The organism is Streptomyces sp. HUAS YS2 (genome assembly GCF_033343995.1).
GTDB classification, from domain to species: domain Bacteria; phylum Actinomycetota; class Actinomycetes; order Streptomycetales; family Streptomycetaceae; genus Streptomyces; species Streptomyces solicathayae.
Genome location: NZ_CP137573.1, coordinates 2,667,166 through 2,724,836, shown reverse-complemented (window position 1 = coordinate 2,724,836; position 57,671 = coordinate 2,667,166). Strand labels below are relative to the sequence as shown.

Below are 57,671 nucleotides of genomic sequence, written 5' to 3'. Positions count from 1 at the left end.
CGATCGGTCCCGTGCCGGCCGGTCCCGTGCCGGCCGGTCCCGCCGTCCCGGCGCCGAACGCACCGGAAGGGCCGTTCGTGACCGTCGGCTCTGAGGTGCCGCCCGGAACGGGCGTCACGGGACCACCGGGTGTCCCCGGACCCCCGGGTGTCCCGGGACCGCCTGGTGTCCCCGCGCCGGCCGGCGTCCCCTTCGGTGCCGTCGGCGGCCAGGTCGTCCCCGGCGTGCCCAGGAGGCCGCCGAGCTGGCTGGTGATCTCGGCGAGGCCCTCGCGCACGCCGGCCGGCCAGTCGCCCCGGCCGAAGCGGTCCTGGACCTGGTCCTGGACCTGCTTGGCGATCCGCTGGAACTCCTTCGCCTGGCGGCGCGCCGACTGCGCCTCCTCCCGGGCCTGTCGCGCCTGCTCGCGGAACGACGTACCGCCGCGCCGGTTCTCGCCGGCCGCCGCCCGCATCTCACGGCGCAGCTTGCCCGCCGCGCCGCGCACGTCGTCGCGGATCTCGGCGGCCAGCTCGGAGACCGAGTCGCGGATCTCCTGCTCCAGGTCGTCGAGTTCGCCGACCCGGCCGGCGAGTTCCGCGCGGCCCGCGTCGGTGATCGAGTACACCTTCCGGCCGCCCTCGGTGGCGTGCGTGACGAGCCCCTCGGCCTCCAGCTTGGCCAGGCGCGGGTAGACCGTGCCCGCGGAGGGGGCGTACAGGCCCTGGAAACGCTCCTCCAGGAGGCGGATGACCTCGTAGCCGTGCCGCGGTGCCTCGTCGAGGAGCTTCAGCAGGTAGAGGCGGAGTCGGCCGTGGGCGAAGACGGGCGGCATCTCAGAGCACCTTTCCGGAGGTGGTCTCGGTTTCGGACTCGGTCGCGGGCTCGGGGCGGCGCAGCAGCGCGATCGAGCCGGAGAGGGTGGTCGCCTTCAGCGAGCCGCGGCCCGAGCCGAGCGTGCCGGTGATGCTCTTCGTGCCCCACTGGCCCTCGACCCGCAGGTCCTCGAAGGCGTTGGAGACGGAGCCGCTGGTGGTGTTCGCCTCGACCCGCGCGTCCGCCGGGTGCGACAGCCGGATCGCGACCTCGCCGGAGACGCTGGTGAGCCGGATGTCCGCGGGCGGACCGTCGAGCCGCTGCGGGTCCAGGTCGATGACCAGCGCGCCGCTGATCGTGTCCGCCTTCACGGACGAGCCGGCGCCCTCGACGAGCGTCAGGTCGCCGGAGACCGAGCCGACCCGCAGATCGCCGGTGACGGACTGGGCCTCCAGGCTGCCGGAGACGCTGTCCGCCCGTACCGGACCGGAGAGCTTCACGAGCGTGGTGTCGCCGGAGACGCTCCGTACGTCCGTCCGGCCGCTGATCCCGGAGATCACCGCCTCCGCGGCGACCGTGCCGACCTCGATGTCCGTGCCGGCCGGCACCGCGACCGAGACGACCGCCCGGCGCCGCAGGCCCTTGGACTCGAGCCACTTGTGCAGGCCCTTCCAGTGCAGGTCCTCGTAGCTGATGGTCAGCGTCGCGCCCTCCTGGGTCACGATCAGCGGCGGGCCCTTGATCTCGGAGACCTCCAGGCGCGCGGTCGGCTCGTCCGTGCCCACCACGTTCACCGTGCCGCTGACGATGCGGACCTGCAGCTGCCGCACCGGTTCGGTCAGCGTGAGTTTCCTCGGCTCGGCGACGGACCACTCTGTCATCGTGCTGACCTCCCGTGTCGGGCGACGCAACATATCGCGTCTTCTGAAGAAGACGATATATCGCGGTTGGGTGAAGTCAACCCCACCCGCCTGCCGACGTGCCTCGACATACACCGTCGAACCAGGGCGAATTGCCCTAGCGTGTGAGGCATGAACGCGACATCCGGATCGGCCCCCGTCGGGGCCCTGCTGCTCTGCCGTGCCGAGCCCGCCGCCGTACGGGGCCCGGCCCAGCTGCTGCGCGAGCGGCTGCTGCTCGCCCCGGCCGGGCCCGACTGGAGCGTCCTCGTCCCCGAGGGAAAGCCGTGGCTGGACGGAGCGGAGGCCGTCGACCAGGTCGTGGCGGGCTGGGCAGCGGCGCTGGCCGTCGGCGCCACCTGGCCGGTCCTCGCGCTCTGGTGGGACGCGGACGGGGCCGGCTACACCCTGGCCTCCGGCTTCCGCCGCTCCGTCGGGTACACCTGGCTCGCCGACGGCACCCCGGCCGGCGAGGACGAGGCGATGCGCACGTTCGCGACCCGGCTCGCCCTCGACCCCGTCCTGGACGTCCAGGCCCTGGAGCCCCTCACCCGCCCGGACCGCGACGCCGACGCGCACGCCCGGCTCGTCGGCCTCACCGCCGTCCTCGCCCGTACCGGCCTGGCCCTGCCCGAAGGGCTCACCCCCGGCGACGGCGCCGACCGGCTGCGCGCGGTCGCCGAGGTACGGGGCGCGGAGGAACTCGCCTGGTCAGGTTGGAGGGACGCCGTCCGCGCCGAGCTCGAGGTGGTGGAGAGCAGCCGCGTCGGCTCGTACCTGCGCGGCTCGAAGGCCCGCGCAGTCGTCGCCGCCGAGATCGCGGTCGGGCTCCCGCTCACCGTCTGGGGCATCGCCCGCCGCAGCGGCGGCTGGACCGCGGCGGGCCTCCTGCTCCTGGCCGACGGCGCCATCGGACTGACCCGCAACCTGCTCCGCACCGCCGACGTGCACAGCGGCGAGATGCCCGCCTGACTACTCGTCGTCGTCCTCGTCGTCCAGCCGCGCCAGCCAGGTGGCCAGGCGCTCCACCGGCACCTCGAAGTCGGGGTTCAGATCGACGAAGGTCCTCAGCTGCTCGGCGAGCCACTCGAAGGTGACCTCCTCCTCGCCACGCCGCTTCTCCAGCTCCTCGATGCCACGGTCAGTGAAGTACATGCGACCAGGATAGGCCGGAGGCCCGGCCCCCCTGTCGGGGGTGCCGGGCCTCCGGGCCGTGCGAAGAAGCTTCGGGGCTACGCCTCGAAGACCTCGTTGCACAGCTGCTGCTGCTCCGCCTGGTGACGCTTGGCCGAGCCGACCGCCGGCGAGGAGGAGTGCGGGCGCGAGATGCGCCGCAGCCGCTCCGCCGGGGGCAGGTCCGCGCCGACCGCCAGGTCCAGGTGGTCGATCAGGTTGAGCGCGATGAACGGCCACGCACCCTGGTTCGCCGGCTCCTCCTGCGCCCAGATGTACTTCGCGGCGTTCGGGTACTTGGCGATCTCGGCCTGGAGCTCGGCACCCGGCAGCGGGTACAGGCGCTCCACGCGGATGATCGCGGTGTCCGTGTTGCCGCGCTTCTGCCGCTCGGCCTCCAGGTCGTAGTAGACCTTGCCGGCGCAGAAGACGACCTTGCGGACGTCGGCCGGGTTCACCGAGTCGTCGCCGATCACCGGGCGGAAGCCGCCGGTGGTGAACTCCTCCGCCTTCGAGGCCGCGGCCTTCAGGCGCAGCATCGACTTCGGGGTGAAGACGATCAGCGGCTTGTGGTGCGGGTTGTGCACCTGCCACCGCAGGAGGTGGAAGTAGTTCGACGGCAGGGTCGGCATCGCGACCGTCATGTTGTCCTGCGCGCACATCTGGAGGAAGCGCTCCGGGCGGGCGGACGAGTGGTCCGGGCCCTGGCCCTCGTAGCCGTGCGGCAGCAGCAGCGTGACGCCGGAGGTCTGGCCCCACTTCTGCTCGGCCGAGGAGATGAACTCGTCGACGACGGTCTGCGCGCCGTTGACGAAGTCACCGAACTGGGCCTCCCAGATGACCAGCGCGTCCGGGCGGGCCAGCGAGTAGCCGTACTCGAAGCCCATCGCCGCGTACTCGCTGAGCAGCGAGTCGTAGACGTTGTACCGGGCCTGGTCGTCGGCCAGGTAGAGCAGCGGGGTGTAGTCCTCGCCGGTCTCCTGGTCGACCAGGACCGCGTGGCGCTGGCCGAAGGTGCCGCGGCGGGAGTCCTGGCCGGCGAGCCGGACCGTGGTGCCCTCCATCAGCAGCGAACCGATGGCCAGGGTCTCGCCCATGCCCCAGTCGATCGTGCCGTCCTCGACCGAGGCCGCGCGGCGCTGCATCTGCGGCATCAGGCGCGGGTGGACGGTGATCCGCTCGGGGACGTTCACCTGCGACTCGGCGATCCGCTTCACGACCTCCTGGGAGACCGCGGTGCTCACGGCGACCGGGAACTCGGCGCGGGTGTCAGGGACGTGCACCGGGGCCGGCGCCGAGGTGGCCTCGCGGACCTCCGCGAAGACCTTCTCCAGCTGGCCCTGGAAGTCCTGGAGCGCCTGCTCCGCCTCTTCGAGGGTGATGTCGCCGCGACCGATGAGCGACTCGGTGTACAGCTTGCGCACCGAGCGCTTCTTGTCGATCAGGTTGTACATCTGCGGGTTGGTGAACTGCGGGTTGTCGCCCTCGTTGTGACCGCGGCGGCGGTAGCAGATGAGGTCGATGACGACGTCCTTGTTGAACGCCTGGCGGAACTCGAAGGCGAGCCGCGCGACGCGGACCACGGCCTCCGGGTCGTCGCCGTTCACGTGGAAGATCGGCGCCTCGATCATGCGGGCCACGTCGGTCGCGTACATCGAGGAACGCGAGGACTCCGGGGCGGCGGTGAAGCCGACCTGGTTGTTGATGACGATGTGGACCGTGCCGCCGGTGCGGTAGCCGCGCAGCTGCGACATGTTCAGCGTCTCGGCCACGACGCCCTGGCCCGCGAAGGCCGCGTCGCCGTGCAGGGCGACCGGCAGGACGGTGAAGTCCGTGCCGCCCTTGTTGATGACGTCCTGCTTGGCGCGGACGACACCCTCCAGGACCGGGTCGACCGCCTCCAGGTGCGAGGGGTTGGCGACCAGCGAGACCTTGATCTGCTCGCCGTCCAGGCCGGTGAAGGTGCCCTCGGCGCCCAGGTGGTACTTCACGTCGCCGGAGCCGTGCATCGACTTCGGGTCGAGGTTGCCCTCGAACTCGCGGAAGATCTGCGCGTACGACTTGCCGACGATGTTGGCGAGGACGTTCAGCCGGCCGCGGTGGGCCATGCCGATGACGACCTCGTCCAGGCGCGACTCGGCGGCCGAGTCGATGACCGCGTCGAGCAGCGGGATGACGGACTCGCCGCCCTCCAGCGAGAAGCGCTTCTGACCGACGTACTTGGTCTGCAGGAAGGTCTCGAACGCCTCCGCGGCGTTCAGACGGCGCAGGATCCGCAGCTGCTCCTCGCGCTCCGGCTTGGAGTGCGAGCGCTCGACGCGGTCCTGGATCCACTTGCGCTGCTTCGGGTCCTGGATGTGCATGAACTCGACGCCGGTGGTGCGGCAGTACGAGTCGCGCAGCACGCCGAGGATGTCGCGCAGCTTCATCATCGACTTGCCGGCGAAGCCGCCGACCGCGAACTCGCGCTCCAGGTCCCACAGGGTGAGGCCGTGCTCGGTGATGTCCAGGTCGGGGTGCTTGCGCTGGCGGTACTCCAGCGGGTCGGTGTCGGCCATGACGTGGCCGCGGACCCGGTAGGAGTGGATCAGCTCGAAGACCCGCGCGGCCTTGGTGACGTCGTCGTCGTGCGAGGCGTCGATGTCCTTGAGCCAGCGGACCGGCTCGTAGGGGATGCGCAGGGCCTTGAAGATGTCGTCGTAGAAGCCGTCCTCGCCGAGGAGCAGGTTCGCGACGATGCGCAGGAACTCGCCGGAGGCGGCGCCCTGGATCACCCGGTGGTCGTAGGTCGACGTGAGCGTCATGACCTTCGAGATGCCGAGCTTGTTGAGGGTGTCCTGGCTCGTGCCCTGGAACTCGGCCGGGTAGTCCATCGAGCCGACGCCCATGATGACCGACTGTCCGGGCATCAGACGCGGCACGGAGTGGACCGTGCCGAGGCCGCCGGGGTTGGTCAGCGAGACCGTGACGCCGGTGAAGTCCTCCATCGTCAGCTTGCCGACGCGGGCGCGCTTGACGATGTCCTCGTAGGCCTGCCAGAACTCGAAGAAGTTCAGCGTCTCGGCCTTCTTGATGCCCGCGACGACGAGCTGGCGGTCGCCGTTCGGCTTCACCAGGTCGATGGCCAGACCGAAGTTCACGTGGTCCGGCTTGACCAGCGTCGGCTTGCCGTCCTTCTCCGCGAAGGAGTAGTTCATCGACGGCATGGCCTTGATCGCCTGCACCATCGCGTAGCCGATGAGGTGGGTGAAGGAGATCTTCCCGCCCCGGGCGCGCTTCAGGTGGTTGTTGATCACGATCCGGTTGTCGAAGAGCAGCTTCACCGGGACGGCGCGGACGGACGTGGCCGTCGGCATCTCCAGCGAGAGGTTCATGTTCTTCGCGACGGCGGCGGCGGGACCGCGCAGCGTGACCAGCTCGGGACCGGCCGGGGCCTCGGCCGCCGGAGCGGCCTTGGCGGGCGCCGGAGCGGCCTTGACGGCGGCCGGCGCGGCCGCGGCGGGCTTCGCCGGAGCCGGAGCCGGAGCCGGAGCCGGAGCGGCCGGAGCGGACGCAGCCGGAGCGGCGGCCGGGGTCGGGGCGGCCTGGGCGGGCGCGGCCGGAGCGGCGGGGGCGGCCGGAGCGGCAGGTGCAGCCTGTGCGGGGCTCACCTGCGGCGCGGCGGCGGGAGCCTCCGTCGAGCCGGGCTTGTAGTCGGCGAAGAAGTCCCACCAGGCACGATCGACCGAATTCGGGTCCTGGAGGTACTGCTGGTAGATCTCGTCGACGAGCCACTCATTGGCGCCGAAGGCGGTAGCAGGGTTCTGACCCTGCCCGTCTTGGTCGGTGGAGGTACTCGGGGTACTGGGGGACTGAGACGACACGGCGGTAACCGCCCTCTTCCGCTTCACAAGGTGATGGACAGCGGAAATAAAGGCTACGCCTCCCTGGCCTGGAGGTGCAGGCCGGGCGCTACCAACGTCGCGCAAGTCACACTTGACGGGGTGTTTCGGCGCTGTGAATGGCGGGAAACAAGCGGGGTTCCGCGTCTGTGAGGGTACGAGGAACCGGGGTTACGACCCCCATGGGTTCGCATCCCTGATCACAACCTGGCCACGTCCTGGCCATGTCCCGGCAATCCTCTGCACAGGTACACGCAGAACGTGCTCTTCCGGTTCGAACCTTACGTCAACCCTGCGCCTGAAGGCCGCCCGGAAGGGTGACCCTGATGCGGCACCCGCGTGACGATTCGGCCACGCCGATGCCGCCGCCGTGCAGATCCACCGCCCAGCGCGCGATCGCCAGGCCCAGCCCCGTGCCGCCGTCACTGCCCTTGCCGGCCTGACCGGGCACCACGCCCCGGTTGAAGCGCTCGAAGACCCGGTGCCGCTCCTCCTCCGGGATGCCGGGGCCCTCGTCCTCGACCTCCAGCTCCAGCGAGTCCGACACCGGGCCGCGCCGGGCCCGTACGGTCACCCGGCCGTGCGGCGGGGAGTGCTTCACCGCGTTGTCGATCAGGTTCGCCATCACCTGGTGCAGCCGCTCCACGTCCGCGTGGGCGGTGAGCTCGGGCGGCGACACGTCCAGGTGCAGATGGACGTCCGTGCGGTTGTGCAGCCCGGACGTGGAGGAGAGCCCGCGCTGCGACGCGGCCAGGTTGGCCTCGCGCAGGATGCCCGCGAGGTACGGCCAGACCTCGAAGCGCCGCGCCTTGAGCGTGACGACACCGTTGTCGAGACGTGACAGGTCCAGCAGCGTCTCGACCAGCCGGCCGAGCCGCTCGGTCTGCTTCAGGGCGGAGCGCATGGTCTCCGGATCGGCCTCGGAGACGCCGTCGACCACGTTCTCCAGGACCGCGCGCAGTGCGGCGATGGGCGTCCGCAGCTCGTGCGAGACATTGGCGACCAGCTCCTTGCGGTGCCGGTCCTCCGCCTCCAGGTCGTCCGCCATGCGGTTGATCGTCCCGGCCAGGCCGCCCAGCTCGTCGCGCCGGTCCGCGCCCCGCACCCGGCGGCCGAAGTCGCCGCGCGAGATGGAGCCCGCGACGGTGGTCATCTCGTCCAGCGGGGCCGTCAGGCCGTGCGCGACGAACTGCGTGATCAGCAGCGTCGCGATCATCGCGAAGATCGTGATGTAGCGGAACTCGGTGGACGTCCGGATGGCCACCAGGGCCAGGCCGGAGGTCAGCAGGACCGCCCCGACGACCAGAGCGCCCAGCTTGGTCTTGATCGAGATCACGATCCGGCGCCGGGGGCGCGCGGCGGGACGACCCGGGCGGGTCATGACGCCGGGGTCTCCAGCGCGTACCCGACGCCGTGCACGGTACGGATGCGCTCGGCGCCGATCTTCCGGCGCAGCGCCTTGATGTGGCTGTCCACGGTCCGGGTGCCGGAGGCGTCCGCCCAGTCCCACACCTCGGCGAGCAGCTGCTCGCGGGAGAGCACGGCGCGCGGGGTGTTCGCCAGGCAGACCAGCAGGTCGAACTCGGTCGGGGTCAGGTGGACGTCCTCCGCCTTCACCCGGACCCGGCGCTGCGCGTGGTCGATCTCCAGCTCGCCGAGCCGCAGGATCCCGCTGCGCGGGGTGACCGCCGCCAGCGCGGCCCGCTCGACCCGGCGCAGCAGCACGTGCACCCGGGCGGCCAGCTCCCGCATGGAGAAAGGCTTCGTCATGTAGTCGTCGGCGCCGACGCCGAGCCCGACCAGCATGTCGGTCTCGTCGTCCCGCGCCGTGAGCATCAGGACCGGAACCGGCCGCTGGGCCTGGACCCGGCGGCAGACCTCCAGGCCGTCGAAGCCCGGCAGCATCACGTCCAGGACCATCAGGTCCGGCTGCCACGCCTCGGCCGCGTCCACCGCGGCCGGGCCGTCGGTCGCGGTCTGGACCAGGAAGCCCTCGGCCCGCAGCCGGTTCGCGACCGCCTCGACGATCGTCGCGTCGTCCTCCACGACCAGGACGCGCCGCTGCGCACCGGGGGTGGCCGCCGCACCGTTGTGAGTGGTGTGTGTCTGCTCCATCGCCCCGCCCCTGTCGCGTTCCCGCGTGTTCCGTCGTTCGTGCCGTCGCTGTTTGCGGCCGTGATCCGTACGTTGTCGGTCAGCAGCGTAAAGGCAGTCGCGGCGTCCCGGCTACGCAGGTCGTACGCCGAGGTGCACCACGTCGGGAACGCCTCGGGCAACGCGGATCTCTTCGGTTCTTACCCCGCTGAATCCGGCATTCCGCAACGACTTCTCGAAAGCGGAGGACGGCTGCGCGGACCACACGGCGAGCACGCCGCCGGGTGTCAGTCGATCCTTGCATGCGTCAAGTCCGGCCGGAGAGTAAAGACTTCCGTTGTCCTCGGTGACCGTCCAGTCCGGCCCGTTGTCGATGTCGAGGCAGAGCGCGTCGTACGTCTCCGTGCTCGTGCGCAGGTGAGCGACCAGATCGGTGTGCAGGATCCCGCTGCGCGGATCGGCCAGCGCCCCGGCGGAGAGCTCTGCCAGCGGGCCGGTGCGGTGCCAGTCGATGACGGCGGCCTCGCGCTCGACGACGACGATCCGGCCCCAGCGCGGGTCGGCGGCGGCGTGCGCGAGCGAGAAGCCGACACCGAGACCGCCGATCAGGACCGAGGGCGCGGTACGGCCGGCCGGCAGCGCGTCGCGGGCCGCGTCGATCAGCAGCCGCTCGGAACGTCCGTCGGACGTGTCCATCAGGAACGTGCCGTTGGCGATGATCTCGAAGTGCTCGTCGCGCCGCCGCAGCACGATCTCTCCGTACGGTCCTTCACGGCGGTCGAGGGTGACGGGGCTGGACATGGTCCCTCCGGTACTCGCGTGCACGGTCGGCTCGGCCATCCTCGCCGCACGGCGACGGGCGGGACAAACGATTACCGCCGGATTCGGCCGCGCGGGGCGATCGCCGGCCGGACGTCGTCCTACGCCCCCTCGGCGGCCTGCTCGGCGGTCTCCTCGGTGGGCTGCTCCGCGCAGCCGGCTGGTCGTCACGGGGAGGGAACGCGCCGCGCCCGCCGGAAGGTCGCACTCAGGCGGGCGCGGCGGTGGCGGGATGTCGCACGAGGGGCGCACACGTCGTCCGTGTGCCAGCCGCGTGCGCCCGGCCGCGGAGGTCAGGCCTTCTTGACCACGCCGGACTTCAGCTGCATGTTGCCGAAGCCCTCGATCCGGCAGTCGATGTCGTGGCCGTCGACCCCGTCGACGAGACGGATGTTGCGCACCTTGGTGCCCGCCTTGATGCCGTTCGGGCTGCCCTTGACCTTGAGCGTCTTGATCACGGTCACGGTGTCGCCGTCGGCCAGCACGTTCCCGACCGAGTCGCGGATCACCCCGGCCTCGGCCCCGGCCACCGCTCCCTCGCCGCCGTCCGCCGCGGGCGTCCACTCGTGGCCGCACTCGGGGCAGACCAGCAGGGCGCCCATCTCGTAGGTGAAGGCGCCGGAGCACTCGGGGCACGGGGGGAGGAGGTTCTCGTTCACCCCGAAATTCTAGGCTCCGAGCGGGATCGCTCACAGCGAACAGCCCCCGGGGAACAATCCCCCGCCCACGTGCATTGAGTCGGCATAGCTCAACTTGACTGCCGAAGGGGAGATCATGGCTTCGACGTCCACACCGCTCACTCTGCCTGTGCTGCCGCTCGACGACGAGGTCGTGCTGCCCGGAATGGTGGTGCCCCTGGACCTGTCCGACACCGACGTGCGCGCCGCGGTCGAGGCCGCGCAGGCCGCCGCACGCGCCGGGGGCCGCAAGCCGCAGGTGCTGCTGGTGCCCCGGATCGACGGCACGTACGCCGCCACCGGTGTGCTCGGCACGGTCGAGCAGGTGGGGCGGCTCTCCGACGGCGACCCCGGCGCGCTGATCCGCGGCCGCGGCCGGGTCCGCATCGGCGCGGGGACGACCGGTCCCGGCGCAGCCCTCTGGGTCGAGGGCCTCACGGTCGAGGAGATCGTGCCCGACCCGCTGCCCGGTTCCGTCACGGAGCTGGTGAAGGAGTACAAGGCGCTCGCCACCAGCTGGCTGAAGAAGCGCGGCGCCTGGCAGGTCGTGGACCGGGTCCAGGCCATCGACGACGTGTCCGCCCTGGCCGACAACTCCGGGTACTCGCCCTTCCTGAGCACCGAGCAGAAGGTCGAGCTCCTGGAGACCGCCGACCCGGTCGCCCGGCTGAAGCTCGCCACCGCGCAGCTGCGCGAGCACCTCGCCGAGCAGGACGTCGCCGAGACCATCGCCAAGGACGTCCAGGAGGGCGTCGACAAGCAGCAGCGCGAGTTCCTGCTGCGGCGTCAGCTCGACGCCGTCCGCAAGGAGCTGCGTGAGCTCAACGGCGAGTCCGAGGGCGACGAGTCCGACGACTACCGCACCCGGGTGGAGGCCGCCGACCTGCCCGAGAAGGTACGGGAGGCCGCCCTCAAGGAGGTCGAGAAGCTGGAGCGGTCCAGCGACCAGTCCCCGGAGGGCTCCTGGATCCGCACCTGGCTCGACACCGTCCTCGAACTGCCGTGGAACGAGCGCACCGAGGACCGGTACGACATCCAGGACGCCAAGGCCGTCCTGGACGCCGAGCACGCGGGCCTGGAGGACGTGAAGGAGCGCATCACCGAGTACCTGGCCGTGCGCAAGCGGCGCGCCGAGCGCGGCCTCGGCGTGGTCGGAGGCCGTCGTGGCGGTGCCGTACTGGCCCTCGTCGGCCCGCCCGGCGTCGGCAAGACCTCGCTCGGCGAGTCCGTCGCGCATGCGATGGGGCGCAAGTTCGTCCGCGTCGCGCTCGGCGGCGTACGGGACGAGGCGGAGGTCCGCGGCCACCGGCGTACGTACGTCGGCGCGCTGCCCGGCCGGATCGTCCGGGCGATCAAGGAGGCCGGGTCGATGAACCCGGTGGTCCTGCTCGACGAGATCGACAAGGTCGGCTCCGACTTCCGCGGCGACCCGGCCGCGGCCCTGCTCGAAGTCCTCGACCCGGCGCAGAACCACACCTTCCGCGACCACTACCTGGAGGTCGAGCTCGACCTGAGCGACGTCGTCTTCCTGGCCACCGCGAACGTCCTGGAGGCCATCCCGGAGGCGCTGCTCGACCGCATGGAGCTGGTGCGGCTGGACGGCTACACCGAGGACGAGAAGGTCGTCATCGCCCGCGACCACCTGCTGCCGAGGCAGCTGGAGCGGGCCGGCCTGGAGGAGGGCGAGGTCGTCCTGGAGGACGCGTCGCTGCGCAAGCTGGCCGGCGAGTACACCCGCGAGGCGGGCGTCCGCACCCTGGAGCGGTCGATCGCCCGGCTGCTGCGGAAGGTCGCGGCGCAGCACGAACTCGGCGACCGCGAGCTGCCGTTCACGGTCACCCCGGACGACCTGCGCGCGCTGCTCGGCCGGCCGCACCACGTGCCCGAGTCCGCTCAGGACCCGGCCGAGCGCCGCACCGCGGTGCCCGGCGTCGCGACCGGTCTCGCCGTCACCGGCGCGGGCGGCGACGTCCTCTTCGTCGAGGCGTCGCTGGCCGACCCGGAGACGGGTGCGGCGGGCCTGACCCTGACCGGGCAGCTCGGCGACGTGATGAAGGAGTCCGCGCAGATCGCGCTGAGCTTCCTGCGGAGCCACGGCGCGGAACTGGAGCTGCCCGTCACCGGCCTGAAGGACCGGGGCGTGCACATCCACTTCCCGGCGGGCGCGGTCCCGAAGGACGGCCCGAGCGCCGGCATCACCATGACGACGGCGCTGGCCTCGCTGCTCTCCGGCCGCCTGGTCCGCACCGACGTCGCCATGACCGGCGAGGTCTCGCTGACCGGCCGGGTGCTCCCGATCGGCGGCCTGAAGCAGAAGCTGCTGGCGGCCCACCGCGCGGGCATCACGACGGTCGTGATCCCGAAGCGCAACGAGGCAGACCTGGACGACGTCCCGGCCGAGATCCTGGAGAAGCTGGAGGTCCACCCGGTGACCGACGTCCGGCAGGTGCTGGAGATCGCCCTGTCCCCGGCGGAGGTTCCGGTGGGCGTGGCGGCCTGAGCCGCGTACGCCGGAGCGGGGCGCCCTTCGCGGGGCGCCCCGCTCCGGCATACCGGACGGCCCTCCCGGTGTGCCGCCGCACACCCGGAGGGCCGTCGTTCGCACGGACCGCGTCGGTCAGCCGTTCGCCAGCGCCTGCACGCGGGAGTAGTCGCCGTTGAAGTGGTTGTGGTCGCCGACCGTCGGGCCGGACGAGGTGTACTGCCACATCGTGTAGTAGCCCCAGCCCGCCGGGAGTTCGCCGACGGTGGAGGCGTAGCGCGCGATCCACAGCGGGTTCGTCGTCGCGAAGCCGCCGTAGTTGCCGGTGCACTGCTTCCACCAGCTGGTCGCGGTGTAGATCACGGGGTCGCGGCCCGTCCGGTACTTGTACCGGTTCACGAAGTCGCGGATCCAGGTCACCATCCCGGACTGCGTCTTGCCGTAGCAGGTCGCGCCGTACGGGTTCCACTCGATGTCGAGCGCGCCGGGGAGGGTCTTGCCGTCCCGCGACCAGCCGCCGCCGTTGTTCACGAAGTAGTCCGCCTGCGTCGCGCCCGACGTCGTGTCGGGGGTCGCGAAGTGGTACGAGCCGCGGATCATGCCGACGTTGTAGGAGCCGTTGTACTGCTGCGCGAAGTAGGTGTTCTTGTAGTACGTGCCTTCCGTCGCCTTGACGTAGGCCCACCTGACCCCGCTGTTCCACAGGGTCGACCAGGCGACGTTGCCCTGGTGGCTGGAGACGTCGACGCCCTCGGTCTGGGTGGCGAGGGTCGAGATGCCGCCGGCGGGCTTTCCGCCCCGGCCGTCGTGCTTGACGACGCCCATGCCCATCCAGGCGGTGCCGCGGTCGGGCACCTGGGCGGCGCTCGCCGCGCCGGGCAGGGTCAGGAGGAGGGCCAGGGCCGCGAGTAACGCGGTGACGACGGCGGAGCGGCCGCTGAGGGTCTTTCCGGATCTGTGCACGGGCATTGCGTGCCTCCGAAAGGCTGGGTGGGGGGACGTACGACATGTGCTGGGTGTGGACATGTCATGCAGGACGCTACGCACGTAGACCCCGTCGACGGAAGAGGGCCTGGGTGCTGCCGATGGTCTACGCCTGCGAAATACTGGGGGAGCTGCGGCGATGTCCGCGACTGAAGGAAACTTTCATCGACCGGAAAGCGCGCGAGGGGTGCTGACGTGCACGGAAGCGGTACGGGGAGTGAAGTCGACCCCACGGCCGGGAATGGTGTGGACCAGGAATTCCTGGCGCTGGAAAGGGAATTGGCCGTCTTCCTGCGTCGGGCCCGTGCCTCCTCCGGCGAGATGGCCCGCGAGGTGCACCCCGAACTGGAGCCCGCCGCGTACGGTCTGCTCGTCCGGCTCGACGACGCTGGCCCGCAGCGCGCCACCGAACTCGCCGCGTACTTCGGCGTCGGCAAGGCGACGATGAGCCGCCAGCTCCGCGCCCTGGACGACCTCGGGCTGATCGTCCGCGACCCCGACCCGGCCGACGGGCGGGCCTGGCTCGTCCGGCTCACCGACGAGGGCCGGGACCGCTTCCGCCGGGTCCGCGACGCGCGGCGCGAGCGGTACGTGCGCAAGCTCGCCGACTGGGACCGCGGCGAGGTCGCCGAACTGGCCCGGCTGCTGCACCAGCTGAACACCCGGGCCGAGAACGCCTGACGGCGGCCGGGGCGCGGCGGCGAGTGGCCGCGGGCTACAACTCCGCGTACACCGCCGTCGCGTCGTCGTGCGGCTTGCCGCGCCGCACGACTCCGCCCGCGCCCGCCCTCGTCGCCGCCGCGTCGGCTGCCGTCTCCAGTGCCCGTACCCGGTCCACGAGGCCGCGCGGGCCCTCCGCCGCCAGCAGCGCGAAGCACTCCACCCAGTCGCCCGCGCCGAACCGCTCCACCCAGCGGGCCGCGCCGTCCGTGAGCGCCGCCAGCGCCCGTACCTCCGCGCGCGACACCGTGCCGGTGACCGCCCGCTCCGCCACCGCCGGGTCCGCGGCGGCCGTGAAGAAGCCGCCCTCCCGGTTGCGCAGCCGGTCCGTCGCCTCGTGGGAGCGCAGGATCTCCGGCGGGACGCGGTCCAGCCGGTCGTCCCGTACCGCGCGCACCGCGCCCGCGGGCGACTCCAGGAGCAGCACCGAGTCCGACAGGACCAGGTACTCGACGGTGTCCGCGTCCCAGCGGGCCAGGGCCACCGTCGCCTGCGGCGTACGGACGTGAGAAAGGTCACAGGATTCGCGGTGCGCGTCCGCGGTGCGCCGGATCCCATACGACAGGATCGCGGGCAGTGTCATGTCCCTTCGCGAACCGGACAGTTCGGTCAGAGCGCCCCCGAGCCGGGCGGTGAACCAGGGCACGCCGTGCACACAACCGTCATCTCCGGCCGGCGGGGTCACCCCGTCCAGGACGACCACCGCGCCGCCCCCGCCGGACGCGGGCAGAACTGCGGCCGCCCAGTCCTCGTTGGGGCGTTCGGGGCTGCCGGGGAGGGAGACCAGATCGGTGCGCATGATCCCAGTCTGCATGAGTCCTTCACACCGCCTCCCGAAAGCCGAAATTGGCCTGAACCAGGCCTCGGAGGGGCCGGAAGTCAACGGAACCGGAACGTCCGGGAAGCTGCGGGCGGGCATCCTGCCAAAGCCCGCCCGGAAGATCCAACCGGCGCCCCGAAAGGCACCCCAATTCGCCTCCGGGGGAGTTGTTCGACAACTCGGGAGTGTTGTTCACTCGTTCGGGTGGCGGAGTGGCCGATGCGCGCCCCCTTCCCATAAGCACTGGAATGGTCGGAAGCCGTACCAGGGGTGGGGGCGCTCTGCTGTGTGACCGGTCGTCACCTCTGCTTCATGGGCGGACGAGTCAAGAATGCGAGCACCGGTGCAGAAGAAGCGGCCTGGGAGCAAGAACGGCACGCGCGAGGAGACCCCCGGTGACCCGCAGGCTCCGGACAAGGGCGCCCGGCGGCCCGTTCGCGTCCGCACCCGACTCGTCGGCGGCGTCGCCCTCGTCTCCCTGACCGTCCTCGCGGCCGGAGCCCCGGCCGTCCTCGGCGCCTCCGCCGAACTCAAGGACGCCCAGCAGCTCGTCGACCTCGCCGCCCTCGACCGACAGGCCGTCACCCTCGCGCACTCCCTCGCCGACGAACGCGACGAGGTCGTCGCCTACGTCGCCGCCGGCCGCGACGAACAGCGCGGCCCCGCCAAGAACAAGCGGAAGATCACCCCGGCCCGAGCCGCCCGCGTCGACCGGCAGATCGACGAGATCCGCCCCGACGCCCCGGCCGACCTCCGCCACGACCTCGCCGCCGTCAGCTCCGTACGCCGCTCCGCCCTCACCGGCAAGGGCACCGCCCTGGAGGCGTTCAAGGCGTACACCGACGTCATCACCAAGCTCCAGGCCCTCGCCGACCGGCTCGCCGAGCGCACGCCCCCGGAGATCGCCGAGGCCACCCGCGCCCCCGCCGCCCTCGGCCGCGCCGTCGAACAGGCCTCCGCCACCCGCGCCCTGCTCCTCGCCGACCTCGCCGTGCCCGAGCCGAAGGACGGCGGGTCGCACTTCGACCCGGCCACGGGCACGATGGTCCCGGACGAGAACGAGGACGCCGCCGCGGCCGACCGCGCCCGCACCGCCCTCGGCGCCGCCGCCCAGCAGGCCCGGATCCGCGAACTCACCGCGCTCGCCGACTTCGACCAGGCCGCCAGCGCCGAGGGACGCGACTCGCTCGCCACCAACGTCACCGGCCCCGAGGTCAAGCAGGCCGAGAACTACCTGGCCAAGCTCACCGACGACGCCGAACTGACCCGCTCCGAGCGCCGCACCGACCCGGCCCGCCTGGACGCCGCGCTCTCCGCCCGGATCGAGCAGCTGCGCGGCGTCGAATCCGCCTTCGCCACCGCCCAGGTCCAGCGGCTCGAGACCGTACGGGACGACCAGCTCACCGCCCTCGAACTGCGCATCGGCCTCCTCGGAGGCTGCCTGCTCGTCGCGATCGGTGTCTCCGCCGCCGTCGCCCGCACCCTCACCCAGCCGCTCGCCGTGCTGCGCATCGGGGCCGCCCGGCTCGCCGCAGCCCCCGAGCCGCAGTCGGAGGAGCCGGTCCGCTACACCGGCCGCAACGACGAGTTCGCCCAGGTCGTACGGTCCCTCAACAGCCTGCAGGGCAAGCTCGCCGGCCTCGCCGGACAGGTCGAGCGGCTCGACGGGGACCGCGCCGACCTGGCCGGCGCCCGCGAGGTGCTGGCCGCCGAACTCACCGCCCGGCGCGCCGAACTCCAGGAACAGACCGCCCTGCTCACCGCCGAGCTGGAGCAGCTCCGGCACACCGTCCGGCACACCTTCGTCAACCTCTCGCTGCGCACCCTCGGTCTCGTCGAGCGCCAGCTCGGCGTCATCGAGAAGCTGGAGGAGCGCGAGCAGGACCCGGACCGGCTCGCCACCCTCTTCAAGCTCGACCACATGGCCACCGTCATGCGCCGGCACAGCGAGAACCTGCTCATCCTCGCCGGGCACGAGCACATCCACGGCCACCCCGGCCCGGTCCCGCTGGTCGACGTGCTGCGCGCCGCCGTCAGCGAGATCGAGCGGTACGAGCGGGTCACCATCCAGTCCCTGCCGCCGCACGCCCAGATCGCCGGCTTCGCCGCGGACGACCTCAGCCACCTCGTCGCCGAACTCCTGGAGAACGCCACCGCGTTCTCCCCGCCGGACGCCCAGGTCCAGCTCTCCGGCTGGCTCCTGGAGAGCGGCGAGGTCATGCTCTCCGTCCAGGACGAGGGCATCGGCATGACCGAGGGGCGGCTCGCCGAGCTCAACGCCCGGCTGGCCGAGCCCGACCCGGAGGACTCCGACGCCGACCTGGAGGGCGAGGGCCTGGGCATCCGGGTGACCGCCCTGCTGGCCGCGCGGCTCGGCGTCCGCGTCCAGCTGCGGGAGCAGAAGCAGGGCGGCGTCGCGGCCGTCATCGTGCTGCCGCAGCCGCTGCTGCCGGACGCGCCGCCGGCGGCCGTACCGCCGCCGGTCCCGGTCGCGGGCGGCCCGGCCCCGACGCTCAACCTGCCCGGCTCGGTCGCGGAGGCCAACTCCAACGCGCTGCCGGAGCGCACCCGCGACCCGCTGATCGCGGCGGCCGAGCAGGCCGTCGAGGCGGCGGAGCGGGAGCAGGCGGAGACGCCCGCAGCACCGGAGCCAGAGGCCACGGAGCCGGAGGCGCCCGAGGCGGAGGCCGTGTCGGAGGCGGAGCCGGAGACGGATGCCGAGGCCGGTGTCCCCGAGGAGTCGCGCGCCGAGACCACGCTCCAGGTCCGCCTGCCGCTCGCGCCCGAGGCGGAGCCGGAGTCGGAGTCGGAGTTCGAGCCCGCGTCGGACGCGGAGCCCGAGCCGGAGGCCGTACACGTACCCGCGCCGGCACCGGCCCCCGAGCCGGAGCCCGAGGCGCCCGCGCCCAGCCCGTACGCGATCGGCCCCGACGCGCACGAGCGCGCGGCCGAACCGTACGAGACCGTCGCGGACGCCCCCCGGGTCACCGACAAGGGACTGCCCAAGCGCACCCCGCGGGTACTCCGGCAGGCCGACGCGCCCGTGCCGCGGCAGGCCGGCGGCGTCGACGCCGAGGCCCTGCGGGCCCGGCTCGGCGGGTTCCACCAGGGCGCCAAGGACGGCCGTCGCGACGTCGAGGCCGAGATCGCGCGTACCGAAGAAACAGGCACAGGGGAGTCGGCGGGGGACACAGTCGAGGAGGCACGCAGTTGACTGCGACCGGAACGTTCGGACTGAGCACGGAGGCCCGCAATCTGCAGTGGCTGCTCGGCAACCTCGTCGAGGAGGTGCCAGGGCTCCGCTCCGTCGCCGTCGTCTCGTCCGACGGCCTGCTGCTGCTCTCCTCCGACCCGGCGGTGAACGCCGCCCCGGCCGCCGCTCCCCGGACCGGCGGACCGCGCGGCTCCAGCGCCGACCTCGCCACCATCGTCTCCGGCATCGGCAGCCTCACTGTGGGCGCCGCCCGGCTGATGGACGGCGGCGGGGTCAAGCAGACCATGGTGGCCATGGAGGACGGCAGCGTCTTCGTCATGTCGATCAGCGACGGCTCGCTGCTCGGCGTGCACGCCGCCCCCGACTGCGACATGAGCGTCGTCGCGTACCACATGGCGCTCTTCGTCGGCCGCGCCGGACACGTCCTCACCCCCGAACTCCGCAGCGAGCTGCGCAAATCGATGGAGAGCACCAAGTGACGTCCGCGTCTGTCCCGCATCCCCGGAAGCTGCCGGTCCGAGGCGACGGACGGCGCCCCGCGCGGGTCCGCCCGTACTCCCTGACCGGCGGCCGCACCCGCTTCGGCCACGTCCTGCTGGTCGAGACCTTCGTGGCGGCGCTCGAGGCGCCCGAGCCGCGCAAGGAGCTCACCAGCGGCGGGATCGGCGCCCGGCTCATGCCGGAGCTCCGGGCCATCGTCGAGATCTGCCGGCGGATGCGTACCGTCGCCGAGATCTCGGCCCTCCTGAAGATGCCACTGGGTGTCGTCCGAGTGCTGCTCAGCGACTTGGCCGACCAGGGAAAGATCCGTGTGTACGGGACCGGTCACGGCACCGGCCAGCCCGACCGCGCGCTCCTCGAAAGGGTGCTGAGTGGACTCCGTCGTCTCTGACGTCACCGCCGATCCGGTCCTCACCGGAATACCCGCGCAGCCCGACGGGTCGTCGTCCGAACCGCAGTCCGGTCCGCGGTCCGGTCCGCTCCCGCAGTCCGAGGAGGGTGCCCGGGACTGGCAGCTGGACCACACCCGCGCCCCGATCGCCACGAAGATCGTGGTCGCCGGCGGCTTCGGCGTCGGCAAGACGACGTTCGTCCGGTCCGTCTCCGAGATCACGCCGCTCCAGACCGAGGCGCTGATGACCCAGGCGAGCGAGGAGACCGACGATCTCTCCGCCACGCCCGGCAAGCTGACCACGACCGTCGCGATGGACTTCGGCCGGATCACCCTCGACGACGACCTGGTCCTGTACGTCTTCGGTACGCCGGGCCAGCAGCGGTTCTGGTTCATGTGGGACGACCTGGTGCGCGGCGCGATCGGCGCGGTCGTGCTCGCCGACACCCGCCGGCTCACCGACTGCTTCCCCGCGCTCGACTACTTCGAGAGCTGCGGTCTGCCGTACGTCGTCGCGGTCAACCACTTCGAGGGGACCGAGCTGTTCGAGGCCGAGGACGTCCGGGAGGCCCTGACGATCCCGCCGCACGTGCCCGTGGTCGTCATGGACGCGCGCAAGAGGTACAGCGTCGTCGAGACACTGCTCGCCATGGTCGGGCATGCTCTCGAGGCCACCCCCGAATAGCCGTCACCCCTCCGCACACCACGCACGCTCTAGGAGACTCCGCCATGCGGAAGATACTCATCGTCGGAGCCGGCCAGTCCGGTCTCCAGCTCGCCCTCGGCCTCCAGTCGCAGGGGTACGAGGTCACCCTGATGTCCAACCGCACGGCGGACGAGATCCGGTCCGGCAGGGTCATGTCCACGCAGTGCATGTTCGACACCGCGCTCCAGCACGAGCGCGACCTCGGCATCAACTTCTGGGAGACCCAGGCCCCGCAGATCAAGGGCCTCGGGGTCTCCGTCGCCGGCCCCGAGTCCCAGAGGGTCATCGACTGGGTCGGCAAGCTCGACGGCTACGCCCAGTCCGTCGACCAGCGCGTGAAGATGGCCGGCTGGATGGAGACCTTCGCCCAGCGTGGCGGCCAGCTCGTCATCCACGGCGCGGCCGTCTCCGACCTGGACTACTTCTCCCGCACCTACGACCTGGTGCTGGTCTCGGCAGGCAAGGGCGAGCTGGTCTCCATGTTCGGCCGGGACGCCGAGCGCTCCCCGTACAGCGAGCCGCAGCGCGCGCTGGCCGTCGCGTACGTGCACGGCCTCGGCCCGCGCCCCGAGCACCCCGACTTCGACGCGGTCCGCTGCAACCTGGTGCCCGGCGTCGGCGAGCTGTTCGTGATGCCGACCCTCACCACCTCCGGCCGCGCCGACATCCTCTTCTGGGAGGGCGTTCCCGGCGGCCCGCTCGACGTGTTCAAGGGCGTCAAGGACCCGGCGGAGCACCTGTCGCTCACGCTGGAGCTGATGGAGAAGTTCACGCCCTGGGAGTACGCGCGGGCCACCAAGGTCGAGCTGACCGACGCCAACGGCACCCTGGCCGGCCGCTACGCGCCGACCGTGCGCAACCCGATCGGCCGGCTGCCCGGCGGTGGCCTGGTGCTCGGTGTGGCGGACGTCGTCGTCGCCAACGACCCGATCACCGGCCAGGGCTCCAACTCGGCCTCCAAGTGCGCCGCCGCGTACCTGGCGTCCATCGTCGAGCAGGGCGACAAGCCCTTCGACGAGGAGTGGATGCAGGCCACGTTCGACCGGTACTGGGACACCGCGCAGCACGTCACCAAGTGGACGAACGCGATGCTGGGCGTCCCGCCGGAGCACGTGCTGGGCCTGATCGGCGCGGCCGGCCAGCTCCAGCCGGTCGCCGACCGCTTCGCCAACGGCTTCGACAACCCGGCCGACTTCGAGAACTTCTTCTACGACCCGGCGAAGACCGGCGCGTACCTGGAAGAGGCCGCCGGCGCCTGACGCCCCGGCAGACCGGCCCGGACCCCGTCACGCCGGAGGTCCGGGCGGTCGGCCCTGAGGGCGCGTCAGGGTCGGTTCAGGGTCTCGACAGGGTGATGCCTGATCATCCGGAACGGGAGCGCCGAGAAGATCGACACATGACGAACGAGCCTCGGGGGACCCGCGGGACCGCGCTGACGCGGACCGCCTTCATCGCCGCACCACTGTGCCTGCTCGCCTACGGAGCCATCCGCCTCTCCGACCCGGACCACGGTCCGGGGCCCGCCTGGACGATCAGTCATGTCGCCATGATCGCCGGGGTGCTGCTCTTCGGACCGGTCCTTCTCGGCCTGCTGCGTCTGTCGGAGCCGGCGACCGGTGCGGCACGGCTCAGCGCCCGCGCGGCGACGCTGGTCGGGCTGGCCGGGGTGGCGGCGGTCACGGCTCAAGGAGTCATCGACCTCGTCGTCGGCCTCCGGGCCGACGACCGGGCGGGGATGAACCGGCTCTTCGACGAGATCCAGAGCGTCCCCGCCTTGATGCCCGTGGTGTACACGGTCGTCCCGATCCTGTTCTACGTCGGCCTGCTGTGGCTGACGATCCAGCTCGCCGTCCAGCGCCGCGTCGGTGTCTGGTGTCCCGTGCTGGTGGTGCTCGGTACGGCGACGATGGCGGCCAGTCTGGATCTGATACCCGTCGGCGCGCTCCTGTTCTGCGTGGCCCTGTTCCCGCTGGGCCGCGACGCGGCGACGTCCCGCGCCGCAGCCGGCTCCCGGGCGTAGCACCCGCGCCGCCCCCGTCACTCCCGGTCGAAACCCTCGTCCCCGCCGTCCGTGGCTCCCTCCGGGAGCTCGGGCGGCGTGTACGAGGGGAGCGCCGCACCGCCCGGGTCCGGCCGGACCGCGCCGAGCAGCGGATTCGCCGCGATCGGCGAGACCTTGACCTTGCCGCCGGGGCGCGGGGCCTGCACCACCAGGCCGTCGCCGAGATAGATCGCCACGTGCGTGGCACCGGGGAAGTAGACCACCAGGTCACCCGGGCGCAGCTCGGTCAGCTTCACCTTCGGCAGCGTCGCCCACTGCTCCTGGCTGGTGCGCGGGATCTCCCGTCCCGCGCTCGCCCAGGCCTGAGAGGTCAGCCCGGAGCAGTCGTACGAATCCGGCCCCTCCGCGCCCCAGACGTACGGCTTGCCGATCTGCGAGACCGCGAACCGCAGCGCCTCGTCGCCCTCCCGGGACGGGGCCCGCTCGCCGTCCAGCACCCCGGAGTCGAGCAGTTCGCGCTGCGCGCCCGCCGCGCCCTTGCGCTCCAGCTCGCCGAGCGCGGCCAGCTCCTCGGGCGAGAGCGCGGCGAGCATCCCCGAGACCTCCTTCAGCTTCGCCTCGACGGAGTCCCGCGCCTTCTTCTGCCGCGCGGCGAGCACCTGCTGCCGGTCCAGGGCCTTGCGGGACGCGGAGGCCAGCTCGTCGGCCTTCTTCTCACCGCCCGCGAGCCGGGCGATCGTCGCCGCCCGGTCACGCGCCGCACGGTTCATCAGATGACGCTGGTCCATGGCCTGCTGGGGGTCGGGCGCGAGCAGCAGCCGCAGGTAGCCGGAGAACTCGCTGTTCCCCCGGTACTGCTCGCGGGCCAGCCGCCCGGCCTCGTCCCGGCTGCGGGAGAGCGCGGTGCGCGCGGTGGTGAGCCGGGCGGTGACGGCCTTGGTCTCGGCGGTCTGCAGGGTCAGCGCCTCGGCGGTGGCGTTGTACGTCTCGGTCGCCGCCTCGGCCTGCTGGTAGAGGGCGCGGAGCCGGGTGAGCAGCTGGGCGAGCGAGGAGGGGGCGCCGGGCGTGACGGGGACGGCGTCGGGGAGCTCGGACGCGTCGGCGGTGCCGGGGAGCGCGGGGTCACTCGGATCCGCGTCCACGTCCGTGGCGGTGTCGGTGAGGGGGTCGGTGGCGCCGGCGGCGTCCGCGGGCTCCTGGCCGCCGGTCGTCTCCGGGTTCGGTACGCCCGTCCCGCTCGGGACGTCCTCCGGCCCGACCGGGGTCTCCGTGCCGTCCTCGCCGTCCGACGGATCGGGGACCTCGGGCACTTCCGCCGCGACCGGCGGGTCGCCCGGGTCGTCAGCCGTCGCGGCCGGCGTCGGCGCGAACGCCGTCGCCGCGGCGAGCATCCCCGTGCAGACCGTGCGCAGCAGCTTTCCTGACACGTCATCACCTCCACCGCGATGATGCGGGGGAGGTGATCCGATCACCTCACGAGTGGGCGATTCGGCCCAACGCCCTCACCCGTCCGGTCACACGTCAGTCGACCGGCCGCACCGGCTTCGTCCAGGGCCACTTGAGCCCCTCGCGGCCCTCGGGCACGTACTCGTACGTCCAGCCGCGCTGGATGCCCAGCCGCTTGGTACGCCCGGCGGGTTCGCGCCGGTAGGCGTACACGGTGGGCGGGCCGCCGGCGTCGTCCGGCACCGGGACCTCGTACCACTTGGGCGGGTGGCCGGTCGGGCCGACGAGGACCGGCAGGACCTCGCCGTCCAGGGGGCCGCCGTGAAATCGGGTGTACTCGCTTCGCACGGGACCAGTGTCACCCAGTCGTCTCGTCGGGCGCGTCCGCGAGCAGGTGCGCCGCGTGGCCGACGACGGGTACGACCCGGCGCGCCAGCTTTCCCACCGGCCCCGACGCGGTCTCCCGCGTCAGCAGCTCCTCGACGACCGCCGCGGTCTCCGGGTCCGTCGCCGCGGTCGCCGTGAGCAGCGCGACGAGGTGGTCGACCTGCCAGTCCCTCAGCTCGGCGGCGGCCGGCTGCTTGCCCTGGTCCAGCCAGATCAGCGAGGCCGCCTCGACGGCCGCGATCCAGGTCCGGATCATCATCCGCAGCCGCGCGCCCGGCGCCGGCACCCCCAGGTGCAGCTGGATCTGCTCGGCGGCGGCCCGCCGCACCTCGTCCACGATCGCGGTCGTCCGGGAGGTCTCCACGACGCTGCCGCCGCGCAGCAGGGCGCTGAATCCGGCGTCGTGCTCGTCGACGAAGGTCAGGTAGCGGTCGAGGACGCGGGTGAGCCGCTCGGTCGGCGGGCCGTCGGTCGGCTCGCCGAAGCACTCCTCCAGCCGGTCGGCCGCGGAGCGCAGCGCGGCCTCGTACAGCTGCTGCTTGCCGCCCGGGAAGTACCGGTAGACGAGCGGCCGGGAGACGCCCGCCGCCTCGGCGACGTCGTCGAGCGAGACCTCGTCCGGGGTGCGGTGCGCGAAGAGCGTGAGCGCGGCGCCGAGCAGCTGGGTACGGCGCTCCTCCACGCTGAGCCTGCGGTACGCGGGCGAGGCGGCACTGGTCATGCCACGCAGCGTAACCCGGTCGTACGCCGTTCAGGCGAGGAGTCAGGACGACCTCCGGAGCGCCCGCCCGGTCGTCGCCTGGGCCAGCAGGCCGGACGACCTCCAGAGTGCTCGCCCCGGCCCCCGCAGGAGGCCTATGTCGTCGAGGAAGTCCGTCAGGCGCTTCGCACCGGACTGCATGACCTCGCGGCGGTGGCCGCTCGCGCGGACCTGGGCGACGGCCTCGCGACGGTCCAGGCCCACCTGCTCGTACACCTTCGGGCTGACGAAGCAGACCGAGAACACCCGCGCCGCCTCGCCGCAGCTGAGGCGGGTCAACTCCTGCTCCCAGCGGGGCGCGGTCGCCATCTGGCGGCGCAGCTCCTCGCGGGCGTACCGGACGTGCCGGGCCTCCTCGATCACGTGGATCCGGGTCACGCCGCGCACCAGCGGCTGGACCCGCTCGTCCGGGAAGGTCAGCCGCTGCATCCAGTCGAGGATCTCCTCGCCGAGCAGGGTCGCGGCGAAGGAGCCGGGGGTGGTGGAGACGGTCTTCAGGACGCGGGCGAGGTGGTGGTAGATCCGCGGGACCGGGTAGTCCGGGGCACCGCTCCTGCGGATCATCCGGGCGAACATCATCGAGTGCCGGCACTCGTCGGCGATCTCGGTCAGCGCGTAGCGGACGTGGTTGCTGGTCAGGGACTTGTCGTAGATGTGCCGGACGAGCAGCTGCATCAGGATGATCTCGAACCAGATCCCGAGCGAGGCCAGCGAGGCGGCCTCGTGGCGGGCCAGGTCGAGCCGCTGCTCCTCGCCCATCCGCCGCCACAGGGGCGTGTCGTAGAGGGAGACCAGCTCCGGCGGCCAGAACCACTTTCCGTCCTCGAAGGGGGCGTCCCAGTCGAGTTCCGTCTCCGGGTCGAAGGAGTGCTGACGGGAGGCGTCGAGCAGGCGCTCGGCGAGCTGCTCGCGGTCGCGCAGCGGACCGAGCGCGTCGCGCAGCAGTGTGAAGTCCCGTTCGGTGGATGTCGTCATGACCGTGCGCACCTCGCTGTGCAAGCCGTCGCGTTACCGGGGGTCATCGGTTATGAGACTGCCCGTCAGCAAGTGCGTCAATCCCTCGCGCACGACTTGTTGACTCTGTGTCTACCCGCGTGTGAGCCTGCTCGAAGTCCGCCCCGTGCAAGGTCCGTCCAACGGTGTGAGGAGGCGTCGGTGTCGACGCACGACCTGTACGCGAACGCCCCGGGAGACCAGGTCTGGCAGGTGCCGGCCGCCGGCTCGGCCCGCTTCAACTGGGAATACGATCTGAATTCAGCCGGCCGTGACCGGCTCCTCGCCCTGTACCAGAAGGGCAAGGACAAGCAGTGGGACGGCGCGAAGCGCATCGACTGGGACCTCGAGGTCGACCCGTACGACCCGCTCGGCACCCCCGACGAGGTGCTGACGCTCCACGGCACCCGCCACTGGGCGAAGATGACCGAGAAGGACAAGGGCACCCTGCGCCGGCACTACGCCGCCTGGCAGTTCAGCCAGTTCCTGCACGGCGAGCAGGGCGCGATGATCTGCGCGGCCCGCATCGTGGAGTCGGTGCCGGACCTGGACGCCAAGTTCTACTCGGCCACCCAGACCATGGACGAGGCCCGGCACGCCGAGATCTACGGCCGGTTCCTGCACGAGAAGATCGGGATGCTCTACCCCATCAACGACAACCTGCAGTCGCTGCTCGGCGACACCCTGCGGGACTCCCGCTGGGACATGCCGTACCTCGGCATGCAGGTACTGATCGAGGGTCTGGCGCTCGCCGCGTTCGGCATGATCCGCGACACCACCGACAAGCCGCTGCCCAAGCAGATCCTCGCGTACGTGATGCAGGACGAGGCCCGGCACGTGGCCTTCGGGCGGATGGCGCTGCGGGACTACTACAAGCAGCTCACGGACGCGGAACTGCGCGAACGCGAGGAGTTCGTGATCGAGGGCTGCTACCTGATGCGGGACCGGCTGCGCGGCATCGAGGTCCTGGAGAACTTCGGCATCCCGAAGAAGGAGGCGGAGGAGTACTCGGAGCAGTCCGAGTTCCTGCACCTGTTCCGCAAACTGCTGTTCAGCCGCATCGTGCCCTGCGTGAAGGACATCGGCCTGTGGGGCGAACGCCTCCAGAAGGCCTACCTCGACATGGGCGTCTTCGACCTCGGCGACTCCAGCCTCGACCTCCTGATGACCCAGGACGAGGAGATCGCCGAAGCCCTGGACCGCGAACGCTTCGCGACGGAGGAGCGGGAGCGGGTCGCGGAGGTGACGGGGGCGATCGCGGAGGGGGCGGAGGGGTGATGCGAGGGCTGGCATATGTCCCCGTCAATCTCGCGAACGCCCTTCGCTCGTCAGAGGGGCGCATCGTCGTTCCCCCTGGGTAGCCTGGCTGTGCCAGGCAGACTCCTCCCCCAAGCTCTCAGCTTCGTTCGAGCAGGGGGGACCCCCTTCATGGGAGCAATCATGAGCGCCGCACGCGAGTACGGGCTGGACGACCAGTTCGAGTGGCCCCGCCCGCCGGAAGGCGGCTGGACGGCGGACGACCTGGACCGGCTTCCGAACCTGCCTCCGCACACGGAGCTGATCGACGGGAGCCTTGTCCTGATGAGTCCGCAGACTGCGTTCCACGCGCTGACCATGCGGCTTCTGGAGAACGCGCTGCTGGCGCTCGCGCCGGACAGCGTGAACGTCATCCGAGAGATGAGTGTTCGACTTGATGGCCGTAACAGGCCGGAGCCCGACATTCTGGTGTTCCGGTCGGACGCGTACAGGGGCCCGCACCAAACGTTCTTTCTCCCCGAGGACGTTGTTCTGGCCATCGAGGTCGTCTCCGCCGACTCGGAGGATCGTGACCGTGAGGTCAAGCCCCGCAAGTACGCGGAGGCTGACATTCCGCACTTCTGGCGGGTCGAGGAGAACGTGGGTCTGCCGGTCGTCTACGTCTTCGAGCTGGAGCCTGGTACCAGCTCGTACGTTCCGACCGGCATCTTCCACGACCGGCTCAAGGTCTCCGTACCTTTCCCCATCGACATCGACCTCACGGCCGTGGGTCGGCGCCGCGCCTGAGCGAGGGAAACCCCGTGTCCCTCCCGGCGGTTCTTCGTCAGGATGGGCGCATGACCGCCACCCGTACCGCCGATCGTGAAGCCGCTCGTCGCAGTGTCCAGGGGCTCAGTCTCGGGGACGCCTTCGGGGAGCGGTGGTTTCCGCTCTTCCGTGAACCTGCCCGGGCCGCCCGGGAGATCCGTGACCGGGTCGTGCCGACCGAGGCGGAGTGGCACTGGACCGACGACACGGCCATGGCGCTGGCCGTCCTCCGTGTGCTCGTCGAGCACGGCACGATCGAGCAGGACCGGCTCGCGGCCTGCTTCGCGCTCACTTACGACGCCGACCAGGCGCGCGGCTACGGGCACGGCATGCACATGCTGCTGCCGCCGCTGCTCACCGCGCCCGGCGACTGGCGGACCCTCGCGCCGACCCTCTTCGAGGGCGGCAGCCTGGGCAACGGGGCCGCGATGCGCGTCGCGCCGCTGGGGGCCTGGTTCTCCGCGGATCTCGACCTGGTCGTCGAGCAGGCGCGGCTGTCCGCCGAGGTCACCCACGCCCACCCGGAGGGCATCGCGGGCGCGGTCGCCGTGGCGGTCGCCGCCGCCCTGTCCGTGCGTGGCGGGCTCGGCCTCGCCGAGGTGGCCGCCCGTACCCCGGCCGGAGCCGTCCACGACGGCCTCCTGAAGGCCGCCGACGTGCCCCTCGACACCGCGCCGTGGCGCGCCGCGGACCTGCTCGGCAACGGGCAGCGGATCCGCGCCGACGACACCGTCCCGTTCGCCGTCTGGACGGCGGTCCGGCACGCGGACGACCTCGTCGCCGCGCTCTGGGCGACCGCCGAGGGACTCGGCGACGTCGACACCACCTGCGCGATCACCGGCGGGATCGTCGGTGCGGCGACCGGGGTCGAGGGGGTGCCGGCGGCGTGGCTGCGGCGGCGCGAGTCGCCCGGGGCGAGCTGGGCGTGAGCGCCCGGGTCGCCCGGAGCGCGCGCCCCCACGGGGTCCGATGTCGGCGTGGTGCCGTACGGTTCCCCGCATGAGCACGCCGCCGCAGCCGCCGCCGTACGGTCCCGGTCCCCAGCAGCCCCCCAACCCGTACGCGGGCGGGCCCCAGCAGCCGGGCCCCTACGGCGCCCCCGCGCAGGGCGCGCCGCAGGGCGTTCCGCCTCAGTACCCCGGGCCCGGGCCCGCGCAGGGCGGCTGGGGACAGCCGCCGGCGCCGTACGGCCCGCCGCAGCCCCCGTTCGGCCAGCCGCAGCCGCCGAGGAAGAGCCGGACCGGGCTGGTCCTCGGGATCGTCGGCGGCGTCCTGCTCGTCGGCGTCCTCGTCGTCGTGGGCCTCGCCTTCCTCGGCAGGTCCCTGTTCGCGGCGGCCGAGTCGTCGTTCCCGGAGGCCGAGTACAAGCTCACCGTCCCCAAGACCCTCCTCGCCGGCGAGTACAAGCTGCTCACCGACTCGTCCAAGACGGAGGGCAAGGAGGTCGAGGACACCATCGACCCCACCGTCCGGGACGCCAAGGCCGCCATCGCCCAGTACGAGGGCAAGAACGCCGCGGTCCTCGTCGTCTCGGGCTTCCACGGCCGCCTGTCCGACCCCGAGGGCACCCGCGCGCTCATCCTCAAGGGCGCCGCCGACGACCCGAACACGAAGATCGCCGTGCCCGCCAAGAACTTCACCCCGGCCGGCCACGACATCACGATCAGCTGCCAGGTCGCCCGCTCCACCGAGGGCGGCGTGACCTCCACCCTGCCGATGTGCGCCTGGGGCGACGACAACACCGCCTCCTTCGTCGCCGTCGTCACCGCCGAGACCGCGCTGATGGCCCCCGAGAAGGTCGACCTCGCCGCGATCGCCGAGACCACCGCCAAGGTCCGCGCGGAGATGCGCAAGCCGATCGGCTGACCCGCCGACGCGACGTCAGGGGCGCTGCGGCTCCGCCCGCAGCGCCTCCTCCATGACCGCCTTCGCGATCGGCGCCGCGATCCCGTTCCCGCTGATCTCCGTCCGGCGTGCCTCCGCGTCCTCGACGACCACGGCGACCGCGACCCCCGGCTGCGGTGCGCCGTCCGCCTGCGCGAAGGCGATGAACCAGGCGTACGGCGTCCCCGCGTTGCCCACCCCGTGCTGCGCCGTGCCCGTCTTGCCGCCCACCCGCGCCCCCGGGATCGCCGCGTTCGTGCCGGTCCCCTCCGTCACCACCTCGGTCATCATCTGCTGCAGCCGCAGTGCCGTCCCCGGCCGCATCGCCTGCCGGTAGCTCCGCCGCCCCGTCCGGTCCACCGTCCGACCGCCCCCCGCCGTCGTCCGCTCCACCAGGTACGGGTAGGCGATCTCCCCGTTGTTCGCGACCGCCGCCGCCACCATCGCCATCTGCAGCGGTGTCGCCGTCGTGTCGAACTGCCCGATCGACGACAGCGCCAGCTGGTCCACGCTCATGTCCCGGTCGAAGTTGGACGCGGCCACCCCGGACGGGATCCGCAGCCCCGGGTCGTCGAAGCCGAACCGCTCCGCCGCCTCCACCATCCCGTCCAGCCCGACCCGCACCCCCAGCTCGGCCATCACCGTGTTGCACGACCAGCGGATCGCGTCCGCGAGCGACGCGTCCGCGCAGCCGCTCGCCGCGTTCGGCAGCACCGTCCGGGTCCCCGGCAGGACGTACGGCTCGGGGGTGTCGGTCGCCGCGTCGACGTCCGTCACCACCCCCGCGTCCAGCGCCGCCGCGGCCGTCACGATCTTGAACGTGGAGCCGGGCGGATACGTCTGCCGGATCGCCCGGTTCAGCATCGGCTGGTTCGGCGAGCCGTTCAGCCGCGCCCACGCCTCCTTGACCGGTCTCCCCGTCCCGGACAGCACCCCCGGGTCGTACGAGGGGCTGCTCACCAGCGCCAGGATCCGCCCGCTGGACGGCTCGATCGCGGCGACCGCGCCCCGCTTCCCGCCGAGCCCCCGGTACGCCGCCTCCTGCACGGCCGCCCGGATCGTCGTCACCGCGTCGCCGCCCGGCTCCCGCGCCCGGCTGATGTCGTTCCAGAACGGCAGCGGCGCGAGCATCGGGTCCGTGCCCGCCAGGATCCCGTCCTCCGCGTTCTCCACCAGGGTCGTGCCGTACGTCTGGGACGAGTACCCGGTCACCGGCGCGTACACCGGCCCGCGCTTGTACGTGCGCTCGTAGCGCAGCTGCTCGCCGCTGTCCCGCGAGCCGGTCACCGGCTTGCCGTCCACCAGGATGTTCCCGCGCGGCTGCTCGTAACGGGCGATCGCCACCCGCCGGTTGGCCGGGTTCTCGTCCAGCGCCGCAGCCTCCCACAGCTGCACCCGCGCCGCGTTCACCAGCAGCGCGGCGAGCAGGACGAGCAGCAGCGCGGCCGCCCGCCGGATGTACGGGATCATTCCGCCGCCTCCCCGTCGCTCATCGGGCGTCCGGTACGAGCGGGGCGATCGTGCCCGCCTCCACCGTCTCCGGGCGCGGCATCCGCGCCGAGTCGCTGACCCGGATCAGCAGCGCCACGATGACCCAGTTGGTGACGACCGACGAACCGCCCTGCGCCAGGAACGGCATCGCCATGCCGGTCAGCGGGATCAGCCCGGTCACCCCTCCCGCGATCACGAACACCTGGAGCGCCAGGATCGACGCGAGCCCGATCGCGAGCAGCCGGCCGAAAGGGTCGCGCAGCGCGAGCCCGGCCCGGTAGCCGCGCGCGACGAGCAGCGCGTACAGCAGGAACAGCGCGGTCAGTCCCGCCAGGCCGAGTTCCTCCCCGGCCGTCGCCAGGATGAAGTCCGACTTGGCGGCGAAGCCGATGAGGACGGAGTGGCCGAGCCCGAGCCCGGTGCCGAACATCCCGCCGGCCGCGAAGGCGAACAGCGACTGGGCGAGCTGCCCCGGCCCGTCGCCCGCCTCGATGGACGCGTACGGGTTCAGCCAGTCCTCCACCCTGCTGTGCACGTGCGGTTCGAGGGAGCCGACCGCGAACGCCCCGAGTCCGGCGAGCAGCAGACCGACGGCGATCCAGCCGGTCCGGCCGGTCGCCACGTACAGCATGATCACGAAGAGCCCGAAGAAGAGCAGCGAGGTCCCGAGGTCCCGTTCCAGGATCAGCACCCCGACGCTCAGCAGCCAGATCGCGACGATCGGCCCGAGCACCCGGCCGGTGGGCAGCTGGAGCCGCCAGATCCGGCGGCCGGTGTACGCCAGCGCGTTGCGGTTCGCGGCCAGGTACGCGGCGAAGAACACCGCGAGCAGGATCTTGGCGAACTCCCCGGGCTGGAAGGACAGTCCGCCGATCCGGATCCAGATCTTCGCCCCGTTCACTGCGGGGAAGAAGATCGGCACGATCATCAGCGCGAGCGCGGCGGCCATGGAGAGGTACGCGTACCGCTGCAGCGTGCGGTGGTCGCGCAGCAGCACCACGACGGCGATGAACAGCCCCACGCCCAGGGTCGACCAGACCAGTTGGGTGGTCGCGGCCTGGTCCCGGGGCGTCTCCAGGTCGAGCCGGTAGATCAGTACCAGGCCGAGGCCGTTGAGCAGGACCGCGATCGGCAGCAGCAGCGGGTCGGCGAAGGGCGCGCGGAACCGGACGGCGAGATGGGCGACGAGCGCGAGCAGCCCGAGCCCCGCGCCGTAGCGCGCGGCGTCGGGCGGGACGGCGCCGTTCCGCGCCAGGCCGACGTCCATGTAGCCGAAGACGGACAGCAGCACGGCCCCGACGAGGAGCGAGAGTTCCACGCCGCGGCGCTTCGGGACGCGTACCCCGGGCGGGGGCCGGTCCGTCGTCGTTGCGGTCATGGATCGCAACGTAGCAACCGGTAAGCCTTATGTCCCTTTTGTGTGACGGTGTGCCGTCAGGGCGTGGCGGACCCGAGGGGTGGCGGGGAACCGTTTCTGCCGTGGGTCGTCACGCTCTCCCTCAGGCGTCCCGCTCCATCCGGGCCAGTGCTGCCCGGCACAGCGTCAGCAGCTTCTCGTCCTCCCGCACGTCGTGTCCGCTGTAGCCGCCGGCCACCACGTTGTGACGGCGCCGGCGGGCCAGTTCCGTACGGATCACCGGCTCCGCGCCCGCCGCCGCCGGGCCCATCTCCGCCAGGCACTCCGCGATCCTGACCCTGGTGTGACGGTTCTCCTCCCAGCCGGCGAGCAGTACCGGAAGAGCGGCCTCGGTGTCGCCGGAGACCTGCCACAGCGCCATCGCGCCCTCGACCCGCAGCCACAGGTCCTGCGCGCTCAGGCAGCGGCGCAGCGCGGGCGCGACCGAGGCCGCCGCCGGTCCGATCGCGCCGAGCGCGGCGGCGGCCGAGCGCCGCTCGCCCGTCTCGCGGTCCGTCCCCAGCCAGCGCTCCAGCACCGGCAGGGCGAGCCCGGTCTCGCCGGTCACCGCCCACAGGGCGCGCGCGGCCCCGGTGGCCACCGCGGCCGTGCCGCAGTCCAGGAGCCGGCGCAGGTCCGGCACCGCCTCGTGCGCGGCGGGCCCGAAGGCGGCCAGCGCGCGCAGCGCCGACTCGTGCACCCAGTCCCGCCGGTACGCGGGCGCACCGCGCAGCACCCGCAGCACCTCCGGCACCGCCTGCCCGGCCCGCAGGCCGGTCAGCGCGAAGAGCAGCGGGCCCGCGTGGTCGAACAGGGCGTCGTCCAGTTCCACCTGGCCCAGCCTGCGCCGCAGCACCGGGGCGAGCGGCGCCGCGGCCGGGCCGAGCAACGGCACGGTGTACAGCAGGTCGTCGCACGGCTCGGGCCGTTCCAGCGCCCGGGCCAGCACCGGTACGGCACGGGCGTCGCCCGCCCGGGCCAGCGCGAGCAGCGCCCCGTCGGGACCGATCCGCTCCCGCATCCAGGGCCGCGCCTCGGTGGCCACCCGCGCCGCGAGGGCGTCCGTGGCGGGGCCGGCCAGCTCGAACAGGTCCTTCAGCCAGGAGGCGGCGGCCTCCCGCACCCGCGGCTCGGGGTCGGCGAGCTGCTCGCCGACCAGCCGCACGACCTCCTCGTACCGGCCGCGCCACACCCGGATCAGCCCGCCGCACATCCAGATCGCGTCGGCCCGCTGTCCCCAGTCGGGGCTCTGCAACTGGGCGACGATCAGCGCGATCCGGTCGTCGACCCGGTCGTCGAGCGCGGTGTGCAGGGTGCGGAGCAGCTCGTCGGTCCACGGGGTGGTCCGATCCCGCCGCCGCTCGTCGTCGAACTCCCGTAGGTACCCGAGGAGGGTGGGGTGCGGGGCGGCGCCGTCGGCGCCATCGGCCAGGTCGGCGAGGTCGGCGAGGTCGGAGAGGCCGGTCAGGTCGTCGACATCGGTGAGGTCGCCGAGCGCCTGGAGGTCGGGCAGGTCGGGGAGTTCGGAGTGCTCGGTGTGCTCGGTGTGCTTGGGGAGTTGGGCAGGGTCCGAGGGGTCGTGCGGCCCGGGGGGAGCGGGCTGCCCGGACGGGTCGGGGTGCCCGGAGAGTTCGGGGTGCTCGGTCGGGTCGGTGTGGCCGGACGGTTCGGGGCGCCCGGCGAGGTCGGGGTGCCCGGACAGCTCGGGGTGCCCGGCGAGGTCGGGGTGTGCGGACAGGTCCGCGAGATCGGCCAGATCGGGGTGGTGCTCCGGTAGCCCGGTCGTCGGACCGGAGGTCTCCGGGACGGCTCGGCCGGAGTGTTCGGGGAATCCGGCCGCCGGACCGGCGGGGTCCGCGAGGCCGTAAGGGGCGGTGGGGTCGCCCCACGTGCCGAGCGGGTCGCGGTCGGCGGGCGCCTGGGCGGTCTGCGACCGCCCCTCGCGGCGGACCTCCTCCAGGAGTCCGGTCACCGTCACCACCACGTCCGCCGGCAGCCGGTCCGGCGCGCAGCGCGCGAGCTGTGCGAGCGCCGCGAGGCGCAGTCCGGGCGCGCGCGCCGCCCGGGAGACCAAGGCCAGCCAGTCCACCGTCTCCTCGTGCAGCGACTCGTGCCGCAGCGCGATCCGCCCGACCGCCTCGACCAGCGCGAGCCGGACCTGCGTGTCGTTCTCGACGGTCAGCCGCTCGCGCAGCAGGGTCAGCACCCGCGCCGGTTCCGGATGGAGCGAGGCGAGGGCGCACGGCGCGGCGAGCCGTACCTCCGGGTCGGGGTCGAAGACCAGGCCGAAGAACACCTCCGCGCCGGCGGCGACCCCGGCCGCCGCCATCGCGTAGTTCGCCGCGTCCTCGAACTCGTCCTCGTCCAGGTCGAGTTCGTCGAGCTCGTCGTCGCCGTCGAGATCGATCCCGCCGATGCTGGTGAGCAACTCGACGATGCCGCCCCGGTCCTGGACCTCCGGGTCGGCGACGAGTTCGAGCAGGAAGGGGATGCAGGCGAGCGTGGAGTCGTACACGTCGCCCTGATGGTGCACCGCTCCGTACAGCCCGTCGAGGGCGGTCTCCCGTGCGTCGGGGTCGTCCGAGGCGAGTCCGCGCAGCAGTGCCGGTACGTCGTCGGCCGGGCCGTACGCGTGTCCCAACGAGGCCCAGTCGACCTCATCGATCCCGGCCAACATGCCCCCACCTCCCCATGAGCGCTGTGCTAGGGGGCAAGTGTGCACCACCCGGACGGCAAGGAGGACCCGACGGCGAGCCGTGGTTCCCGGCGGGCCCGCGGGGCGCTCGCTTTGCGCCACGCGGGTGTTCACCGCGGGCGCGTCACTCCGTGGTGCGCAGGCGCAGGACGGTGATCAGGTTGTGCTGCCGGGTGGTTCCCCGGGCCACCTCGGCGGTCAGCTCGGGAGGAACGCGCCGGTACGGGACCTCGCCGACGCCGACGGCGGTCACTGTCGAGTCGTCGTCGGCGAGGTCCTCCGCACCCGCCGCCGGCACGCCCAGCGCCCGGCCCGCCTGGATGCGCAGCGCGGGCGCGAGAGGGCTGGAGAGCGCCGGGGTGTCGTCGTCGGGCACCACCAGGACCAGCGCGGAAGGCCGCTGCGCGGGTCCGGTGTACCCGACGACCACGGCGTCCCGGGTGTCGGTGTGCCGGAGCTTCTCCCACAGTCGCGCGCCGCCCCGGTACGTCGAGTCGAGCCGCTTCACGACCAGGCCCTCGACCCCGGCCTCCGGCAGCGTCTCGTACCAGGTCACGGCCAGCTCCGGGTCCGTCGTCATCGGCACCGGCTGGAGGGGTGGCCCGAGCGGTCCGAGGAGCGCGACGAGCCGTTCGCGCCGTACCTCGTACCGTTTCGCCCGCAGATCCGTGCCGCCCTCCGCGAGGACGTCGAAGGCGGCGTACGAGGCGGGCAGCCGGCGCGCGAGGGCGGGCGCCCGCGCGGGCGTGGCCGCCGCGCGCGCCTGTACTGCGGCGAAGTCGGTGCGTCCCTCCCGCCACACGACGACCTCGCCGTCCAGCACCGTGCCGGCCGGCAACTCCCGTGCCGCCTCCGCCAGATCGGGGAACGCGGCCGTGACGATACGGCCGGATCGCGCCTGCAGCAGCACCTTGTCCCCGGGGTACCGGAGGACCACCATCCGGTGACCGTCGAACTTCGGCTCGTACGCGAGCCCCGCCCCGCGCGGCAGCGACCCCACCGACCGCGCGAGCGCCACCCGCACCGGGGGATCGAGACCGGCGGGGAGCCCGGTGGACCCGGGCCGCCCGGCGGGACTCACGGCAGGCTCCCGCTCGGCACCGGGCTCACGGGCAGGCTCCCCGCGTCGGCGGTCCTCACGGCAGGCTCCCCGCCGCGTCCGGGTCGTTCAGCGGCCCGAGCAGATCCCCGTACCGCTCCAGACGTGGCGCGATGTCGTCCATCAGAAGGACCAGCCGCTCCGGATCCCCGAAGTCCGCCGTCTCCTCGACCTCGTCCCAGGTAACCGGCGCCGATACGGTCGGCCGGGGCTGCGCCCGCAGGGTGTACGGGGTCGCCGTGGTCTTGGCGGCCGCGTTCTGGCTGTGGTCGACGAAGACCTTGCCGCGCCGCAGCGCCTTGGCCATCCGGTGCACGACGTGCGCCGGAAGTTCCGCCTCCGCCTCGACCGCGAGCGCCCGCGCGTACGCCGAGACGCGCTCCGACGGCGTGGGCTCCAGCGGTACGAGCAGATGGAGCCCCTTCGCGCCGGAGGTCTTGGCGTACGCGGTCAGGCCGTCCGCGGCCAGCCGCTCACGCAGCCACAGGGCCACCCCGCAGCACTCCACGATCGTCGCGGGCGGCCCGGGGTCGAGGTCGAGGACGAGCCGGTCGGCGACGGCGGGGGTCTCCATCCGCCATTGGTGGGTGTGGAACTCCACGACGAGGTTCGCCGCCCAGACGAGCGAGGCGAGGTCTTGGATCACCGGCTGCCGGGCCCGCGGGTCCTCGGAGCGGGGTACGGGGGCGGTCGTCACCCAGGCGGGTGTGCCGGGCGGCGGGTTCTTGGTGAAGAAGAGCTGCCCGTCCGGGCCGTCCGGATAGCGCAGGAAGGAGACCGCCCGGTCGCGCAGGTGCGGGAGCATCGCGGCGGCCGTGGTCGCGTAGTAGTGCAGCAGCTCGCCCTTGGTGGTGCCGGTGGCGGGGTGGAGGACCTTGTCCAGATTGCTCAGGGCCAGTCGACGCCCCTCCACCTCTGTGATCGGCGTCATACGATGAGAATCCCACGAATCCGGCAATCCCGTACGAAAGGGATGAAACGTGCGATCCATATGGAACGGCGCCATCTCCTTCGGGCTGGTCAGCATCCCGATCAAGCTCGTGAACGCCACCGAGAGCCGGTCCGTCTCCTTCCGGCAGATCCACACCGAGGACGGCGGCCGGATCCGCTACAAGAAGGTCTGCGAGCTGGACGGCGAGGAGGTGGCGACGGCGGACATCGGCAAGGCCTACGAGGACGCCGACGGCTCCATGATTCCGATCACGGACGAGGACCTGGCCTCGCTGCCGCTGCCGACCGCCAAGACGATCGAGATCGTCGCGTTCGTGGCGGCCGACGAGATCGACCCGCTCCAGATGGACGCGGCGTACTACCTCTCCGCCAACGGCGTGCCGGCCGCCAAGCCGTACACCTTGCTGCGCGAGGCACTGAAGCGCAGCGACCGGGTCGCGGTGGCGAAGTACGCGCTGCGGGGGCGGGAGCGGCTCGGGATGCTCCGGGTGGTCGGCGACGTGATCGCCATGCACGGTCTGCTCTGGCCGGACGAGGTCCGCGAGCCGGAGGGCGTGGCGCCGGAGGCGCCGGTGTCGGTACGGGAGGCCGAACTCGACCTGGCGGACGCGCTGATGGCGACGCTGGGCGAGGTCGATCTCGACTCGCTGCACGACGACTACCGCGAGGCCGTCGAGGAGATGATCGCCGCGAAGGCCGAGGGCGGCGAGGCGGTCGTGCCGGCCGCGCCGGCGGAGGAGGGCGGCGGCCGGGTCATCGACCTGATGGCTGCCCTGGAAAGCAGTGTCCGTGCGGCGAAGGAGGCCCGCGGCGAGGAGCCGGCGTCGGTCACGGAGCTGGCCGGCCGCAAGCGGGCCGCGACGTCGCGGAGCACGCCGAAGGAGACCGGCGCGAAGAAGTCCACGGCGACCGGTGGCCGGGCCGGGGCGGCGGCGAAGAAGACGACGCAGCCGAAGAAGACCACGGCGCGTACGGGCTCGGCCGCGAAGAGGACGGCGACGAAATCGACCGCGACCAAGTCGACCGCGACGACGAAATCGACCTCGACGACGAAATCGACCGCGAAGAAGGCGACGGCCAAGAAGGCCACGACGAAGAAGGCCACCCCGCGCAAGCGCAGCGCGTGAGGCGCGGGCCTCCAGGGAGCCTGTCCGGCGAACCATCCCGCCGGACAGGCCCTGGCCTGCGAAGACGCCTCAGCGGCGCTCGAGCAGCAGCTCCCCGAGCGAGGCACGCATCGCCGCCACGAATCCCTCCCGCTCCCGCTCGCCGACCAGGTCGAGCGACAGATACGGATTGAGGTCCTCCAGCTCCACCAACAGCAGCTCGCCGCCCGGCGCCCGGCAGGCGTCGACGCGCTGGATGCCGTACGGGAGGTCGTTCCAGTCCACGAAGCGCTGCGCGAACTCCAGATCCGCTGCCGTCGGCTCGTACGGCTCCAGCACCCAGCGCGCCTCGGGGTGCGGCGCGTACAGGGCGTACTGGAAGCTCCGCCCGACGAAGTAGAACGACACCTCGTACGCGAACGGGATCCGCGGCTGCACGAGCATCCCGGCGGGGTCGACGCCCGCGAGCTCGTCCCGCCCGACGAACCGCAGCCCGACCGAGTCCGCGCCGAGCAACGGCTTCACCACGTACTCGTCGGCCTCGGGCAGCGCGTCGAAGTCCTCGCGGCGAGCGACGGTCGGTATGACCGGGTATCCCTCCCGGAAGAGCTCGAGCAGGTACTCCTTCCCGCTCATGTCCCCCTTGCCGCTCAGCGAGTTGAACATCCGGACGCCGTCGTCGCGTGCGGCGGCGCGGAACGCCTCGTACGCCTCCCGGTAGTGGATGACGGGCCCGCTGTTGCGCACCACGACGGCGTCGAACCGCCCCATGAGCGCGGCGGCGTCGCGCGGGTGGCAGAGCGCGAGGTCGAACGTCTCCCGCAGTCGCCCGCTCAGCCAGATGTCCTCGTCGCAGTACCGCCGCCCGCGCGCCTCGTAGCCGAGGTCGGTGACGTAGAGGATCGATCCGTCGTTCGTGTGTGCGCCCATGCGGGGCATCTTGTCAGGAGTGTCAGGCCGGACGCACCTGTATGAACGTCACGGATTCAGAACACGACGTGCGCGAGGACGGGCAGGTGGTCGCTCCCCGTCGCCGGGAGCGTACGGACGCGGGGCATCATGGCCCCGCGGACGAGCACCTGGTCGATGCGCGCCAGGGGCGCGGAGGCCGGCCAGCTGAAGGCGAGGCCGGAGCGGGGGCCGGAGTGGGGGCCGGCGAGGCGGTGGGTGACGGGGGAGAGGGCGCGGTCGGCAAGGGTGCTGTTGAGGTCCCCGGCGAGGACGACGCGCTCCAGCGGTTCGTCCGCGAGGGCCCGCCCGAGCTTCCGGGCACTGTCGTCGCGCCACGCGGACCGGAACCCGCTCGCCCCGATCCGTACGGACGGCAGGTGGGCGACGTACACGGCGACGTCGCCGTGCGGCGTGGCCGCGGTGGCCCGCAGACCGCGTCGCCAGCCGGGGTCGGCGAGGCCGGCTGGCCTGATGTCCACCGGCCGTACGTCCCGCAGCGGGTGGCGGGACCACAGCCCGACGGACCCGTACGTGGCGTGATGCGGGTACGCGCCCGCGAGCCCGGTCGCGTACGCGGGCAGGGCGGCGGGCGTCAGTTCCTCCAGCGCGACGAGATCGGCCCCGGCCGCGCGCAGGGCCCGCGCGGTCCCGGCCGGGTCGGGGTTCACGTCGCTCACATTGTGCTGCGCGACGACGAGGTCGGGGTGCGCTGCCTCGCCCCGCGGCGGCAGGAGCAGCGGCCCGAACAGCACGGCCCACGTCACGGCCGGCAGCAGCGCCGCAGCCAGTGCGGCCGTGGACCGGACGAGCACCGCGACGACCACCAGGAACGGCACCGCGAGCCCGGCCCACGGCAGGAACGTCTCCAGCAGGCTGCCGAGGCGCGCGGGCGTCTGCGGCACGAACCCGTGCCCGCCGAGCACGAGGGCGACCCCGACGGCCGTTGTCGCCGATCGTCGCCCCCACCGCCGCCCGAACACCGACCATCCCGCCCGCCACCGCACAGCAGTTCCCTCCCGTCGCCGGGTGGGACGACGCGGGGGCCGCGGGCCCGGTTCCCCGGCGGTCCGGGGGCGCGGGGGCGGTGGGCCCGGTTCCCGGCGACCGGGGGTGCGGGGGCGGTGGGCCCGTTCCCCGGCGGACCGGGGACGTGGGAGCCGTGGGACCGGTTCCCGGCGACTGGCACCCTCACGTGTCGGCGACGCCCGCCCGAAGCTCCTCGAAGGCCGTGGTCATGTCCGCGACCCGGACGCCGTCAGCTCCTCGCGGCTCGGCATGCCCGAGCCGCCGTGGACCTCGTACACCCGAAGATCGCGCAGCGCGGCGGCCTTGCGGCACAGCTCGCGTGCGAACCGGCCGTTGCCGAGCCGCTCCACGAGCCCGTCCTCGGCGGCGCGGCGGAAGCAGGCGCCGAGGGCGGTGGCCGAGTCGTCGTCCAGCGTGTCGCCCTGCCCGTCCAGGATGCCGCGGGCGATCTGCTCCAGTTCGGACGTGGAGTACGAGGGGAAGTCCACCCGTGTGGTGAACCGGGAGGCGAGGCCCGGGTTGGTCGACAGCAGCTGGGACATCTCGTCCGGGTACCCCGCGAGGATCACGACGAGCCGCTCCCGGTCGTCCTCGGCGCGCTTGAGCAGCACCTGGAGGGCCTCCTTCCCGAACGCGTCGCCGCCGGAGTAGCCGGTGTTGTGAAGCGCGTACGCCTCGTCGATGAACAGGACGCCGCCGAGGGCGGAGTCGATCACCGCGGTGGTCTTGATGGCCGTCGCACCGAGGTACTGGCCGACCAGGTCGACGCGCTGCGTCTCGACGACGTGCCCGCTCTCCAGCAGCCCGAGCCCAGCGAATACCTTGCCGACGATCCGGGCTACCGTCGTCTTGCCGGTACCGGGCGGGCCCGCGAAGACGAAGTGCTGCGGCCCGGCGGTCGACGGCAGCCCCTGCTCCCTGCGCACCACGGCCATCCGCAACTGCGCGATCATCGTGCGCAGTTGGCGCTTGACCGAGTCCAGTCCGACCATCCCGTCCAGCATGGCCATCGCCTCGGCGAGCTGCGCCTCGCGGCCACCGTCGTCGGCCGGAGCGGCGGCAGGATCAGGAGTGGTGGGGGCCGCGGAGCCGGCGGGGGTGGCGGACCGGGTGGGCCGCGCGGGCTGGGCGGGGGCGGCCGGAGGCGTCGACGGCGGCGCGGGCGGGGGCGCCGACGGTGGGGCGGGTGGAGCCGTACGCTGCTTCGCCCGTTCGGCGACGTCGCCGAAGGTGGGGAAGCAGCGGTACGAGAACTGGAAGTGCCGTAGCGCCTCGTCGGGCCGCCCGAGCCCCTCGTGGGCGAGACCGCGCAGGTAGGAGACCTCGCCCTCGAACCGCGCGCCCTTGCGCATGCTGCGGGGGAGCCCGGACAGGGTGTTCAGGACCTCGTGGAACATGTGGTCGTGGACGAGCGCGTACGCCACGTACAGCCGCGCCTCGTCGTTCTGGAACCCGTCCGAGATGTCGCGTGACCACTCCAGGACCCTGGGCCAGTCCTTCTTCAGGAAGGCGAACCGGCAGTAGAGGAACCGGGTCTCGTCGCAGTCGCGGTGCGCACTCATGAGCACCGGCTCGACCTCGTCGAACCGCTTGTCGTCGAGCATCGACACCAGGCCGGCCAGCCACAGGTCGCGCGCGCTCTCCAGGCGGAAGGTGGCGTAGTGGCCGAGATCGAAACGGGACTGGAGCTGCATCGTGTTCTTGTTCCGCAGGACCCCGAACGAGCGGTGATGCAGCGACATCGCCGCCAGCGCCTCCGCCTGCCGCCGCCCCGTCGCGTGCAGCCCCAACCACGCGTCCGCGGCGGTCGGATCCTGCTCCACGGCCTGCTGGAACCGCCCGGCGGCCTCGGCGTCCCGCCCCTGCCGCAGCAGCATCATCCCCTCGACCCACAGCCGCTCGCACTTCCTGGCCGCGTGCCACGAGACCGACGATCCCGACACTGTGCCCCCGCCCCGGTCGTCCGACCACTCCCTGTCGTTGTCTGATCACGGTACCGGCGGAGCGACGCGCTCGGAGGGCCAAGACGCGGTGGACCGGCGGGAGTCGGCCGACGTACGTTCGGGGAATGGGGGAAGAGGAACGAGGCCGCCCGATCACGCTCGACGCTCGCCGCAATGCGGTCACGTCCGATGCTCGTGGCCGCCCGGTCACGTCCGATGCTCGTGGCCGCCCGGTCACGTCCGATGCTCGTGGCCGCCCGGTCACGTCCGATGCTCGTCGCCGCCCGGTCACGCCCGAGGCTCGTCGCCGCCCGGTCACACCCCACACTCTTCGCCGCCCGGTCGCACTCGACGCGCTCGCCGCGCTCGGCTTCGTCCTGCTCCCGCAGGTGTCCGTCCTGCGCCCGCCGTCCGCCGACGCGCTGGACGCCACGACCGCCTGGCTGCTGGCGGCGATCACGGCCCTGCCGCTCGCCGTCCGCCGGCTCCGGCCCGTACCGGTCTTCGCGTGCTCCCTGGCCGGCGCGTGCGCGGCGCTGGTGGCCGGGCTCGGCCCGACGCCGTTCCTGGGCGCGGCGTACGGGCTGTATGCGGTGGTGCTGGGGAGGTCGGCGCGGACGGCGGGGGCGGGGCGCCCCGGGCAGTCCCGGCGACCTCGGCCGCCGGTTCGGTGGCCCCGGCCGCCCGCCGCTGTCGCCGTCGGCGTGGTGAGCGCGGTGGCCGCGGCCGCGCTGACGACGACCGGGGCACGGCAGTACGAGGGCGGGACGCGAGCCGTACAACTCGTCCTCGGCCTGCTCGTCCTGGGCGCCACCTGGGCCACGGCGTCGGCGGTCCGGGAGCGCCGGGAGAGCGCGCGGCGGGCGGTCGAGGAGGCCGCCGAGCGGGCGAAGGTCGAGGAACGCCTGCGGATCGCCCGCGACATCCATGACGTCGTCACGCACAGCGTGGGCCTGATCGCGGTGAAGGCCGGCGTCGCCAACCATGTGATCGCCACGCACCCGGAGGAGGCGCACGAGGCGCTGACCGTGATCGAGGACGTCAGCCGCAGGGCACTGCGCGACATGCGGGCGACGCTCACGGTGCTGCGCGGGGACGAGGGGGAACTGCGTCCGGTCCGGGGCCTCGCCGATCTGCCCGAGCTGGTCGGGGCAGCCGAGGCGGCGGGCGTACGGGTCGAGTTGCGCACGCACGGGCCGGAGGAACCCCCGGACGCCGTGGGGCTGTCCGCGTACCGCATCGTCCAGGAGGCCCTGAACAACACGGTGAAGCACGCGGGCGCGGGCGTCCGGTGCAGCGTCGAAGTCACCGCGCGGGGCGGGGTGGTGGAGATCGCCGTGGAGGACGACGGCCCCGGTGACGGGCACCGGCCGGTCGTACCCGGCGGCGGACTGGGCCTGGTCGGCATGCGGGAGCGGGCCGCGGCGCACGGCGGCACGCTGACGGCGGGACCGGGGGAGGACGGCGGCTTCGGGGTGCGGGCGAGGCTGCCGTACTGAGGGGGCGGGCGAGGCTGCCGTACTGAGGGGGCGGGCGAGGCTGCCGTACTGAGGGGGCGGGCGGGGAACTCATCCGCAGGGATGAGCCCCGCCCGCGGCGAAAGGGCGAGGAGTCCGATCCCGCGACCGATGTGCGCGCGCCGGGCCGCGGCAAGACTGACGACGTGATCGACGTCCAGAACCTGACCAAGCGCTACGGGCCGAACACCGCCGTGCACGGCCTGTCCTTCACGGTACGGCCAGGCGCCGTGACCGGATTCCTGGGCCCGAACGGGGCCGGGAAGTCCACGACGATGCGCATGATGCTCGGCCTGACCCGACCGGACGACGGCTCCGCGCGCATCGGCGGCCGCGCGTACCGCGAACTCCGCCACCCGGCCCGGCACGTCGGCGCCGTACTGGAAACCGCGGCCCCGCATCGCGGCATGACCGCCGCCGGCCACCTGCTGTGGCTGGCGCGGGCCAATCGCGTCCCCCGGCGGCGGATCGCGGAGGTCCTGGAGGCGGTGGACCTGGCGGGCGCGGCCCGGCGACGGATCGGCACGTACTCGCTGGGCATGGCGCAGCGGCTGGGCCTGGCGGCGGCCCTGCTCGGCGACCCGCCCGTACTGGTGCTCGACGAGCCGGTCAACGGCCTCGACGCGGAGGGCATCCGCCGGCTGCGCGGCACGCTCCGCGCGATGGCCGCCGAGGGCCGTACGGTCCTGATCTCCAGCCACCTGATGACGGAGATGTCGCTGGTCGCGGACCACCTGATCGTGATCCACCGGGGGCGTCTGGTGGCGGACACCGGCATGGGGGAGTTCCTCCGCCGGCACGGCCGGAGCCACGTCCGCGTCCGCACGCCGGACCCGGGGCGCCTGGCGAGGGAGCTGGAACGGCACGGGGCGGCGGTGACACGCACGGCCGACGGAAGCCTGGCGGTCGAGGGTCTACCGGCAGCGGACATCAGCCACAGGGCGGCGGTCTGCGGACTGCCACTGGACGAACTGAGCACGCACTCGGCTTCGTTGGAGGACACGTTCCTCGACCTGATCGGAGCAGGGGAGAGTGGACGATGACCGAGACCTGGGCGGCGGTGCGCGGCGAATGGACCAAGCTGCGCTGCGTCCGCGGCACATGGGTGACGCTGCTGCTCTTCGCCGTCGTGAGCGTGCTGCTGGCGGCGCTGGCGGGCCGGTCGACGAGGGCCGCGATCGAGTCGGAGAGCCCGCTGCTCCGCGCGGACTTCACACCCGAACAGGCGGGCTTCGACGCCGTCCTCTACGGCCAGCCGGCACTGATCGCCTTCGGCGTCCTGATGGTGGCGGGTGAGTACGGCTCGGGTGGCCTGATGCGCGTCTCACTGCTCGCCGTCCCCCGTCGCGGCCGGCTCTTCGCGGCGAAGACGCTGGTCACCGGCGCGGCGACGATCGCGGTGGCGGCCCCGGTGACGGCGCTCTCGTACCTGACGACCCAACGGGCCCTGGGCCCCCACGGCGCCCCGATCGACGCCCCGGGCGTCCCGGGCGCCCTGGCGGGAGCGGTCGTCTACCTGACGCTGATGGCCCTGTTCGCGGCGGGCATCGCGATGACCGCCCGCAACGCGGTCGTCCCGCTGGCGATCCTGCTCCCGATGGTCCTGGTGGGCACCCACCTGCTCTCCCTCCTGGGCGCGACGAAGGACCTGGTCCGCTACTTCCCCGACCGCGCGGGCGCGGAACTGCTGACGGTCGCCTCGTCGGACGCCCCGACCGGCCTCGCGGTCCTCGTGACCTGGACGGCCGCGGCCCTCGCCTGCGGCTACGTGCGCCACAGCCGCTGGGAATAGGATCGCGGAATGACCGAACCGGTCCGGGTACTGATCGCAGACGATCAGGCGCTGCTCCGCGGTAGCTTCCGCGTCCTCATCGACGCGACACCGGGGATGACGGTGGTGGGAGAGGCGGAAGACGGCGCGAGGACCGTGGAGTTGGCCCGCACCCTGCGACCGGACGTGGTCCTGATGGACCTCCGCATGCCCGTCATGGACGGCATCGAGGCGACCCGCGCGATCCGCGCCGACGAGACCCTCCGGGGGGTCCGCGTCCTCGCCCTGACGATGTTCGACACGGACGAGTACGCCTACCCGGCGCTCCGCGCCGGCGCGAGCGGCTTCCTCCTGAAGGACGCCACCCCGAACGAACTGATCACCGGCATCCGCATCGTCGCCGCCGGCGAATCGGTCCTGGCCGCCACCACCACAACCCGCCTGATATCCACCCTCACCCCGCCCCCCACTCCCCGCCCCCGACCAACCCCCCTACCGGGCCTCACGACCCGCGAGACCGAGGTCCTGGTCCAGATAGCCAACGGCCTCTCGAACGCAGAAATCGCGGCAACCCTCCAGATCACCCTGCCGACGGTAAAAACCCACGTCAGCACCCTCCTGACCAAACTCCAAGCCAGAGACCGCACCCAACTGGCCATCATCGCCTACGAAACCAACCACGCAGAACCCGGCTTCCCCACCTGACTCCACACCCCTTGCCGAAGCACGGCATTCCCGAACCCGCCGTGCGGCTGATTCGTGCCCTTACCCGGCACGGCTGGTTCTCGTCACACTCTGATGGGAGTGAGCGCGACACCATTGGCTTGATGCGGAGTGCGCTGGGGGATCCGTTGGCTTATGTTCCGATACTCAAGGGCAAAGCGGGGGAGTTCTCGGCCCTCGAGCACGTCACGCCGGCTGTCCGCTCCAGCATCCGCCCTGTCATGGAGTTGGTCCCGGACCCGGACGTCCGGGATGTTCTGGAGACCTTCTGCGACCGCGCGATGGACGCCGTGCCCCAAGGCACGGTTCTCACCGTCGACAGCGGCGCCCTGCCGTCAGCGCAAGTCCTCGCGGGCGATGCCGGCGGCCCCATGGCCCGCCTCAGCGAGTCCCTGGGCCTCCGGGGCGTTGCCATGTCCCCGGTGGTCCGGCACACGGACAAAGATGAGGTCCTGGCTGAGGCAGCACGCGCGATCAACGCGCATCAGCACGGGGCCTGCCTACGCGTCTCTGTTACCGCCGACTCGCCTCCGTGCTTTCCGAATCACTCACAGATCCGCGGACTCCTCGGAGTGCTACGCCTTGAACCAGAGCAGGTCGACCTCCTCAAGCGGCTGCGCCATCGCCCCGTACAGCGATGAGGTAAAGCCGTGGGCGGCCCTTGCGGCAGGTGTGCTCGTGGCTCTGGGCGCGGCGATTCTGCTCCACCTACCCGGAACACTGTCTGTTGGCTTCTCTCTTACGACCCCTGTCACCAGCAGGCCGGTGGCCGCCAGGAAGAAGGCCGGGGCGTTCGTCCTCGTGGTGGCGGCCATCACTGCCCTATGGGCGGCAGCAGTGACGACGATGTCCCTTGGTACGCAGTTGCTGCTGAGCGATCGCGCGAGCGTGATGGTCTCCGCCCTGCTACTGACCGTATTCGGCGGTGGTTACGTCGTCCAAGCCGCGACGGAGCCGGTGGAGAGGGAGGTACATGCCCTGCAGTCCGGTCCTGCCAAGACGATGGCGCTGGAGTTGATCCAGAGTGGCGGAAGAGGTGCCGTGGACGAGGAGCACTCTGACAAGCGGGGCGAGCGCACGACCGAGCCGTACGCGCGCGCAGCCCGTGGTTGCGTGGCCGCCCTCGTTTTCGCCTTTGCCCTACTCGTGGTGTTGTTCAGCTTCGGGGGGACCATCGAGATGGAGTCGTTTCCCGGGCTGCGGGAGAACAGGGGACCGCTGATCGTCTACATGCAGGTGTTCGCAGCCCTGGTGGGCATCGGCGGACTGGCGCTCTCTGGCTGGCGGTCCTACGGGGGATGGGCTGCTGTCGCTTGCATCGGTGCCCTCATGGCACTGCGGATGTGGACGCTCGCGCCGGCGCTCCACTGCTGGTCGTACGACAGCGTGGGGCGCAATGACGACGGCTCGTACACCTGCGTGAACCGGGGAGACATGCTTCCCTGAGGCCTCAGAAACGTCCGAGGGACTGTTGCTCTGGTCGGCTGTGGACTTCAGGAAGGGGGCGGCGTGATAGCTCAAGGCAGGGCCCGTCCTCGCTGCGGGGCGGCTGTTTCGATTCGCGCGCGGCTCGTCGCGGTAGCGCTGACGTCCTTGCTGGCTGCCGGTTGCGGCATGCTGAACGATCCGGTCAAGGAACGCTGGGAGTCTAGAACCGAGTTTTCAAGTTGTGGCGAGGTGAGCCTGGATCAGCGTGAGGAGATGCAGAAACAGGCGGCGCGGGAAATCGTCTGCCTTCAGCGAGCCCTCAAGAACGGCGAGAGCGCGGAACTGAAGGTGACCTGTCCCACCGTGGAGGGTGACCCGATTCGCGAGTACTACCGCTTGACGCCGCAAGGCAGGCTTGAGGTGTACACCGACAGCACAGACGATCACTACTCGGACCAGGAATGGTCGTTCGCCGAGTGCTACACCCCGGAATGGTTGGCTGAGATTTCCTGCGACCTATGATCAGCGCCAAGGACCCCATCTGGCGCGATGGTGTCGTCTATTGCCTCCCGGCAACCGACTGGAACCACCCGTCAGACGCTTTCACGCCGAGTCGCAGGGTTGGAGCATTGGTATTCGGGCGGTGCAGACGCGCGGGCGGCAGATAGCCGTTAGTTGTTGCGGGACATGAGGTTGTTGACGCTTGGGCAGGTCTTCTCTTCGTTGTAGCGATGGTGCTGGAAGATCGTGGTGTTCCTGGACGTTGCCTCCAGGTATGAAGATCAGCGAAGCTTCCAGAGTCAGCGGCGTGAGTGCGAGATCGTTGCGGCACTACGAGGATGAGGGCTTGATCGTCCCTGGCCGTTTCAGCAATGGGTTCCGCGACTACTGCCAGTCCACGATCGACCGGGTGCTCGTCATCCGCTCGCTGCTGGAGTCTGGGCTGCCCGTGCGGTTGATCAGGGAGCTCCTGCCCCGCCTCACTGACGGTTCCGAAGCCGGCACCGACGCAGTGTGCGCGGAGTTTCTGCACGAGGTGCAGAGCTATCGCGATCGGCTCGCTGCTCGCATCGCCGTTCTCAGCGATCAGCAGGCGGCACTCGACACCTACCTGCGAGAGGCCCGCCGTGCTGATCTATAGCTGCCACTTGACCTTGACGTAAGTGTCAGACTCCTACGTTCGGTGCATGGAGATCAACGAGCAGCAGCACACCGCTGAGCAGACGGTACGAGCACTGGTCCAGCGGTCGCATCGGGGACCGAAGGACCTGACCCTCACGACCGATCACCGCCGCCCCACCCCGGGGCCCGGCGAGTACCTGATCCGTGTCGGCGCCGCCGGGGTCAACTTCGCAGACGTCATGCAGGCCCATGGAACTTATGGAGGAGGCCCGCAGGCACCCTATGTGGCGGGCTTCGAGGCCGCAGGCGAGATCGTGGGGGTCGGCCTGGAGGTCGAGAGTCCGCTGCGCCTCGGCACCCACGTCGTCGGCGCCGGCCCGGGAGCCTTCGCGCAGTACATGACGATGCCGGCCGCGGGCGTGCTGCCCGTGCCGTCCGGCTGGAGCGACGCCGCAGCCCTCGGCCTGGTGCTGAACTGGGCCACCGCCTTGGCTGCACTGAAGCCGCTGGGCGAGATCAAGACGGGTGAGACAGTCCTCGTCCATGCCGCGGCCGGAGGCGTGGGGCAGGCCGCCGTCCGCCTCGCCCGCCACTACGGTGCCCGCGTGATCGCCACGGCGTCACCAGCGAAGCACGACACCGTCAAAGCGCTCGGCGCCGACGAGGTCCTGGACAGCCGACGCCCGGATCTCGCAGAGGAGATCACCCGCCTGACCGGCGGTGTCGATCTGGTCCTGGAGTCAGTGGGACAGGCCACGTTCAAGATCAGCCTGTCGGTCACCAAACCCTTCACCGGACGCATCGTCGTGTTCGGTGCCGCTTCCGGCGACGCCACCCTGACCACGCACGACCTGGTCTTCACCCACCAGGTCCAGGTCAAGGGGCTGCACATCGGTGCACTGGCGGTCGCGGCCCCGTCCCTCTACCAGTCGTTGCTCGTCGAGATCGAGGCCCTCATCGCCCACGGCACGTACCCGCCCGGCACCCCCCAGGTTCACCCCCTGGCCGAGGGGGCCAAGGTGCTGGAGCAACTCGAAGCGGGCCAGACCCGGGGCAAGCTCGCCCTCGACCCCTGGCGTTAGGAACGCCGGTGCTTCACCGCAATGCTCCGCTGCCCCCGAGGGGCGGCTGCGACTCGTGCAGCGTTGCCGGCACCGCTGCGATCGCCCACGTGGCGGCCGAGATGGGCATCTCCCGCGCGTGCGCGTCGAAATGGGTCAACCGCGACCGTCAGCACGGTGCACTCGGTCTACTGGACCGTTCCTGTCGCTTTGCCGTTCCCACCTTGGGCGTTGCGCCAAGATCCCGTCCACGCCTCGTCCGCAGGCCTCGACATACGGCTGCACATACGACAAGACCCCGTCCTCAGCGTTCTCGCTGATGGCGGGGTCTTTAGGCACTTCCTGCGAAGTGCCCCCGGCAGGATTCGAACCTGCGCACACGGCTCCGGAGGCCGTTGCTCTATCCCCTGAGCTACGGGGGCGTTGCCGCGTTCGGCGGCGACGGGTAGAACCCTACCAGGCTCCGAGGGGTGGCTGTGAACAGGTATTTCCGGGGCGTCACCGACCCCTCGTTCCCCCGCACGGGTCGGAAGTGGGGAAAACCGGGACGCAGCCGTGACCGGACGCCTACTCTCGAGTTGTGTCAGGCGTGTCCGGGCGAGTGCTCGTTGTCGATGACAACCGGGTGATCCGTCAGTTGATCAGGGTCAATCTCGAGCTCGAGGGGTTCGAGGTGGTGACCGCGGCCGATGGTGCCGAGTGTCTTGATGTGGTGCATCAGGTATGTCCTGATGTCGTCACTCTCGACGTCGTCATGCCGCGGCTCGACGGGCTGCGGACCGCTGCGCGGCTGCGGGACGATCCGCAGACCAGCGGGGTGCCCGTCGCCATCATCAGTGCCTGCACTCCGTACGAGGTCGAGAGCGGGTTCGCCGCGGGTGTCGACGCGTTTCTCGCCAAGCCCTTCGAGCCTGCCGAGCTCGTGCGCGTCGTGCGGCAGCTCGTGCACGGGGGGCGGCGGCAGGGGCCGTCGCAGGAAACGGAGGGGCCGCCGTCCGTCGACGGCAGCAGACGCGGGGCCGGGCGGGCCGGCACTCCCCGTACGTGAGCCCGTAGCTGCGCCCCTGCGTGAGTTCGTCCCGTGCGTGAGCCGTACCGAGACCATCCCGTGCGTGAGCCGTACCGAGACCGTCCTGTGCGTGAGCCCGTGCGTGAGCCGTACGAGCCCGTCCCGTGCGTGAGTCGTACCGGGCCCGTCCCGTGCGTGAGCTCGTGTCCGGGCCTTCGCGTCGGGGGCGTCGGCCTCCGTTCGGCCCATCCCGACCGGCCCTCATGACCGCATCGCGAAACCCGTTCGCATTCCCACCCCCCTCCTCCCATACGCTTGTCCCGTGACCCCCGCGGACCTCTCCCTCACCCTCCGGCGCGCCGTGCGCCGTGCGGTTGACGAGGGTGTGCTGTCCGTCGACGTGCCCGAGGTCGTCCGCGTCGAGCGGACCCGGCCCGGCGGCAGCGGGGACTACGCCAGCAACGTCGCGCTCGTGCTCGCCCGCGCCGCCGACGCGACGCCGCGGCACGTCGCCGAGCTGCTCATCGAGCGGCTCCTCCCGCACCCCGACCTCGGCCGCATCGACATCACCGGGCCCGGGTTCCTCAACTTCACCCTGCGCCTCGACACGCAGCAGGACCTCGTGCGGGCCATCCAGCGGTACGGACTCCGGTACGGGCATCGGCCCGACACCGGCGAGATCGCCCAGCCCTGCTACCGCTCCGACGTCCGGGCCGCCGTCACCGCCGACGCCGTCCGGCGGCTCCTCCACTCCCAGGGTGTGCTCCTGCGGACCGCCGCCGAGGACGCCGCCGACCCCGACTGGGCTCTGCTCGGCGTGCGGATCGAGGCCGAGCACTCCCGGTCGCATCTGCCGACCGACATCACCCCGCTGCCGGTGCCGTACACCGCCCGCGAGCTCCTCGATCGCTTCGGCGTCGACGCCGCCCGCTGGGGGCTCCTCTCCGCCGCCTCGCACGACCACGCCAAGCTCACCGACGAGCTGCTCCACCAGCACGAGGGCAACCCCCTCTTCCGGGTGCGGTACGCCTACTCCCGTACCCGCGCCCTGCTCCGCAACGCCGAGCAGCTGGGCTTCGGCACCGAGGGCGAGCCGACGCGGGCCGTCGACGCGCCCGTGCTCACCGGGCTGCTCCGCGACCACCCCGCCGTCCTCGCCTCGGCCGCCCGCCTCCGCGCCCCCGACCGGGTCGCCCGGCACCTCGAAGCCACCGCCGACGCGCTGCTCGCCTTCCAGCACACGGTCCTGCCCCTCGGCGACGAGAAACCCTCGGCCGCCCATCGATCCCGGCTCGCGCTCGCCGAAGCCGCCGGGACGGTGCTCGCCGGTGGCCTCGCCCTGCTCGGCATCAGCGCACCCGAACAGATCTGAAAGATGCAGCCATGAGCCGTTCCGCCCACCCCGCCGGGCCCCGCCACGCCGACGTCCTCCCCGAGGGGCACTACTCCGGGCCGCCCGCCGACCTCAACGCGCTCGACCCCAAGGTCTGGTCCCGGACCGTCGGGCGTGACGACGAGGGCGTCGTCACCGTCGGCGGGCTGACCGTCGCCCAGCTCGCCGAGCAGGTCGGCACGCCCGCCTACATCCTCGACGAGGCCGACTTCCGGGCCCGTTGCCGCGCCTGGGCCGACGCGTTCGGCGCGGACGCCGACGTCTTCTACGCCGGCAAGGCGTTCCTCTCCCGGGCCGTCGTGCGGTGGCTCAAGGAAGAGGGGCTGAACCTCGACGTCTGCTCCGGCGGCGAGCTCGCCACCGCCCTCTCCGCCGGCATGCCGGCGGAGCGCATCGCCTTCCACGGCAACAACAAGAGCGAGGAGGAGATCCGCCGAGCCGTCACCGCCGGTGTCGGACGGATCGTGCTCGACTCCTTCCAGGAGATCGTGCGCGTCGCGCACATCGCCCAGTCCCTCGGCAAGCGGCAGCGCGTGCAGATCCGCGTGACCGTCGGCGTCGAGGCGCACACCCACGAGTTCATCGCCACCGCGCACGAGGACCAGAAGTTCGGCATCGCGCTGGCGGGCGGGCAGGCCGCCGAGGCCGTGCGGCGGGCGCTCAAGCTCGACGGGCTCGAGCTCATCGGCATCCACTCGCACATCGGGTCCCAGATCTTCGACATGGCCGGCTTCGAGGTGTCCGCGCGCCGCGTCGTCCAGCTGCTCGCCGAGGTCCGCGACGAGCACGGCGTCGAGCTGCCCGAGATCGACCTCGGCGGCGGTCTCGGCATCGCGTACACCTCCGCCGACGACCCGCGCGAGCCGCACGACATCGCCAAGGCCCTCAACGAGATCGTCGGGAGAGAGTGCGAGGCCGCGGGGCTGCGCACGCCGCGCATCTCCGTCGAGCCCGGGCGGGCCATCGTGGGCCCGACCGCCTTCACCCTGTACGAGGTCGGCACCGTCAAGCCGCTCGAAGGGCTGCGCACGTACGTCTCCGTCGACGGCGGCATGTCGGACAACATCCGCACCGCGCTCTACGACGCCGAGTACAGCGTCTCCCTCGTGTCCCGCACCTCCGACGCCGAGCCGATGCTCGTCCGCGTCGTCGGCAAGCACTGCGAGAGCGGCGACATCGTCGTACGGGACGCCTTCCTGCCGGCCGACGTCGCGCCCGGCGACCTGATCGCCGTGCCCGCGACCGGGGCGTACTGCCGCTCCATGGCCAACAACTACAACCACGCACTTCGCCCGCCGGTCGTCGCCGTCCGCGACGGCGAGGCCCGGGTGATCGTCCGGCGTGAGACGGAGGAGGATCTCCTGCGTCTCGATGTCGGGTGATGAAATAACTGTCTCAGGATCCGGACGGGGCGCAGAAAGCCCCGTCCGGTGAGTGAGACTGGTTCCCACCGTAGAGATACGAAGTAGTACGAGAAACGAGGTCGGATGATGCGTACGCGTCCGCTGAAGGTGGCGCTGCTGGGCTGTGGTGTGGTCGGCTCAGAGGTGGCGCGCATCATGACGACGCACGCCGACGACCTCGCCGCGCGCATCGGCGCCCCGGTCGAGCTCGCCGGCGTGGCGGTCCGCCGCCCGGACAAGGTCCGCGAGGGCATTCCCGGCGAGCTCATCACCACCGACGCGACCGCCCTGGTCAAACGGGGCGACATCGACGTCATCGTCGAGGTCATCGGCGGGGTCGAGCCGGCCCGCACCCTCATCACCACCGCCTTCGAGCACGGCGCGTCCGTCGTCTCCGCGAACAAGGCGCTGCTCGCCCAGGACGGCGCGACCCTCTACGAGGCCGCCGACCAGCACGGGCGGGACCTGTACTTCGAGGCCGCCGTCGCCGGCGCCATCCCGCTGATCCGGCCGCTGCGCGAGTCCCTCGCCGGCGACAAGATCAACCGGGTCATGGGCATCGTCAACGGGACCACCAACTTCATCCTCGACGCCATGGACACCTCCGGCGCCGGGTACTCCGAGGCGCTCGACGAGGCCACCGCCCTCGGGTACGCCGAGGCCGACCCGACCGCCGACGTCGAGGGCTTCGACGCCGCCGCCAAGGCCGCCATCCTCGCCGGTATCGCCTTCCACACCCGGGTCCGCCTCGACGACGTCTACCGCGAGGGCATGACCGAGGTCACCGCCGCGGACTTCGCCTCCGCCAAGCGCATGGGCTGCACCATCAAGCTGCTCGCGATCTGCGAGCGGGCCGCCGACGGCGAGTCCGTCACCGCGCGCGTGCACCCCGCGATGATTCCGCTCAGCCACCCGCTCGCCTCCGTCCGCGAGGCGTACAACGCCGTCTTCGTCGAGGCGGAGGCCGCCGGGCGGCTCATGTTCTACGGCCCCGGCGCCGGCGGCTCGCCGACCGCTTCGGCCGTACTCGGCGACCTCGTCGCCGTCTGCCGCAACCGTCTCAACGAGGCGACGGGCCCCGGCGAGTCCGCGTACACGCAGCTGCCCGTGAGCCCCATGGGCGAGGTCGTGACGCGGTACCACATCAGTCTCGACGTGGCCGACAAGCCGGGTGTCCTCGCCCAGGTCGCGACGGTCTTCGCCGAGCACGGCGTATCCATCGATACGGTGCGCCAGCAGGGCAAGGACGGCGAGGCAAGCCTCGTCGTCGTCACCCACCGCGCGCCCGACGCCGCCCTCTCCGGGACCGTCGAGGCGCTGCGCAAGCTCGACACCGTGCGCGGTGTCGCCAGCATCATGCGTGTTGAAGGGGAGTAAGGACCCATGACCACCAAGGGCACCCACCAGTGGCGCGGCATCATCGAGGAGTACCGGGACCGCCTTCCGGTCACGGACACGACGCCGGTCGTCACGCTTCGTGAGGGCGGCACGCCGCTCGTCCCCGCTCAGGTCCTCTCCGAGCGCACGGGCTGCGAGGTGCATCTCAAGGTCGAGGGCGCCAACCCCACCGGTTCCTTCAAGGACCGCGGCATGACCATGGCCATCTCCAAGGCCAAGGAGGACGGCGCGAAGGCCGTCATCTGCGCCTCCACCGGCAACACCTCCGCCTCCGCCGCCGCGTACGCGGTGCGCGCCGGCATGGTGTCCGCGGTGCTCGTGCCGCAGGGCAAGATCGCGCTCGGCAAGATGGGCCAGGCCCTCGTGCACGGCGCGAAGATCCTCCAGGTCGACGGCAACTTCGACGACTGTCTGGACCTCGCCCGCGCGCTGTCCGACAACTACCCCGTCGCGCTGGTCAATTCCGTCAACCCGGTGCGCATCGAGGGGCAGAAGACCGCCGCCTTCGAGATCGTGGACATGCTGGGCGAGGCGCCCGACATCCACGTCCTGCCGGTCGGCAACGCGGGCAACATCACGGCCTACTGGAAGGGGTACCGGGAGTACGCGGCCGACGGCCTCGCCACCCGCACCCCGCGCATGTGGGGTTTCCAGGCCTCCGGTTCCGCCCCGCTGGTGCGCGGCGAGGTCGTCAAGGACCCGTCGACCATCGCCACCGCGATCCGCATCGGCAACCCGGCCTCCTGGGACTACGCGATCGCCGCGCGCGACGAGTCGGGCGGCTTCATCGACGAGGTGACGGACCGTGAGATCCTGCAGGCTTACCGCCTGTTGGCCTCCCAGGAGGGCGTCTTCGTGGAGCCCGCCTCGGCCGCTTCGGTCGCCGGTCTGCTGAAGGCCGCCGCGCAGGGCAAGGTCGACCCGGGCCAGACCATCGTCTGCACGGTCACCGGCAACGGCCTCAAGGACCCCGACTGGGCCGTCGCCGGCGCGCCGCAGCCGGTCACCGTCCCGGTCGACGCCGCCACCGCGGCCCAGCGGCTCGGGCTGGCGTAACATCTGCTCCTGACAGGGCGTCAAACCCCCCAGGAACGTACATAGGCGCACAGGAAGGCTCGCGACACGCATCGTGCGCCTCCTGTGCGCCCTATGTCGCCACAGAACCTTCCTTCGATAGGCTGTACCCAACCCGCCCCGTTGCATATGCGCGGTGTCGTTGCCGTTGTCGCCGCCTCCGGGCCGACGCGGCCCCCGGGTGTCTCAGGTACTTCTCTCGAACCCCCGCACAGACCCATGTAGTCGCAAGTCAAGGAGAGTCATCGAGCGATGGCCGGTCCCGCGTTCCGCGCCGCCGCCGTCCGGGTGCGCGTCCCCGCCACCAGCGCCAACCTCGGGCCGGGCTTCGACGCCCTCGGCCTGTCGCTGGGGCTCTACGACGACATCGTCGTCCGGGTCGCCGATTCCGGTCTGCACGTCGACATCGCCGGCGAGGGCGCCGAGACGCTCCCGCGCGACGAGAGCCACCTGCTCGTACGCTCCCTGCGCACGGCCTTCGACCTGCTCGGCGGCCAGCCCCGCGGCCTCGAGGTCGTCTGCGCCAACCGCATCCCGCACGGCCGCGGCCTCGGCTCATCCTCCGCCGCCATCTGCGCCGGCATCGTCGCCGCCCGCGCCGTGACCATAGGCGGGGACGCCCGGCTCGACGACGCCGCCCTGCTCGAGCTCGCCACCGAGATCGAGGGGCACCCCGACAACGTGGCCGCCTGTCTGCTCGGCGGTTTCACCCTCGCCTGGATGGAGTCCGGCGCCGCGCGGGCGATCACCATGAAGCCCGCCGATTCCATCGTTCCGGTGGTTTTCGTCCCCGGGAAGCCGGTGCTGACGGAGACCGCCCGCGGCCTGCTGCCGCGCACCGTCCCGCACGTGGACGCCGCGGCCAACGCCGGCCGCGCCGCCCTCCTCGTCGAGGCCCTGACCCGCCGCCCCGAGCTGCTGCTCGCGGCCACCGAGGACCGGCTGCACCAGGAGTACCGCGCCCCCGCCATGCCGCAGAGCATCGATCTGGTGAACCGGCTGCGCGCCGACGGCGTGCCCGCCGTCATCTCCGGCGCCGGTCCCACGGTGCTCGCGCTGGCCGAGCCCGGCACCGCCGACAAGGTCGCGCTGCTGGCCGGCGACGGCTGGGCCGCGAACCGACTGGCCCTCGACATGTCGGGAGCGAGCGTCCTGCCGCTCGCCCCGTAGACGAGGGCTCCGCGGATCCGCGTCGGCAGCGGCCTTCGGGCGGCCGCTCCGAACGGCGCGGTCCGCGGACACGAGATTGCCGGTGACGGAGAGGGGGAATGTTTGTTGGAGCCGGTAGTGTTAACCTCAAGTCAGCACCCGGCGCCTTTGTGGCGCGGTGCTGAGTGTCCCCATCAGGGACCACCAATTCTTCCGGGAGCCTCCCCAACTGCCTGAGCAGCCTGCCTGAGCAGTTTCGAGCACGCTCCGGAA

Annotated in this window: 51 protein-coding genes, 1 tRNA gene and 1 pseudogene (1 of these 53 running past the window's edge); 30 read left to right on the top strand and 23 right to left on the bottom strand. The window is 72.0% G+C overall.

Features of this window, described 5'->3' with window-relative positions:
* A protein-coding gene (locus R2D22_RS12185) for a helix-turn-helix transcriptional regulator (RefSeq protein ID WP_318103120.1) crosses the window boundary here: on the bottom strand, positions 1-814 show its 5' portion. It extends 245 nt beyond the left edge of the window; 814 of the gene's 1,059 nt are visible here — the first part of the coding sequence; it begins with the start codon at positions 812-814; the stop codon falls past the left edge of the window.
* Position 815: 1 nt separating this feature from the next.
* On the bottom strand, positions 816-1,676 hold the full coding sequence (locus R2D22_RS12180) for a DUF4097 family beta strand repeat-containing protein (protein ID WP_318103119.1): 861 nt from the start codon (positions 1,674-1,676) through the stop codon (positions 816-818).
* 150 nt (positions 1,677-1,826) lie between these two features.
* On the opposite strand from R2D22_RS12180, the gene R2D22_RS12175 reads away from it, so the two are divergent.
* Positions 1,827-2,666 (top strand): hypothetical protein, encoded by an 840-nt coding sequence (locus tag R2D22_RS12175; protein WP_318103118.1) that lies wholly within the window; start codon positions 1,827-1,829, stop codon positions 2,664-2,666.
* Here R2D22_RS12175 and R2D22_RS12170 read toward each other — a convergent pair whose 3' ends face one another.
* The 6 genes from R2D22_RS12170 to R2D22_RS12145 form a co-directional block, all read right to left on the bottom strand.
* Positions 2,667-2,849, bottom strand: a complete 183-nt coding sequence (locus R2D22_RS12170) for a DUF6104 family protein (RefSeq protein WP_019075209.1) — start codon at positions 2,847-2,849, stop codon at positions 2,667-2,669.
* Positions 2,850-2,926: 77 nt separating this feature from the next.
* On the bottom strand, positions 2,927-6,730 hold the full coding sequence (locus R2D22_RS12165; RefSeq protein WP_318103117.1) for a multifunctional oxoglutarate decarboxylase/oxoglutarate dehydrogenase thiamine pyrophosphate-binding subunit/dihydrolipoyllysine-residue succinyltransferase subunit: 3,804 nt from the start codon (positions 6,728-6,730) through the stop codon (positions 2,927-2,929).
* 304 nt (positions 6,731-7,034) lie between these two features.
* Complete coding sequence (locus R2D22_RS12160) at positions 7,035-8,129, bottom strand: HAMP domain-containing sensor histidine kinase (RefSeq protein WP_318103116.1); 1,095 nt, start codon at positions 8,127-8,129, stop codon at positions 7,035-7,037.
* Positions 8,126-8,863, bottom strand: a complete 738-nt coding sequence (locus R2D22_RS12155; RefSeq protein WP_318103115.1) for a response regulator transcription factor — start codon at positions 8,861-8,863, stop codon at positions 8,126-8,128. Before R2D22_RS12155 ends, R2D22_RS12160 begins: the two co-directional genes overlap by 4 nt.
* A gap of 111 nt (positions 8,864-8,974) precedes the next feature.
* Positions 8,975-9,643 (bottom strand): spermidine synthase family protein, encoded by a 669-nt coding sequence (locus tag R2D22_RS12150; protein WP_318103114.1) that lies wholly within the window; start codon positions 9,641-9,643, stop codon positions 8,975-8,977.
* A gap of 311 nt (positions 9,644-9,954) precedes the next feature.
* Complete coding sequence (locus tag R2D22_RS12145) at positions 9,955-10,320, bottom strand: zinc ribbon domain-containing protein YjdM (protein WP_318103113.1); 366 nt, start codon at positions 10,318-10,320, stop codon at positions 9,955-9,957.
* Positions 10,321-10,435: 115 nt separating this feature from the next.
* On the opposite strand from R2D22_RS12145, the gene lon reads away from it, so the two are divergent.
* Complete coding sequence (lon, locus tag R2D22_RS12140; RefSeq protein WP_318103112.1) at positions 10,436-12,838, top strand: endopeptidase La; 2,403 nt, start codon at positions 10,436-10,438, stop codon at positions 12,836-12,838.
* A 117-nt stretch (positions 12,839-12,955) separates the two neighbouring features.
* Here lon and R2D22_RS12135 read toward each other — a convergent pair whose 3' ends face one another.
* A complete protein-coding gene (locus tag R2D22_RS12135) occupies positions 12,956-13,789 on the bottom strand; it encodes a lysozyme (RefSeq protein ID WP_318103111.1) in 834 nt (277 codons plus the stop codon).
* Between the two features lie 210 nt (positions 13,790-13,999).
* Between R2D22_RS12135 and R2D22_RS12130 the strand changes: the two genes are divergently transcribed.
* Entirely contained in the window at positions 14,000-14,485 is a 486-nt protein-coding gene (locus R2D22_RS12130) for a MarR family winged helix-turn-helix transcriptional regulator (RefSeq protein WP_318103110.1), read from the top strand.
* A 34-nt stretch (positions 14,486-14,519) separates the two neighbouring features.
* Here R2D22_RS12130 and R2D22_RS12125 read toward each other — a convergent pair whose 3' ends face one another.
* Entirely contained in the window at positions 14,520-15,323 is an 804-nt protein-coding gene (locus R2D22_RS12125) for a protein phosphatase 2C domain-containing protein (protein ID WP_318103109.1), read from the bottom strand.
* Positions 15,324-15,675: 352 nt separating this feature from the next.
* Between R2D22_RS12125 and R2D22_RS12120 the strand changes: the two genes are divergently transcribed.
* The 6 genes from R2D22_RS12120 to R2D22_RS12095 all read left to right on the top strand — a co-directional run bounded on the left by R2D22_RS12120 (position 15,676) and on the right by R2D22_RS12095 (position 22,176).
* Positions 15,676-18,558: a sensor histidine kinase gene (locus tag R2D22_RS12120; RefSeq protein ID WP_318103108.1), complete on the top strand. Its 2,883-nt coding sequence runs from the start codon at positions 15,676-15,678 to the stop codon at positions 18,556-18,558.
* A complete protein-coding gene (locus R2D22_RS12115) occupies positions 18,555-19,037 on the top strand; it encodes a roadblock/LC7 domain-containing protein (protein ID WP_318103107.1) in 483 nt (160 codons plus the stop codon). The genes R2D22_RS12120 and R2D22_RS12115 overlap by 4 nt, the downstream gene beginning before the upstream one ends.
* Positions 19,034-19,450, top strand: coding sequence for a DUF742 domain-containing protein (locus R2D22_RS12110; protein WP_318103106.1), 417 nt, complete (start codon positions 19,034-19,036; stop codon positions 19,448-19,450). The genes R2D22_RS12115 and R2D22_RS12110 overlap by 4 nt, the downstream gene beginning before the upstream one ends.
* Positions 19,431-20,135, top strand: coding sequence for a GTP-binding protein (locus R2D22_RS12105; protein WP_411977011.1), 705 nt, complete (start codon positions 19,431-19,433; stop codon positions 20,133-20,135). Before R2D22_RS12110 ends, R2D22_RS12105 begins: the two co-directional genes overlap by 20 nt.
* A gap of 44 nt (positions 20,136-20,179) precedes the next feature.
* Positions 20,180-21,415, top strand: coding sequence for a styrene monooxygenase/indole monooxygenase family protein (locus R2D22_RS12100; RefSeq protein ID WP_318103105.1), 1,236 nt, complete (start codon positions 20,180-20,182; stop codon positions 21,413-21,415).
* 137 nt (positions 21,416-21,552) lie between these two features.
* Positions 21,553-22,176 (top strand): hypothetical protein, encoded by a 624-nt coding sequence (locus R2D22_RS12095; protein ID WP_318103104.1) that lies wholly within the window; start codon positions 21,553-21,555, stop codon positions 22,174-22,176.
* Between the two features lie 17 nt (positions 22,177-22,193).
* On the opposite strand, the gene R2D22_RS12090 is transcribed toward R2D22_RS12095, so the two are convergent.
* The 4 genes from R2D22_RS12090 to R2D22_RS12075 form a co-directional block, all read right to left on the bottom strand.
* The gene (locus R2D22_RS12090; RefSeq protein WP_318103103.1) at positions 22,194-23,585 is read right to left on the bottom strand and encodes a C40 family peptidase; all 1,392 of its coding nucleotides are present in this window, start codon (positions 23,583-23,585) and stop codon (positions 22,194-22,196) included.
* Positions 23,586-23,679: 94 nt separating this feature from the next.
* On the bottom strand, positions 23,680-23,952 hold the full coding sequence (locus R2D22_RS12085; protein WP_318103102.1) for a hypothetical protein: 273 nt from the start codon (positions 23,950-23,952) through the stop codon (positions 23,680-23,682).
* Between the two features lie 10 nt (positions 23,953-23,962).
* On the bottom strand, positions 23,963-24,712 hold the full coding sequence (locus R2D22_RS12080) for a TetR/AcrR family transcriptional regulator (RefSeq protein WP_318103101.1): 750 nt from the start codon (positions 24,710-24,712) through the stop codon (positions 23,963-23,965).
* A 42-nt stretch (positions 24,713-24,754) separates the two neighbouring features.
* Positions 24,755-25,726, bottom strand: a complete 972-nt coding sequence (locus R2D22_RS12075; protein ID WP_318103100.1) for an AurF N-oxygenase family protein — start codon at positions 25,724-25,726, stop codon at positions 24,755-24,757.
* A gap of 180 nt (positions 25,727-25,906) precedes the next feature.
* Here R2D22_RS12075 and R2D22_RS12070 point away from each other — a divergent pair, with 180 nt between their 5' ends.
* From R2D22_RS12070 to R2D22_RS12055, 4 genes are all read left to right on the top strand, one after another.
* Positions 25,907-27,022, top strand: a complete 1,116-nt coding sequence (locus R2D22_RS12070; RefSeq protein WP_318103099.1) for a ferritin-like domain-containing protein — start codon at positions 25,907-25,909, stop codon at positions 27,020-27,022.
* A gap of 162 nt (positions 27,023-27,184) precedes the next feature.
* Positions 27,185-27,787 (top strand): Uma2 family endonuclease, encoded by a 603-nt coding sequence (locus tag R2D22_RS12065; RefSeq protein ID WP_318103098.1) that lies wholly within the window; start codon positions 27,185-27,187, stop codon positions 27,785-27,787.
* 50 nt (positions 27,788-27,837) lie between these two features.
* Positions 27,838-28,737, top strand: a complete 900-nt coding sequence (locus tag R2D22_RS12060; RefSeq protein WP_318103097.1) for an ADP-ribosylglycohydrolase family protein — start codon at positions 27,838-27,840, stop codon at positions 28,735-28,737.
* A 70-nt stretch (positions 28,738-28,807) separates the two neighbouring features.
* Complete coding sequence (locus tag R2D22_RS12055) at positions 28,808-29,674, top strand: hypothetical protein (RefSeq protein ID WP_318103096.1); 867 nt, start codon at positions 28,808-28,810, stop codon at positions 29,672-29,674.
* A gap of 15 nt (positions 29,675-29,689) precedes the next feature.
* Here the strand turns inward: R2D22_RS12055 and R2D22_RS12050 are convergent, their stop codons facing one another.
* From R2D22_RS12050 to ligD, 5 genes are all read right to left on the bottom strand, one after another.
* Positions 29,690-31,162, bottom strand: coding sequence for a penicillin-binding transpeptidase domain-containing protein (locus R2D22_RS12050; protein ID WP_318103095.1), 1,473 nt, complete (start codon positions 31,160-31,162; stop codon positions 29,690-29,692).
* 19 nt (positions 31,163-31,181) lie between these two features.
* Positions 31,182-32,561, bottom strand: coding sequence for an FtsW/RodA/SpoVE family cell cycle protein (locus tag R2D22_RS12045; RefSeq protein ID WP_318103094.1), 1,380 nt, complete (start codon positions 32,559-32,561; stop codon positions 31,182-31,184).
* A gap of 121 nt (positions 32,562-32,682) precedes the next feature.
* Complete coding sequence (locus R2D22_RS12040; RefSeq protein WP_318103093.1) at positions 32,683-35,256, bottom strand: PBS lyase; 2,574 nt, start codon at positions 35,254-35,256, stop codon at positions 32,683-32,685.
* 142 nt (positions 35,257-35,398) lie between these two features.
* Positions 35,399-36,355, bottom strand: coding sequence for an ATP-dependent DNA ligase (locus R2D22_RS12035; protein ID WP_318103092.1), 957 nt, complete (start codon positions 36,353-36,355; stop codon positions 35,399-35,401).
* 55 nt (positions 36,356-36,410) lie between these two features.
* Positions 36,411-37,304, bottom strand: coding sequence for a non-homologous end-joining DNA ligase (gene ligD, locus R2D22_RS12030; RefSeq protein WP_318103091.1), 894 nt, complete (start codon positions 37,302-37,304; stop codon positions 36,411-36,413).
* Positions 37,305-37,353: 49 nt separating this feature from the next.
* Here ligD and ku point away from each other — a divergent pair, with 49 nt between their 5' ends.
* On the top strand, positions 37,354-38,451 hold the full coding sequence (gene ku, locus R2D22_RS12025; protein WP_318103090.1) for a non-homologous end joining protein Ku: 1,098 nt from the start codon (positions 37,354-37,356) through the stop codon (positions 38,449-38,451).
* Between the two features lie 69 nt (positions 38,452-38,520).
* On the opposite strand, the gene R2D22_RS12020 is transcribed toward ku, so the two are convergent.
* The 3 genes from R2D22_RS12020 to R2D22_RS12010 all read right to left on the bottom strand — a co-directional run bounded on the left by R2D22_RS12020 (position 38,521) and on the right by R2D22_RS12010 (position 42,350).
* On the bottom strand, positions 38,521-39,360 hold the full coding sequence (locus tag R2D22_RS12020) for an ATP-grasp domain-containing protein (protein ID WP_318103089.1): 840 nt from the start codon (positions 39,358-39,360) through the stop codon (positions 38,521-38,523).
* A 56-nt stretch (positions 39,361-39,416) separates the two neighbouring features.
* Positions 39,417-40,385 carry an endonuclease/exonuclease/phosphatase family protein gene (locus R2D22_RS12015; protein ID WP_411977010.1) on the bottom strand — a complete coding sequence of 323 codons (969 nt, stop codon included), beginning with the start codon at positions 40,383-40,385 and terminating at the stop codon, positions 39,417-39,419.
* Between the two features lie 228 nt (positions 40,386-40,613).
* Positions 40,614-42,350 carry an AAA family ATPase gene (locus R2D22_RS12010; protein WP_318103087.1) on the bottom strand — a complete coding sequence of 579 codons (1,737 nt, stop codon included), beginning with the start codon at positions 42,348-42,350 and terminating at the stop codon, positions 40,614-40,616.
* A 389-nt stretch (positions 42,351-42,739) separates the two neighbouring features.
* Here R2D22_RS12010 and R2D22_RS12005 point away from each other — a divergent pair, with 389 nt between their 5' ends.
* From R2D22_RS12005 to R2D22_RS11960, 10 genes and pseudogenes are all read left to right on the top strand, one after another.
* Positions 42,740-43,849 carry a sensor histidine kinase gene (locus R2D22_RS12005; protein ID WP_318103086.1) on the top strand — a complete coding sequence of 370 codons (1,110 nt, stop codon included), beginning with the start codon at positions 42,740-42,742 and terminating at the stop codon, positions 43,847-43,849.
* A gap of 164 nt (positions 43,850-44,013) precedes the next feature.
* Positions 44,014-44,910, top strand: coding sequence for an ABC transporter ATP-binding protein (locus R2D22_RS12000; protein WP_318103085.1), 897 nt, complete (start codon positions 44,014-44,016; stop codon positions 44,908-44,910).
* Entirely contained in the window at positions 44,907-45,659 is a 753-nt protein-coding gene (locus R2D22_RS11995; protein ID WP_318103084.1) for a hypothetical protein, read from the top strand. The genes R2D22_RS12000 and R2D22_RS11995 overlap by 4 nt, the downstream gene beginning before the upstream one ends.
* Positions 45,660-45,668: 9 nt before the next feature.
* Complete coding sequence (locus tag R2D22_RS11990) at positions 45,669-46,343, top strand: response regulator (protein ID WP_318103083.1); 675 nt, start codon at positions 45,669-45,671, stop codon at positions 46,341-46,343.
* An 11-nt stretch (positions 46,344-46,354) separates the two neighbouring features.
* A complete protein-coding gene (locus tag R2D22_RS11985; protein ID WP_318103082.1) occupies positions 46,355-47,002 on the top strand; it encodes a beta family protein in 648 nt (215 codons plus the stop codon).
* On the top strand, positions 46,944-47,807 hold the full coding sequence (locus R2D22_RS11980) for a hypothetical protein (RefSeq protein ID WP_318103081.1): 864 nt from the start codon (positions 46,944-46,946) through the stop codon (positions 47,805-47,807). The genes R2D22_RS11985 and R2D22_RS11980 overlap by 59 nt, the downstream gene beginning before the upstream one ends.
* A gap of 63 nt (positions 47,808-47,870) precedes the next feature.
* Positions 47,871-48,311, top strand: a complete 441-nt coding sequence (locus R2D22_RS11975) for a hypothetical protein (protein WP_318103080.1) — start codon at positions 47,871-47,873, stop codon at positions 48,309-48,311.
* 253 nt (positions 48,312-48,564) lie between these two features.
* Positions 48,565-48,930 (top strand): MerR family transcriptional regulator, encoded by a 366-nt coding sequence (locus tag R2D22_RS11970; protein WP_318103079.1) that lies wholly within the window; start codon positions 48,565-48,567, stop codon positions 48,928-48,930.
* A gap of 46 nt (positions 48,931-48,976) precedes the next feature.
* Positions 48,977-49,993: an NADPH:quinone oxidoreductase family protein gene (locus R2D22_RS11965; protein WP_318103078.1), complete on the top strand. Its 1,017-nt coding sequence runs from the start codon at positions 48,977-48,979 to the stop codon at positions 49,991-49,993.
* 8 nt (positions 49,994-50,001) lie between these two features.
* Positions 50,002-50,172: pseudogene (locus R2D22_RS11960) on the top strand (helix-turn-helix domain-containing protein); the annotation flags it as partial.
* Positions 50,173-50,322: 150 nt separating this feature from the next.
* On the opposite strand, the gene R2D22_RS11955 reads toward R2D22_RS11960, so the two are convergent.
* Positions 50,323-50,394, bottom strand: a tRNA-Arg gene (locus tag R2D22_RS11955).
* 167 nt (positions 50,395-50,561) lie between these two features.
* On the opposite strand from R2D22_RS11955, the gene R2D22_RS11950 reads away from it, so the two are divergent.
* From R2D22_RS11950 to thrB, 6 genes are all read left to right on the top strand, one after another.
* Positions 50,562-51,020, top strand: coding sequence for a response regulator (locus R2D22_RS11950; RefSeq protein ID WP_318109723.1), 459 nt, complete (start codon positions 50,562-50,564; stop codon positions 51,018-51,020).
* 283 nt (positions 51,021-51,303) lie between these two features.
* Positions 51,304-52,353 (top strand): ArgS-related anticodon-binding protein NrtL, encoded by a 1,050-nt coding sequence (nrtL, locus tag R2D22_RS11945; RefSeq protein WP_318103077.1) that lies wholly within the window; start codon positions 51,304-51,306, stop codon positions 52,351-52,353.
* An 11-nt stretch (positions 52,354-52,364) separates the two neighbouring features.
* Positions 52,365-53,756, top strand: a complete 1,392-nt coding sequence (gene lysA, locus R2D22_RS11940; protein WP_318103076.1) for a diaminopimelate decarboxylase — start codon at positions 52,365-52,367, stop codon at positions 53,754-53,756.
* A gap of 105 nt (positions 53,757-53,861) precedes the next feature.
* Positions 53,862-55,154, top strand: a complete 1,293-nt coding sequence (locus R2D22_RS11935; protein ID WP_318103075.1) for a homoserine dehydrogenase — start codon at positions 53,862-53,864, stop codon at positions 55,152-55,154.
* Positions 55,155-55,160: 6 nt separating this feature from the next.
* Positions 55,161-56,231, top strand: a complete 1,071-nt coding sequence (gene thrC, locus R2D22_RS11930) for a threonine synthase (protein WP_318103074.1) — start codon at positions 55,161-55,163, stop codon at positions 56,229-56,231.
* 270 nt (positions 56,232-56,501) lie between these two features.
* The gene (gene thrB / locus R2D22_RS11925; protein ID WP_318103073.1) at positions 56,502-57,419 is read left to right on the top strand and encodes a homoserine kinase; all 918 of its coding nucleotides are present in this window, start codon (positions 56,502-56,504) and stop codon (positions 57,417-57,419) included.
* Positions 57,420-57,671: the final 252 nt, after the last annotated feature.

Coding starts and splice junctions, on each gene's coding strand:
- R2D22_RS12180 (WP_318103119.1), bottom strand. CDS start 1,676: ATGACAGAGTGGTCCGTCGCCGAGCCGAGGAAACTCACGCTGACCGAA.
- R2D22_RS12175 (WP_318103118.1), top strand. CDS start 1,827: ATGAACGCGACATCCGGATCGGCCCCCGTCGGGGCCCTGCTGCTCTGC.
- R2D22_RS12170 (WP_019075209.1), bottom strand. CDS start 2,849: ATGTACTTCACTGACCGTGGCATCGAGGAGCTGGAGAAGCGGCGTGGC.
- R2D22_RS12160 (WP_318103116.1), bottom strand. CDS start 8,129: ATGACCCGCCCGGGTCGTCCCGCCGCGCGCCCCCGGCGCCGGATCGTG.
- R2D22_RS12155 (WP_318103115.1), bottom strand. CDS start 8,863: ATGGAGCAGACACACACCACTCACAACGGTGCGGCGGCCACCCCCGGT.
- R2D22_RS12150 (WP_318103114.1), bottom strand. CDS start 9,643: ATGTCCAGCCCCGTCACCCTCGACCGCCGTGAAGGACCGTACGGAGAG.
- lon (WP_318103112.1), top strand. CDS start 10,436: ATGGCTTCGACGTCCACACCGCTCACTCTGCCTGTGCTGCCGCTCGAC.
- R2D22_RS12135 (WP_318103111.1), bottom strand. CDS start 13,789: ATGCCCGTGCACAGATCCGGAAAGACCCTCAGCGGCCGCTCCGCCGTC.
- R2D22_RS12125 (WP_318103109.1), bottom strand. CDS start 15,323: ATGCGCACCGATCTGGTCTCCCTCCCCGGCAGCCCCGAACGCCCCAAC.
- R2D22_RS12120 (WP_318103108.1), top strand. CDS start 15,676: ATGCGAGCACCGGTGCAGAAGAAGCGGCCTGGGAGCAAGAACGGCACG.
- R2D22_RS12100 (WP_318103105.1), top strand. CDS start 20,180: ATGCGGAAGATACTCATCGTCGGAGCCGGCCAGTCCGGTCTCCAGCTC.
- R2D22_RS12095 (WP_318103104.1), top strand. CDS start 21,553: ATGACGAACGAGCCTCGGGGGACCCGCGGGACCGCGCTGACGCGGACC.
- R2D22_RS12080 (WP_318103101.1), bottom strand. CDS start 24,712: ATGACCAGTGCCGCCTCGCCCGCGTACCGCAGGCTCAGCGTGGAGGAG.
- R2D22_RS12075 (WP_318103100.1), bottom strand. CDS start 25,726: ATGACGACATCCACCGAACGGGACTTCACACTGCTGCGCGACGCGCTC.
- R2D22_RS12065 (WP_318103098.1), top strand. CDS start 27,185: ATGAGCGCCGCACGCGAGTACGGGCTGGACGACCAGTTCGAGTGGCCC.
- R2D22_RS12060 (WP_318103097.1), top strand. CDS start 27,838: ATGACCGCCACCCGTACCGCCGATCGTGAAGCCGCTCGTCGCAGTGTC.
- R2D22_RS12055 (WP_318103096.1), top strand. CDS start 28,808: ATGAGCACGCCGCCGCAGCCGCCGCCGTACGGTCCCGGTCCCCAGCAG.
- R2D22_RS12050 (WP_318103095.1), bottom strand. CDS start 31,162: ATGATCCCGTACATCCGGCGGGCGGCCGCGCTGCTGCTCGTCCTGCTC.
- R2D22_RS12045 (WP_318103094.1), bottom strand. CDS start 32,561: ATGACCGCAACGACGACGGACCGGCCCCCGCCCGGGGTACGCGTCCCG.
- R2D22_RS12040 (WP_318103093.1), bottom strand. CDS start 35,256: ATGTTGGCCGGGATCGATGAGGTCGACTGGGCCTCGTTGGGACACGCG.
- ligD (WP_318103091.1), bottom strand. CDS start 37,304: ATGACGCCGATCACAGAGGTGGAGGGGCGTCGACTGGCCCTGAGCAAT.
- R2D22_RS12020 (WP_318103089.1), bottom strand. CDS start 39,360: ATGGGCGCACACACGAACGACGGATCGATCCTCTACGTCACCGACCTC.
- R2D22_RS11995 (WP_318103084.1), top strand. CDS start 44,907: ATGACCGAGACCTGGGCGGCGGTGCGCGGCGAATGGACCAAGCTGCGC.
- R2D22_RS11990 (WP_318103083.1), top strand. CDS start 45,669: ATGACCGAACCGGTCCGGGTACTGATCGCAGACGATCAGGCGCTGCTC.
- R2D22_RS11970 (WP_318103079.1), top strand. CDS start 48,565: ATGAAGATCAGCGAAGCTTCCAGAGTCAGCGGCGTGAGTGCGAGATCG.
- R2D22_RS11965 (WP_318103078.1), top strand. CDS start 48,977: ATGGAGATCAACGAGCAGCAGCACACCGCTGAGCAGACGGTACGAGCA.
- lysA (WP_318103076.1), top strand. CDS start 52,365: ATGAGCCGTTCCGCCCACCCCGCCGGGCCCCGCCACGCCGACGTCCTC.
- R2D22_RS11935 (WP_318103075.1), top strand. CDS start 53,862: ATGATGCGTACGCGTCCGCTGAAGGTGGCGCTGCTGGGCTGTGGTGTG.
- thrC (WP_318103074.1), top strand. CDS start 55,161: ATGACCACCAAGGGCACCCACCAGTGGCGCGGCATCATCGAGGAGTAC.
- thrB (WP_318103073.1), top strand. CDS start 56,502: ATGGCCGGTCCCGCGTTCCGCGCCGCCGCCGTCCGGGTGCGCGTCCCC.